The 41,332-nt window shown below is 45.8% G+C and carries 43 protein-coding genes; 37 read left to right on the forward strand and 6 right to left on the reverse strand.

Features of this window, described 5'->3' with window-relative positions:
- Positions 1–819: hypothetical protein (locus tag IID12_01765; protein MCH8287819.1), on the forward strand; the 819-nt coding region annotated here is incomplete at its 5' end.
- Between the two features lie 441 nt (positions 820–1,260).
- Entirely contained in the window at positions 1,261–3,264 is a 2,004-nt protein-coding gene (locus IID12_01770; GenBank protein MCH8287820.1) for a peptidase M49, read from the forward strand.
- 512 nt (positions 3,265–3,776) lie between these two features.
- Here IID12_01770 and IID12_01775 read toward each other — a convergent pair.
- On the reverse strand, positions 3,777–5,414 hold the full coding sequence (locus tag IID12_01775) for an NFACT family protein (GenBank protein MCH8287821.1): 1,638 nt from the start codon (positions 5,412–5,414) through the stop codon (positions 3,777–3,779).
- Positions 5,415–5,579: 165 nt separating this feature from the next.
- Here IID12_01775 and IID12_01780 point away from each other — a divergent pair, with 165 nt between their 5' ends.
- The 13 genes from IID12_01780 to IID12_01840 all read left to right on the forward strand — a co-directional run bounded on the left by IID12_01780 (position 5,580) and on the right by IID12_01840 (position 17,754).
- The gene (locus IID12_01780) at positions 5,580–6,452 is read left to right on the forward strand and encodes a YicC family protein (GenBank protein ID MCH8287822.1); all 873 of its coding nucleotides are present in this window, start codon (positions 5,580–5,582) and stop codon (positions 6,450–6,452) included.
- A gap of 20 nt (positions 6,453–6,472) precedes the next feature.
- Positions 6,473–7,039 (forward strand): guanylate kinase, encoded by a 567-nt coding sequence (gene gmk / locus IID12_01785; protein MCH8287823.1) that lies wholly within the window; start codon positions 6,473–6,475, stop codon positions 7,037–7,039.
- 6 nt (positions 7,040–7,045) lie between these two features.
- Positions 7,046–7,381: a DNA-directed RNA polymerase subunit omega gene (locus IID12_01790; protein MCH8287824.1), complete on the forward strand. Its 336-nt coding sequence runs from the start codon at positions 7,046–7,048 to the stop codon at positions 7,379–7,381.
- Positions 7,382–7,392: 11 nt separating this feature from the next.
- Positions 7,393–8,595 carry a bifunctional phosphopantothenoylcysteine decarboxylase/phosphopantothenate--cysteine ligase CoaBC gene (gene coaBC, locus IID12_01795; protein MCH8287825.1) on the forward strand — a complete coding sequence of 401 codons (1,203 nt, stop codon included), beginning with the start codon at positions 7,393–7,395 and terminating at the stop codon, positions 8,593–8,595.
- Positions 8,596–8,598: 3 nt separating this feature from the next.
- The gene (locus IID12_01800) at positions 8,599–9,297 is read left to right on the forward strand and encodes a uracil-DNA glycosylase (GenBank protein MCH8287826.1); all 699 of its coding nucleotides are present in this window, start codon (positions 8,599–8,601) and stop codon (positions 9,295–9,297) included.
- Between the two features lies 1 nt (position 9,298).
- Positions 9,299–10,678, forward strand: coding sequence for a replicative DNA helicase (gene dnaB / locus IID12_01805; GenBank protein ID MCH8287827.1), 1,380 nt, complete (start codon positions 9,299–9,301; stop codon positions 10,676–10,678).
- Between the two features lie 12 nt (positions 10,679–10,690).
- Positions 10,691–12,871: a bifunctional (p)ppGpp synthetase/guanosine-3',5'-bis(diphosphate) 3'-pyrophosphohydrolase gene (locus IID12_01810; protein MCH8287828.1), complete on the forward strand. Its 2,181-nt coding sequence runs from the start codon at positions 10,691–10,693 to the stop codon at positions 12,869–12,871.
- Positions 12,872–12,952: 81 nt separating this feature from the next.
- Positions 12,953–13,279: an integration host factor subunit beta gene (locus tag IID12_01815; GenBank protein MCH8287829.1), complete on the forward strand. Its 327-nt coding sequence runs from the start codon at positions 12,953–12,955 to the stop codon at positions 13,277–13,279.
- A 70-nt stretch (positions 13,280–13,349) separates the two neighbouring features.
- Complete coding sequence (ruvX, locus tag IID12_01820) at positions 13,350–13,775, forward strand: Holliday junction resolvase RuvX (GenBank protein MCH8287830.1); 426 nt, start codon at positions 13,350–13,352, stop codon at positions 13,773–13,775.
- Positions 13,765–14,799 (forward strand): Gfo/Idh/MocA family oxidoreductase, encoded by a 1,035-nt coding sequence (locus IID12_01825; GenBank protein MCH8287831.1) that lies wholly within the window; start codon positions 13,765–13,767, stop codon positions 14,797–14,799. Before ruvX ends, IID12_01825 begins: the two co-directional genes overlap by 11 nt.
- Positions 14,800–14,814: 15 nt before the next feature.
- Positions 14,815–16,392, forward strand: coding sequence for an apolipoprotein N-acyltransferase (gene lnt, locus IID12_01830; GenBank protein ID MCH8287832.1), 1,578 nt, complete (start codon positions 14,815–14,817; stop codon positions 16,390–16,392).
- Positions 16,382–16,978, forward strand: a complete 597-nt coding sequence (locus IID12_01835; protein MCH8287833.1) for a hypothetical protein — start codon at positions 16,382–16,384, stop codon at positions 16,976–16,978. The genes lnt and IID12_01835 overlap by 11 nt, the downstream gene beginning before the upstream one ends.
- A gap of 5 nt (positions 16,979–16,983) precedes the next feature.
- Positions 16,984–17,754, forward strand: a complete 771-nt coding sequence (locus IID12_01840) for a hypothetical protein (protein MCH8287834.1) — start codon at positions 16,984–16,986, stop codon at positions 17,752–17,754.
- Here the strand turns inward: IID12_01840 and IID12_01845 are convergent.
- On the reverse strand, positions 17,744–18,586 hold the full coding sequence (locus tag IID12_01845) for an aminopeptidase (GenBank protein MCH8287835.1): 843 nt from the start codon (positions 18,584–18,586) through the stop codon (positions 17,744–17,746). The genes IID12_01840 and IID12_01845 overlap by 11 nt on opposite strands.
- A gap of 378 nt (positions 18,587–18,964) precedes the next feature.
- Here IID12_01845 and IID12_01850 point away from each other — a divergent pair, with 378 nt between their 5' ends.
- The 21 genes from IID12_01850 to IID12_01950 all read left to right on the forward strand — a co-directional run bounded on the left by IID12_01850 (position 18,965) and on the right by IID12_01950 (position 37,106).
- Positions 18,965–19,684 (forward strand): energy-coupling factor transporter transmembrane protein EcfT, encoded by a 720-nt coding sequence (locus tag IID12_01850; protein MCH8287836.1) that lies wholly within the window; start codon positions 18,965–18,967, stop codon positions 19,682–19,684.
- Positions 19,685–20,428 carry a tRNA pseudouridine(38-40) synthase TruA gene (gene truA / locus IID12_01855; protein MCH8287837.1) on the forward strand — a complete coding sequence of 248 codons (744 nt, stop codon included), beginning with the start codon at positions 19,685–19,687 and terminating at the stop codon, positions 20,426–20,428.
- Positions 20,429–20,440: 12 nt separating this feature from the next.
- Positions 20,441–21,088 carry a fructose-6-phosphate aldolase gene (fsa, locus tag IID12_01860; GenBank protein MCH8287838.1) on the forward strand — a complete coding sequence of 216 codons (648 nt, stop codon included), beginning with the start codon at positions 20,441–20,443 and terminating at the stop codon, positions 21,086–21,088.
- Between the two features lie 14 nt (positions 21,089–21,102).
- Positions 21,103–22,236: a trypsin-like peptidase domain-containing protein gene (locus IID12_01865; GenBank protein MCH8287839.1), complete on the forward strand. Its 1,134-nt coding sequence runs from the start codon at positions 21,103–21,105 to the stop codon at positions 22,234–22,236.
- A 5-nt stretch (positions 22,237–22,241) separates the two neighbouring features.
- A complete protein-coding gene (locus tag IID12_01870) occupies positions 22,242–23,537 on the forward strand; it encodes an adenylosuccinate lyase (GenBank protein MCH8287840.1) in 1,296 nt (431 codons plus the stop codon).
- Between the two features lie 13 nt (positions 23,538–23,550).
- Positions 23,551–24,255, forward strand: coding sequence for a phosphoribosylaminoimidazolesuccinocarboxamide synthase (locus IID12_01875; protein MCH8287841.1), 705 nt, complete (start codon positions 23,551–23,553; stop codon positions 24,253–24,255).
- 14 nt (positions 24,256–24,269) lie between these two features.
- Entirely contained in the window at positions 24,270–24,923 is a 654-nt protein-coding gene (locus IID12_01880) for a phosphatidylserine decarboxylase family protein (GenBank protein MCH8287842.1), read from the forward strand.
- Positions 24,910–25,641 (forward strand): CDP-diacylglycerol--serine O-phosphatidyltransferase, encoded by a 732-nt coding sequence (gene pssA, locus IID12_01885; GenBank protein MCH8287843.1) that lies wholly within the window; start codon positions 24,910–24,912, stop codon positions 25,639–25,641. Before IID12_01880 ends, pssA begins: the two co-directional genes overlap by 14 nt.
- A 10-nt stretch (positions 25,642–25,651) precedes the next feature.
- Positions 25,652–25,897: a phosphoribosylformylglycinamidine synthase subunit PurS gene (gene purS, locus IID12_01890; GenBank protein MCH8287844.1), complete on the forward strand. Its 246-nt coding sequence runs from the start codon at positions 25,652–25,654 to the stop codon at positions 25,895–25,897.
- An 8-nt stretch (positions 25,898–25,905) separates the two neighbouring features.
- Positions 25,906–26,592, forward strand: coding sequence for a phosphoribosylformylglycinamidine synthase subunit PurQ (gene purQ, locus IID12_01895; protein ID MCH8287845.1), 687 nt, complete (start codon positions 25,906–25,908; stop codon positions 26,590–26,592).
- Positions 26,593–26,600: 8 nt separating this feature from the next.
- A complete protein-coding gene (locus IID12_01900) occupies positions 26,601–26,879 on the forward strand; it encodes a DUF4321 domain-containing protein (GenBank protein MCH8287846.1) in 279 nt (92 codons plus the stop codon).
- Between the two features lie 21 nt (positions 26,880–26,900).
- Positions 26,901–27,104 carry a twin-arginine translocase TatA/TatE family subunit gene (locus IID12_01905; GenBank protein ID MCH8287847.1) on the forward strand — a complete coding sequence of 68 codons (204 nt, stop codon included), beginning with the start codon at positions 26,901–26,903 and terminating at the stop codon, positions 27,102–27,104.
- 62 nt (positions 27,105–27,166) lie between these two features.
- Positions 27,167–28,564, forward strand: coding sequence for an Asp-tRNA(Asn)/Glu-tRNA(Gln) amidotransferase subunit GatA (gatA, locus tag IID12_01910; protein MCH8287848.1), 1,398 nt, complete (start codon positions 27,167–27,169; stop codon positions 28,562–28,564).
- A 48-nt stretch (positions 28,565–28,612) separates the two neighbouring features.
- Positions 28,613–29,563, forward strand: coding sequence for a VWA domain-containing protein (locus IID12_01915; protein ID MCH8287849.1), 951 nt, complete (start codon positions 28,613–28,615; stop codon positions 29,561–29,563).
- Positions 29,563–30,594 (forward strand): VWA domain-containing protein, encoded by a 1,032-nt coding sequence (locus IID12_01920; GenBank protein ID MCH8287850.1) that lies wholly within the window; start codon positions 29,563–29,565, stop codon positions 30,592–30,594. The genes IID12_01915 and IID12_01920 overlap by 1 nt, the downstream gene beginning before the upstream one ends.
- An 18-nt stretch (positions 30,595–30,612) precedes the next feature.
- Positions 30,613–31,338 carry a tetratricopeptide repeat protein gene (locus tag IID12_01925; GenBank protein ID MCH8287851.1) on the forward strand — a complete coding sequence of 242 codons (726 nt, stop codon included), beginning with the start codon at positions 30,613–30,615 and terminating at the stop codon, positions 31,336–31,338.
- Entirely contained in the window at positions 31,335–33,146 is a 1,812-nt protein-coding gene (locus IID12_01930) for a protein BatD (GenBank protein ID MCH8287852.1), read from the forward strand. The genes IID12_01925 and IID12_01930 overlap by 4 nt, the downstream gene beginning before the upstream one ends.
- 4 nt (positions 33,147–33,150) lie before the next feature.
- Positions 33,151–33,909, forward strand: coding sequence for a tetratricopeptide repeat protein (locus IID12_01935; protein ID MCH8287853.1), 759 nt, complete (start codon positions 33,151–33,153; stop codon positions 33,907–33,909).
- 3 nt (positions 33,910–33,912) lie between these two features.
- Positions 33,913–34,437 (forward strand): hypothetical protein, encoded by a 525-nt coding sequence (locus tag IID12_01940; GenBank protein MCH8287854.1) that lies wholly within the window; start codon positions 33,913–33,915, stop codon positions 34,435–34,437.
- 69 nt (positions 34,438–34,506) lie between these two features.
- Positions 34,507–35,505 carry a flippase-like domain-containing protein gene (locus IID12_01945; GenBank protein ID MCH8287855.1) on the forward strand — a complete coding sequence of 333 codons (999 nt, stop codon included), beginning with the start codon at positions 34,507–34,509 and terminating at the stop codon, positions 35,503–35,505.
- Positions 35,502–37,106: a CehA/McbA family metallohydrolase gene (locus tag IID12_01950; protein ID MCH8287856.1), complete on the forward strand. Its 1,605-nt coding sequence runs from the start codon at positions 35,502–35,504 to the stop codon at positions 37,104–37,106. The genes IID12_01945 and IID12_01950 overlap by 4 nt, the downstream gene beginning before the upstream one ends.
- Here the strand turns inward: IID12_01950 and IID12_01955 are convergent.
- The 4 genes from IID12_01955 to IID12_01970 form a co-directional block, all read right to left on the reverse strand.
- The gene (locus IID12_01955; protein MCH8287857.1) at positions 37,103–38,359 is read right to left on the reverse strand and encodes a DUF1704 domain-containing protein; all 1,257 of its coding nucleotides are present in this window, start codon (positions 38,357–38,359) and stop codon (positions 37,103–37,105) included. The two genes, IID12_01950 and IID12_01955, sit on opposite strands and share 4 nt — an antisense overlap.
- 39 nt (positions 38,360–38,398) lie before the next feature.
- A complete protein-coding gene (locus tag IID12_01960) occupies positions 38,399–39,355 on the reverse strand; it encodes a tetratricopeptide repeat protein (GenBank protein MCH8287858.1) in 957 nt (318 codons plus the stop codon).
- An 83-nt stretch (positions 39,356–39,438) separates the two neighbouring features.
- Positions 39,439–39,669 carry a DUF350 domain-containing protein gene (locus tag IID12_01965; GenBank protein ID MCH8287859.1) on the reverse strand — a complete coding sequence of 77 codons (231 nt, stop codon included), beginning with the start codon at positions 39,667–39,669 and terminating at the stop codon, positions 39,439–39,441.
- 19 nt (positions 39,670–39,688) lie between these two features.
- Positions 39,689–40,111, reverse strand: a complete 423-nt coding sequence (locus IID12_01970; GenBank protein ID MCH8287860.1) for a hypothetical protein — start codon at positions 40,109–40,111, stop codon at positions 39,689–39,691.
- A gap of 347 nt (positions 40,112–40,458) precedes the next feature.
- Here IID12_01970 and IID12_01975 point away from each other — a divergent pair, with 347 nt between their 5' ends.
- A complete protein-coding gene (locus IID12_01975; protein MCH8287861.1) occupies positions 40,459–41,301 on the forward strand; it encodes a nucleotide sugar dehydrogenase in 843 nt (280 codons plus the stop codon).
- Positions 41,302–41,332 lie beyond the last annotated feature (31 nt).

Raw genomic sequence — 41,332 nt, forward strand, 5'->3', positions numbered from 1 at the left:
ATCGTGAGTTACGATTATGCCGCTTACGCTCGACCCTACGACAACGACAAAGCGCTCGGTTTCAGCATAATTCGTCTCGGTGTTGACGGCATATCCAATACGACGAATGCGCTTCTCGATTACGGCAGCGACGGCATTCCCGGAACCAACGATACCGACGGCACCGAAGGAAACGGGCAACTTGACGAAGGCGAACGGCTGAACGAAGACGCCATTACAAAATTCGGTGACTCCGAGTGGGCTATATATCTCTCGTACGGCAGACAGCTCACCGAGAGATTCGCTTATGGGGGCAGCGTGAAATTCATCCGCAAGGCGTTTGCGAATCACTCCGCGAACGGACTCGGTTTTGACATCGCACTTCGATATAAACTGAGGGAACGGATCTTCCTCGGAATGAATTTACAGGACGCCACGACTACACTGTTGGCGTGGGACACCGGAACCAAAGAACTCATTGCGCCGACGCTCCGTTCGGGAATTTCCGCTCAGATAGAACTGCCCATAACCGACGCCTGGATAATGCCGAGTATTGAAATTGTAACGAGAACCGACGGCGAAAGACCGTATTCGGACGGCATCAGCATCGGCTCGGCGTTCAGCGCTTTGACCTACGGAGCGGAGCTGCATGTCAACGAACGGCTTATCTTGAGAGCGGGCAGGGGGGAAGTCGAACCGTTCAGCGCCGGAATGGGGATAAAAGTCCGGGGAGCTACGGTCGATTATGCCTTCGGCTCAGTCGGTTCTCAGGAAAACCTGGGCGATACTCACCGCGTCTCGCTCATGGTCGATTTCAATTCGGGGCTGTGGATTCAGTAATTTAAGTCGGGGAATAAATCTGTGCGAGTCAGGGCTTGCCCTGACCGCAACCAAGTTGCAGGGGAGGGTTTGTGTCGAAGACACTCCTTTGGAGCAACCCTCCAGTTAAATAGCAGGAGAACCACCCCTTGTGTTCCCCTCCTTGCTTAAGGAGGGGAATTTCTAACTCTCCCATTGAGGGGAGTACTCCGCAGGAGGGAGGGGTGTTATCGCACGATATTCGTTAAATCACACCCTCCGTCCCGATCCCGAAACTTCGGGACGGGACACCTCCCTCGAGGGAGGAGGATATGGACTATGCCCTTATCTCCTCCTTGCTTATAGAGCTGGACATGACTAACTTAAAAAGAGTAAATATTAATCGAGAAGCATTAAAATCTGGGGAAGAAAATGAATAAGTTTAAGTCACTATTATTATTGATATTAGGAGTGGTATTATTGATGAGTTGTGCAAAAAATGATAGAGCCGATTCTGATTCAGAAGGGGATAGAAAATATTTTCTCGAAAAAGTCCGAAACGTCTTAGTTGTACAGGTTTACGCTGATGAGTTCGAAGGCTTATCGCTTAAGCAAAAGACTCTCGCATGGCATCTTTACAGGTCGGCGATTGCGGGGCGGGACATCTATTACGACCAGAGTCATAAACACGCCCTGAAAATCAGGAATATACTCGATGCGGTTATCGAGAACCCCGAAGGGATAGACCCGGAAGTATATGAGAACATCCTCGAATACACCAAAATGTTCTGGATAAACACCGGTCAGTATGATAATAAAACGTCACGGAAATTTGCTCCGAAATTCAGTTATTTGCAATTCTCCAAAGCAGCCAGCATAGCTCAGGCGGAGGGAGCTGATTTCGGTTTGGAAGAGGGAGAGGACCTCGATGTCGTATTGCGACACCTCAGACCGTACATCTTTGACAGAGATTTCGAGCCCGTCAAGACGAATAAGAATCCGGCAGGCGGCAAGGATATGCTGCAGGCGAGCGCGGTGAACTTCTACGACGGCGTCACTCTCGCTGATCTTGAGGGTTTCAGGGAGATCAATCCGTTAAACTCGAAAATAGTCGTCGAAGATGGTGAAATTAAAGAACTTGTGTACCGGGCGGGCGGAGACGGCATCGAGCCGGGACTCTATTCAATGGAGCTCGAAAGGGCGGCGAAGGAGCTTGAAGAAGCTGCTGAGTACGCCGATGAGGGACAGGCGAACGTACTTAGACTCCTCGCCAAATATTTCCGTTCCGGCGACCTCGAAGATTTCCGCCGCTATAACATCGCATGGGTCCAGGACAGCTCGTTTTTCGACCTCATCAACGGATTTATCGAAGTTTACGATGATCCGCGGGGGCAAAAAGCGTCGTATGAGGCGGTAGTTGAAATGATCGACGTGGAAGGCTCAATACTTATGAGACTGTTTGCGGACAACGCATTGTATTTCGAGGGAAAAGCGCCCTGGGCTGATGAGTACAAGAGGACGGAGATCGACCCGCCGATCGCAAACGTCATGACGATATTGGTCGAAACGGGACACGCCGGACCTATAAGTCCTGGCGGGATCAATCTGCCGAACGAGCAGTACGTACGCGAAAACTACGGCTCAAAAAGCATAATTCTCGGAAATGTCGTTAAGGCGAGAAAGGAAGCGGCGGCGAGCGTATCGATAGAAGAGTTTGCCTCTTCAGAAGAGGAAAAAGCGTTATACAATAAATACGGCGGGCTGTTGTACGACCTGAGTGTGGCGATGCATGAGGTTGTCGGGCACGCTTCCGGTAAAAAATCAGAAACGCTCGAAGGCGACCCGGCGGAATATATAGATGAATACTACTCGACTTTAGAAGAAGCCCGCGCCGACCTTATTGCGCTCTGGAACTTTGATGACCCCAAATTAGTGGAGATGGGTGTAGCCCCGTCGACTGAAGTCGGAAAGGCGGGATTCGACAGATATGTCAGGAGAGCCCTGACGCAGCACAGAACGGTTCCCGAAGGTGATCAGTACGAAGAGGACCATGACCGGGGAACGCAGATGATCGTCGAGTATATCAGAAAGAACACATCCGCTATCGAGATCATTAAAGTTGAAGGAAAAACCTACTACAAGGTTGTCGATTATGCGGAGATGAAACGGGGCGTGGGAGAAATTCTCTCTAAGCTTATGGAGATCAAGGCAACAGGCGATTACGAGGGCGCAAAATCTATCATCGAAGAGTACGGTCTGAAGTTCGATACGGAACTCAGGGATGAGGTCTTAGAACGTTCGCGCGCTATCGGACTGACCGACTACACTGCTGTCGTATTCCCACGGTTGGAAGCGGTCTACGATGACGACGGCACTATTAAAGATATTTTAATTTCGTATCCTCTCGACTTCAAAACTCAGATGCTCGAGTTCAAACACTTTTTTGACGAAGATGAAGAAGAGATGGATGAAATTGCGATGAAATAATGCTGTCATTCTGAGTCTGCCAGCTGGCGGACGACAAAGCAATCTCGGGATGCCTTCCGACTCCCCGCCTGACAGCAGTCGCGCAGGCGCTCAGCATGACAGCCGTGAAGAGATTGCCGCGGTCATACGGCTAACGCCGTACTCCCTCGCAAAGACAGAATCTATCGTGACACAGTCCCCGCCGCTGGCGGGGCCTGCGTTGATTTGGGGTGGATAGATAACCACCCCTAAATCCCCTCCTTTACAAAGAGGGGGCTTTTTATCCCATCTTCGATGGGATATGTAGGGGAGGGTTTGTGTCAAAGACACTCCTTCGGAGTAACCCTCCCGTATTAGAGGCAGATCCGCCTGACAACAGTCGGGCCTGTCCGAATGATGCCAGACGGGCAGGTCACAGACCTGCCCCTACACTTCATCTGAACTTTGAGATTACTTCAAAGGAGTCCTCCGGGGGAGTCCTTTGTGACCTTTCGGAACAAGCTCTGACTCGCATATAAAGCCAGGGCCTTGGATCAGAGTTTTACCATTAATGATTTCTCTTTTTTAACGTGGACAGTTCCGGGAGGTCCGCCTTTCTTCTTCCATACGTATTTACACAAAGTGTAAATGACCGGCACGATCGCCGAGTGCTTTTGCTTGCTGTGGCGCGCGGCGAGCTGCGCAGCCCTGACTATCACCTCCCGCGGAAACGGTTCTCCCTTTTTAATCACAGGCACTACGACATGCGAGCCTCCCGACCCCTGTGCGTGCAGCCAAAGATCGTTCTTTTTTGCTATCCTGAAAGTCAATTCGTCGTTGTTTTTTGCGCTTTTGCCGACAAGTACCGTATATCCTCCGGGCGCATCGAACGAGCGGTACGGCAATGAAGGAGTTTCCTGTTTCCGCAATCGGGGCGGTGATTTCAGACGACTCTTGAACAGTTTTTTCTCTAACTGATCCCATTCTTCAAGAGTGTTCGCCGTTTCAATCTGTTTTTTAATATCATCTAATTTTGGGAGTTCATTTTCGCCTTCTGATATAGTCTTTAAAAGTTTCTTCTCACCGGAGCGGGCGGATTTGGATTTTTTATAATAGTGTGCGGCATTCGCGGATGGTGAGACGAGAGGATCGAGCGCAATCTCTATCTTATTCCCGTCAAAATCATTGAGCGAAATCTTACTCATCCCTTTTTTGATCAGGTGCAGATTTGATATCACCAGATCACCTATTTTGTTCCAATCCCGCCGTTCTCTGAGTTTTATGAGGTCTGCCTTCTGTTTTTTTATCCGTTCAAATATGGACAAAATTCGGCTGTTCACTGATTTTAGACTTTCACGTTTCTTTCTTTCGAGAGAAGTATGAGCTCCCTTCAGTTTCAAAAATTCAATGACAGCTTCGTTAACAGAGTTAAAAGTTGTATAGGGCGTGTCAGTCATATGCTTTAGTTTTAATAATGAGAAGAGGGGAGGAGAAGAATGAAAAATGAAAAATTTGGGCTTGGAAAGCATCCGATCTATTCTTTTATAGGCATCCCAAAGCTTCTGAACATCACCTTTCCTGAGATTATGACTCTTCATTTCCATTTCAACCCCGGCAAGATAAGCGATCTCGGCTGCCGTCGATTTGCTCACAAATGGTAAAGATTTTCTCAATGCTTTTAACAGGTTCATTGAAGGTATATTTTTAATATTACGATCAAGTTCCTCAGGATTTTCGGGTGAGTCAATATTTCTATGCGCAAATTCATCATAGTTTCGCCCTATTAATTCCGATGACGTTTTGAAGCTGTTTAAGATCTCATTCTGCTCATTTAATAAAATTGCATTCGGTTGTGATCCATAGAAAGTGAAGATCAGTGACCGCGATGCCTCGAAATGAAAGTTTATCTCCCGGTTTTCGGCAGACGCTTCAACCTTTGAGAGTTTTATACCTTCCATCTCTTCAAACAGCCGGACCGTTTGCTTTTTTTTCGGCTTAAAATCTCCCTCCTTGAGGAAAAGGTGGGGCTCGCCCTTAACCCCGTTGAAAAACAACGTTTTGAGCGTTTTTCCAGAGAACAGGATCTGAAGTTGGTTTTTGCGATATGTAAAAGCAGAATCAAAATATGTGTCCTTCAGAATTTCGTTTAGTTCCCGGGAAAGCGATCTAAGTGTGATTAAGTGATTTATCATAATTTTACAGTGTATTTTACCAGTCGAAAAGTAAATGAAACCAGTGATTTATGTTAGTAAAATTACTGTTGACACTCCATCTTTTTTTATATACCTTATCCTGACTATAGTAAAATGGGTAAAAACGCCCTGTTAAACAGTAAAAACCGGGATGCGGAGATTTAAATGCTGAAAAGCATGACAGGATATGGTAGAGGAGAGGCGGTTGGAGACAACTCTGTTATCTCCATAGAAATACGCTCGGTCAACAACCGCTTTTGCGACGTGATCATGCGGAGCAACAAAGGTTTTATGAAATGGGATGACGAAATAAAAAGGCATATTCAAAAAAGGTTAGACAGGGGTAAAATATTCTGTAACGTAAACGTTGAAGTTACGAAATCGAATGGTGAAATGTCTGAATTGGACGTGGAAGCGCTAAAAAAATATGCCGGGCTTCTCGGAGAGATCAAAAAACATGCGGAGATAGAAGAACCGATTCAACTGAATCATCTGCTCGGCAACAACAGCATATTTATGCACCCGACCAATGAAGGCTTTGAGGAACTCCGCGAGTTAATGCTCGAGGCTCTTGAGGCTTCTCTCGGGGAAGTCAGCAGGATGAGGTCGGAGGAAGGTGAAATGCTTTCAACCGACATAGTAGAAAGAGTGACAAGAGTAGATATGAGTGTTAAAGAAATCGAGGGAATGTCTGAAAACAATGTCAGTACTCAATTTAAAAAGATGAAATCGCGGGCGGAAGAGTTGCTTGCGGGTAACATGGAAGAGAGACGGCTTGATCATGAGTTGGCGTTATTGGCGGATAAATTGGATATTTCGGAAGAATGTGTCAGGATCAGGAGCCACGTCGAGCAATTCCTGAATTATGTTGATTTAGATGAACCTGTCGGTAAACGGCTTGATTTCTTGTTGCAGGAAATGAACAGGGAGACCAACACAATTTCATCCAAGACAAATGAAGCCAAGATATCTCATCTGATAGTGGAGATGAAGAACGGTATAGAGTCGCTCCGGGAGCAGGTTCAAAACATAGTATAGTATGACCGGGGAAGGTAAAAATTAAGAACAGAGGTTTTCTCGTAGTAGTTTGCGCACCGTCAGGCTCAGGGAAGACATCTATTTGTAAAGCATATATGGATCAAAACGAGAGGGCGAGATATTCTATTTCGATGACGACGCGACCATTGAGAAAAAATGAAGTGAACGGTAAGGATTATCTCTTTGTGAGCCATGATGAGTTTATGAATGCGGTAGAAAAAAACGAGTTCGTCGAATATGAAAAGGTACACGACTGGATGTACGGTACTCCCAAAAAGGAGATTACCGATGCCCTGAATAACGGAGAGGTTCTGCTGATAGACATCGATGTCAAGGGCGGTATGGCGATTAAATCCGAATATCCGGAAGATACTCTAACGGTGTTTATCAAGCCGCCGTCTATAGAGGAATTAAAAAAGCGATTGAGGGCGAGGGGAACGGAGTCAGAAGATAAAATTGAAAAGCGGTTACAGCGGTATGAGCTCGAGCTCTCAAAAACAGACGAGTTCGATATAATTATTATGAATGAGGATTTTAATAAGGCTGTAAGACAATTTGCAACGTCGATAAACGAAAAAGGAGAATAAACAGAAATGGGATTGGAAACTATTAAATTGAGGGATCTCGAAGGTAAAGCCGTTAATATCTTTGAGGCGATAACGGTTATGGCGAAACGGGCAAGGCACATTAATAACGTCAGGCTCGCTGAAAAAGAGGAGATCCTTGACGGACATGATGATGATAACGAGGAATATATCACCGAACCTATGGTTCCTATAAACATGAAGAAGGAAACGAAAGTCGCTACGATAGCGTTAAATGAGTTTTTGAGGGGCGAAATCGAATTCGAGTACGTCGAGCCGATGCCGATATCGGAGGACGAAGTGGTTCAAGAATCAACCGGTGAGGATAAGCCGAGCGAAGATTAACTCAAAAATTCATGAAGTTAGCGGGTCGAAATATAATATTAGGGGTTACAGGCGGGATAGCGATTTATAAATCGGCTTCCCTGCTTCGAAAACTCAGAGTGGAGGAAGGCGCCGACGTTCAGGTGATAATGACCGCCTCCGCCCTGAAATTCATGACTCCGTTGATATTTGAAACCTTTTCCGGCAAACCGGTCTGGACAAATCTATTCTCAGACTCCGAGATGGTCGGCGTGCGTCATGTGGATATATCGAAATGGGCCGATGCTGTACTGATCTGTCCGGCTACGGCAAACATAATAGGAAAAGCGGCAAACGGAATTGCAGATGATCTGCTTTCCACGGTCATCTGCGACGCGGGAACGAAATCTATTTTCGCTGCTGCCATGGAATCCGGAATGTATAATAACCCTGTGGTAAAGGAAAACGTGAAGAGACTCAAGGATGCGGGTTTCGGATTCATAGAACCTGAAACCGGAGCGCTGGCATCGGGAGCGGAAGGAATAGGCAGGCTGGCTGACGAGGATACGATTATTCAGGCGCTGAAAAATCATTTGCCTTCCGGGACGCTCGAGGACAAGAAGATAATTGTCACAGCCGGTCCGACAAGGGAGTATATCGATCCGGTAAGGTTTATATCAAATCCTTCGACCGGTAAAATGGGCTATGCGCTTGCTGACGCCGCTAGGAAAGCGGGCGCTGACGTCACATTGATCAGCGGTCCTGTAGATTTATCTGAACCGGTCGGCGTTGATGTGAAGAGAGTCACGACTGTCGAAGAAATGAAAAACGCTCTTTTAGAAAAATTTGCGGATTGCGACGCTCTACTTATGGCTGCCGCAGTCGGGGATTACGCTCCGTCGGAAGTCTATGAGCAAAAGATAAAAAAGAACGGCGAGGATCTGACACTGAAATTAAGACGGACAGAAGATATATTAAAGACGGTAAAAAGCCTGAAAAAGAATAAGATTGTTATCGGATTTAGTGTTGAGACCGAAAAGTTAACGGAAAATTCTAAATCCAAATTGAAAGAGAAGGGTCTTGATCTGATTATTGCCAACAATCCAAATGAAAACGGCGCCGGTTTCGCCCACGACACCAACAAAGTTTCTATTATCGACTCGAAAGGAGAGATAGAAGAGTTAGATCTGATGAGCAAGCAGGAGCTCTCAGCTGTTATTATTGACAAGCTCTCAATTTTATTAAACGGGAGTTGACGATTGCCCGATCCGATTAAAGTAAAGGCAGCACGCTATCTTCAGCAGCAATCAGAAATCTACGGTCCGGAGTTACTAACAGACGGGAGATTGGTGAAACATTCCGATGAAGTTTCCCCTAATGACGCAGCTGAGGCTCTTGAATCGTTTTACAAGGAAATAAACGGCTGTCTGCTCTGTTCCTTAGGGAAAACACGCACGAAATTCGTATTCGGCGTGGGAAACCCGAACGCGGACCTGATGCTTATCGGAGAAGCGCCCGGGAGGGATGAAGACCTGAAAGGCGAACCTTTCGTAGGAAGAGCCGGACAGTTGTTGGATAAAATACTTTCCGCTATTAACTTGTCGAGAGAGGAAGTATATATAGCTAACGTATTGAAATGCCGCCCCCCAAATAACAGAGATCCGTTGAAAACAGAATCTGACACATGCAAACCTTACCTCCTGAGGCAGATCGAGATCATAAAACCGAAAATAATTCTGGCGCTCGGAAGGATTGCGGGAGTCTGGTTGACCGGAGAAGATATGTCGCTCGGTGCGATGCGCGGTAAGACTTTTTCATTTGGGGATAGTGAACTTATGGTAACATATCACCCCGCAGCCCTTCTGCGTAATCCCGGCTGGAAGAGACCGTGCTGGGAGGATATGCAGAGAGTGCAAAAACGATACTTAGAACTGACCGGGAATAAGGGTGCATCATAAGATGGCTGAATCTAAGTCCACGCAAGCGATAGTGCCGCCTCACTCAAAGGAAGCCGAGGAGTCTGTTCTCGGCGCCATGATGATGAGTAAAGAGGTTACTTTCAAGGTATTCGAGCGTATTTGGGATTCCACCGTGTTTTACTTTGACGTGCACCGGTTTATTTTTACGGCGATGAGGGAGCTATTCGACGATGCGTCGCCGATAGATCAGATAACCGTATCGGATAAACTGAAACAGCAAAACATGCTCGAAAAGGTAGGCGGCAGCTATTTCGTCACGGGGCTTCTCGAGAGCACTCCTTCGGTATCGAACGCAGACTATTATATAGATATCGTCATAGAGAAGGCTCTCCTAAGAAGAATTATTTCACTCGGAGTCACCATGACCGCAGATGGATATGGGGCTTCCGAAGGAGCTCCGGAACTCATCGAGCGATATGAGCAGAAGATATATCAGCTGACCGAAGGCAGGTGGGACAGCTCGTTCCGTCCGATAGAGCCGATCATTCACGAGACGATGGAACATCTCGATAAAATATCCAAGTCTAAGGGGTTCGTCACCGGTATTGCCAGCGGTTACGCGGATCTCGATAAGAAAACAGCGGGATTTCAGAACTCGAACCTTGCCATCATAGCTGCCCGTCCGTCGATGGGGAAGACGTCTCTCGCGCTATCGATAGCGAAAAATATCGCTCTGAACGACAAAATTCCTGTCGGCTTCTTCAGTCTTGAAATGTCTGCCCAGGAGATAGCGCTCAGGCTGTTATGCATGGAAGCAAGAGTAAATTCACACGACGTGAAGATCAAAAAACATTCGAGTCAGGAACATACCCGTTTGATAAACGCCAGCAATAAACTTTATAAATCACCTATTTTTATCGATGATACACCCGGCATAACTCCCTTAGAATTAAGGGCAAAAGCGAGGCGACTTAAATCAGAACATGATGTGGGTATAATCTTCCTGGACTATATACAACTTATGACGGGTTCAGGGAGATCGGAGAACAGGCAGCAGGAGATATCGATGATTTCCCGCTCTCTCAAAGCTACGGCAAAAGAGCTCGACATCCCCTTGGTTGCCCTTTCGCAACTTTCGCGAGCGCCTGAACAGAGGGGAACAAAAGACCGCCGTCCGCAGCTCTCCGACCTGAGGGAAAGCGGTGCATTGGAGCAGGACGCAGACCTCGTTCTTTTCATATACAACGAGCAGGTATATAATAAATACGAAGAAGGTTACGAGCAGCCGAAGGAAGCTCTGGCCGAAATCATTATCGGCAAACAGAGGAACGGTCCCACCGGCACTATTTTTCTCACATTCCTCAGCGAGTACGCTAAGTTCGAAAGTAAGGCATTGGATTACGAAGCTCCTCCATTTTGAGGATAAATAAATTTGATTCAAGTATTAGAAGCAATCGAGAAGAGAGTAAAGCCGAAGTATCCGCGAAAATTTCGCAAACTTCTCAGCAGCATAGTATATCAAATAAGCGGTAAAAACGAAGAAGCTCTCTGGGAAGCCTACACGTTTGCCCGCCGAGCGCATAAGGGTCAACTCCGTCTGTCCGGAGAACCGTATTTCGAACACTGCTATCAAACCGCTCTGAACCTCACCCGAATGAATATGGATGTGGTAACAATCATCGGTGGATTGCTTCATGACGTGTTAGAAGATACAAATGTAACTATCGAGGATATTACAGAAAGCTTTGGCGAGGAAGTCAGCCGGCTCGTCAACGGCGTCACAAAAATCTCAGAGCTGGATTATCAAAGCAATGAGGAAAAGCAGGCCGGTAACTTCAGGAAGATGCTTTTTTCGGTCATTGAAGACATTCGTGTGATTATCATTAAGTTTGCCGACCGCTTGCATAACATGCAAACTCTTGAACATCTCCCGGCGAAGAAGGCAAAACGAATAGCTCTTGAAACGAGGGACGTGTACGCTCCGCTTGCACATCGGCTCGGCATGGGTAGAATTAAATGGGAACTTGAGGACCTATCGCTGAAAGTGCTTGAGAAGGAAGCATACGATAATATCGATAAAAGGGTTAAGGACAGACGGGGTGAGCGTGAGCGGTATATTCGAAAAGTAGCAAAACCGTTGAAAAACAAGCTGAAAGATGCGAATATCAAAGCGGAAATTTCCGGTCGCCCTAAGCATTTTTACAGTATTCACGGCAAGATGACACGGAGGCAGAAACCGTTTGAGGAAATATACGATCTCTTCGCAATCAGGGTGGTGGTTGAAACTATATCGGAATGTTACGCGACACTGGGACTTGTGCACGCAATGTACAAGCCGGTCGCGGAACGGTTTAAGGATTTTATAGCGATTCCCAAAGCGAACGGCTATCAATCTGTTCACACTACTATCATGGGCCCGGGTGGTAAAATTGTAGAACTGCAGATTCGTACGCATGAAATGGACCGTACCGCCGAAGAGGGTATAGCGGCACACTGGCGATATAAAGAGGGGAATTCCGATGATGAAGACCTCGATCAGTATATGAAATGGCTCAGAGATCTGATCGAATCCCTTCAGAGCGAAGACTCCGATCCTTCAGAATTTATGCAGTCTCTTAAGATCGATCTATTCAATGATGAAATATTCGCGTTTACGCCGAAGGGTGAGTTAAAACAGATGCCGATAGGGTCAACGCCTGTAGATTTCGCGTATGCGGTACATACAGAGGTCGGGAATCATTGTATCGGAGCCAAAGTAAACGGCAAGATGGTTCCTTTGAACACGAAATTGTCGAGCGGGGATTCCGTTGAGATAATCACGAGCGACTCACAAACGCCGAATCCGGCCCATCTTAAATTCGTGATAACCGGCAAGGCGAGAAGCCGAATCAAGAGATGGGTGAACAATGAGAGACGGGAACAGGCGATAAAGCTCGGCAAAGAGATGATTGATAAGGAGTTCAAGCGGAAAAAGATCGCAAAAGCGGGTAAACGAATTGAAGCTGCCCTGAGTTCAACAGATTTCGACACTATTGAAAACCTGCAAAGAGCCGTCGGTTCCGGAAATTATGCTATCGAAAAACTCCTCAGAATCGTAAATCCTTCGGAGGTCAAGGAAAAAGTGAAAGGTGAGGAGGAAGGGAAAAGGAGCTTCCTTGCGCGAGCGCGGAAACGGGTCAAGGGAATCAAGGTGCAGGGTATGAACAACATTATGATCAATTTCGGTAAATGTTGTCAGCCGATTCCCGGTGATGATATAATAGGATTTATTACAAGGGGAAAGGGAGTCACGATTCATCGCGTGGACTGTAAGGATTCTGCTCACTTATTCGGCTCTCAGGACAGGTCAATAGAAGTTGAATGGGACACGGGTAAAAAGGACGAATTTCTCGTACGCGTAAAGATTGAGGGACGGGAGAGGAAACATTTCCTGAGAGACCTCACGGAGGTAATATCTTCCACAAACACCAACATACTCAGTCTTGACCTTGAGGTAGTTGAAGCGATAGCGAGCGTGAACCTTGTGATTCAGGTTCGTGACCTCAAACACTTCAACAACGTGAGCAAGAAAATTGTTGATATTAATGGGATAATCACGGTTGAAAGAGGATGATTAAATTAGCTTGAAGCTGATGAACCTGTTATTTATTTTAAGTTTACATATAAATGCAATAATTTTAACAAGGAATGAGTGATGAGTTCAATTACTTATACCAAGCGGGACGTTGCCAGAAGAACCGCAAGGAAGCTGGGTCTCAAGATTTACATGGTTGAAGAGATAGTGGATGGCGTGTTCATGACGCTCAGAGAGATGATGAGTGAACCTTCACCTCAAATAAGAATTGAAGTTCGAAATTTTGGCGTGTTCGAGGTAAAGCCGACAAAGGCGAAGCCGAAAGCTAGGAATCCACGCACAAATGAGATCATCCATGTCCCGCCGAGAAGAAAAACTCACTTCAGACCCGGTAAATTACTCAAAACGACATTGAGGCTACCCCTGGATTCCCTGAAGGGATTTTAAAGCAACGGGCTCAGATTTCGGTGATGCAGCCTGACAGCATTTGAAAGTCAGCTAACTGAAGGGTATGTATTTGGAAAAGCCCGGACGCATTTTAGGAATCGATTATGGAGAAAAGAGGGTCGGTCTCGCCATTACGGACCCATTAGCGATTACCGCACGCGGGTTCGAGACAATTTTCAACAAAGACAGGAAAGAATTACTTAAATCTCTTCAGAGTATAATTTCATCCAACGAGATTAAAAAGATCGTAGTCGGTATTCCTTATTCACTTAACGGCAATAAAGGACCGATGGCGGAGGTCGTAGAAGAGTTCACGCGCGATCTTTCTTCGTTCACGGAAGTAAAGGTTGATACTTGGTCTGAGGAATTCTCATCCGAAGACGCAAAGACGGCTCTAAGACAAATCGGGGTCGACTACAGGAAGAACAAGGGAGAGATCGATAAAATGGCTGCTGCGCTAATTTTGCGCTCCTACCTTGACCATCATGCCGGTTAAATCTACGAAAAAAAAGGATCGGGCGTTAAGGGTAGGTATCATCGGTCTGGGCGGGATAGTTCAGACGACACATCTACCGATTTTAAAGGGCATGGATGACATAGAAGTGCACGCCGTTTGTGACTCTAATGAGCAAAAAGCGTCATGGGTATCGGAAAAATTCCATGTACCGAACGTTTATACCGATGTTGACCGGATTGTGATGTCCGAAGAGATTGATGCCGTAATCATCTCCACACCGAACAATCTTCATTATCCAATGGCGACAAGAGCGCTGAAAACCGGAAAGGCGGTCTTTATTGAAAAGCCGGTGGCTAAGAATCTGAAAGAAACGATAGCCCTCTCCAAATTGGCTAAATCAACAGGGAAACTCGTAATGGTCGGTATGAATCAACGCTTTCGACAGGATGTCGAGATTCTCAAGAATTTTGTGGATTCAGGCGAGCTCGGTGAAGTGTTTTACGTTAAAAGCGGCTGGATGATCCATAGGGCTATCCTCGACCGGAACAGGTGGTACTACAGAAAAAAGGTCTCCGGCGGCGGAGTGTTGATAGACCTTGGTGTGCAGCTTTTCGACCTATGCCTGTGGATAATCGGAAATCCCCCACTCAAATCGGTTTCGTGTAACATGTTCAACAAGGCTTCCGGATTGGAAGTAGAAGACTCAGCCGCGGTTCAATTGGTATGCGCCGGCGGGGAGACTATTAACGTAGAGGTAACATGGTCATTGATGACCGAAAAGGAAGTAACGTATACAAATATCTTCGGGACGGACGGCGGAGCTCTCTTGAATCCGCTCAGGATACATAAAGAGCTTGCCGGTAACCTTGTCAACGTGACTCCTGATAAACCGATAGACCGCAAGCAAATCCGGAAATCCTACGAAAATGAGCTGCAGCATTTTGCCGATTGCCTTCTCAGCGGAATAAAATGTCGTTCGTCCATAGACGATTCGATACATTCGATGAAAGCTCTTGATGCCGCTTACAGGTCTGCGTCGACCGGCAAACAGATCCGTTTATAATCAGCCGGAAGCAGATTGAACGAATTATCATCGACCGACGAGAGATTAAATCTTGTGTACGAAAAAAGGGTGGATTATGCCTTATTAGGGTTTTTTGCTCTGACTTTCGGCGGCGCTTTCCCCCCCCTTAACGCCGGATACTTATCGTGGATCTCGTTCGTTCCTTACTTCTTTTTTCTCGAACGGAATATCTACTCCGGAATATTCAGGAAAAACTTCGCTGCCGGTTACGCAGCGAATTTGCTGATAGTTTACTGGATCGCCGCAAACTCCGGCGCCGCTCTGCCCGTTGCGTATTTCACGCTCTTCGGCTCTCTGGCGATACTTGCGCTCTGGTTTACGCTGTACGGGTGGGCTCAATCCCGTTTGTGGAGAATATGGGGTGAGAAAACGATCTGGACAGCGCCTCTGTTATGGGTCGGAATAGAGTTCATAAGGTCGCACGGTTCGCTTGCGTTTCCATGGACGATGGTCGCCAACACGCAGACTTCATATACCAACCTGATACAGATCTCATCAGTTACGGGCGCCTGGGGAGTTTCATTTATGATAATTTTGGTGAACGTCTTCTTTTACCAGGCGGTAAAATCGATCGCTCGCTTAAAAAGGGCTCTTGTTTACCTGTCGGCGGCGGTTTTGACTCTTTCGTCGGTTTGGATTTACGGCTTTTATGTCATGGATGATGCGGATGAGCTGCTCGACGGGACTGAAAAATCCATCAAGGTAAGTATCGTACAGCCGAATCTCGACCCGAAGGAGAAATGGGACGTAACTAAAAGGGACGAGGTTTACGATTTATACAGCAGGCTTTATGCTGAGGCGGCATTGACGAAACCTGATCTGATCATCTGGCCCGAGACGGCAACCCCTGCGTACCTCAGAGCCAATAAAGACAATAGATTGGACCAAATTCTGTCAATGGTAGATTCATTTAATGTTCCTCTGTTAACGGGTACGTTGGATTACAAATTCTCAAGCGATGGAAAAACCAGGAAATACAATTCCGCTTTTCTGCTTCGTCCCGGTTCGAGAAGAATCGAGAGTTACAGCAAGATTCACCTCGTTCCGTTCGCGGAAAAAGTACCCTTCGAGGATAGATTTCCTATTCTCTCCCTGATTGATCTCGGTCAGGCGAATTTCTCACAGGGAACCGAACTAACGGTCTTTGATCTGTCGGGCAAGAAATTTTCGGTTGAGATATGCTTCGAGTCGGTCTTTCCTTCGCTCGCCCGCAAGTTTATTCAGCGGGGAGCGGAGCTCATAGTTATAATAACCAACGACGCATGGTTCGGGAACACGTCGGGGCCGTATCAACACGCGCAGACGGCTGTTATGCGTGCGGTAGAGAACAGGCGCGCTGTCGCCCGCTGTGCAAACACGGGTATTTCCGAACTCATTGACCCGTATGGCCGGATAATCGATTCTATTCGATTGAACGAGAGGGGAGTTCTTACGGGTGAGTTGAAATTGTTGAACATAGAGACCTACTATGCCCGTCACGGCGATTATCTGGGCTGGATCACCGCCGGTCTAAGCGTTTTACTTATGTTGTCAACACTGCAAAGGGTCAGGGTGAAAAAAAGTGCTTCATAAATTTCTCGTTGGCATAGTGCTTTTAATTCCTCTTTCAATAACAACTGCGCAGGTAAAGGTCATCGATAACCTGACGTTTTCTACTACCGTCATCAAAAAGGCGGTAATTGAAAGGCTGGCAGAGGAAAAGCTGACCAAGGAGGGATGGTATCACATCATTGGAGTGGAAAATGATTCACTCGTTTCGTTTCTGTCGGGAATTGTAAAAGATGCTCTTGAAGAATCGGGTTACAATACTGCGATCACCGATGCGGCACAAGATTCGGTTGACGCAGCGGTGATAAGAATTTTCGACGCACAATTGAGTTTGAAGATCAACAGGAATGTCAGAGAGATAACAGGTTCTTTCACCATGCTCGTTTATTCTTCGGACAGGGGCGAAATTAGATCAGGCAGGGAAATCAATGTGGAACTGAACGGGTCGGATAACGTTGAAGGAATGCGTCAGAAGGATTTGATTTCGGGATCGCCCGGATTTTTGGTTAGCGGAGGCAGAGCATCATATTCAGGTGGAAGATTTGAAAAACTTCTTGCAGTTGCAGTAGCGGGAATCATCACATATTTATTCTATTCGGTGAGAATCTGAGGAAATTGAAGTCCATATCTCAGATAACTTTTTCAATAATTTCAGTCATTACACTTTTTTGCAGTGTTGCAGAATCGTCAGAGCTCGAGGATAAGACTCCGGTCCCCTTAGGCTTTCTACAAAAGTTCGGTCAGGCAGATGAATTGGTTTTCACCGGAATAGGCAGGGGGGAATTCGTAAATATCATGTCTCCTGAATCAAATCACGGCCAAACTTCGTCCAAGGCAAAGGTGGTGATGATGTCGATCATATTACCCGGAACGGGAGAAAGAGCAACCGGAAACTACACTTCCGCGAAGCTGTTTAATTCGACCGAATCCGCTCTCTGGTTATCTCTTCTTTGGTTCAAGAAAACCAAAGATTGGAGGAGGGAGGATTATGAAGTATACGCCTCGGTAAACGCCGGTGTAAACAACGAAGGAAAAGACGAAGTATATTATGCAAATGTAGGAAATTACAGTGACGTCGATGAGTATAACTCCGCCGTGAGAAGAAGCCGCAATCCGTCCGGAACATATGACTCTCAGGATTTTTTCTGGAGCTGGAGTTCGGATGAGACAAGGTTGCAGTATAAATCACTCAGAAAAGAGAGCGAATTAGCCGGACAGAATCTACAGTACACAATCGTGGGATTAATATTGAACAGGCTGTTGAGTGTAATGAATACCGTTTACAGGTACAACAAAAATGTAAGCATGGCAATGTCCGTTGAGAGCGGTTCGGTTTTAATTGATAAAGCGGGCACAACGAAGCTGTCGCTGTCGGTTAGATTCTAATATTTCCCCGGGAGAGAATGATTCTTTCGTCTATAACGAGAGTCGGTTTTAGGAGGATTCCGTCTAAATGACTTCCAACGTCACAGCTGCCTCCCATGCTGATGTTGTTTCCGAGCGCGACATGAACAGTTCCGAGAATTTTTTCGTCTTCGAGAACTTTCCCGCTTAGTTTTGCCTTTTGATTTGTTCCGATGCCGAGCTCGGCGATATTCCTCCCCTGTTTACCAAACGGGGCGAGTTGTTTTCGTATGGTACGAGCTTCCCTGTTTCCCAGAATCTTGGTCACATATCCGTTTGAAACGTACATCTTGATCGGTTTTTTGATTATTCCCGTCTCCCCCATCGAGCCGTCCACAACGAGAATACCTTCCGACGAGCCTTCGACGGGAGCAAGAAACGCTTCCCCTGCCGGAAGATTGCCTGTTTCACCGGGGTTACAAACGTAACCCGTATCCGCTATCCCTTTTTTGTTTTTAATCGACATGTGGAGATCTGTGCCCGCCGGAGTGGTAATATGAACCGTACTTCCGATTGTCAGCACATCGGTGAATTTACTTGTAATCTTTAACATGCGTTGCATATCAACGTTTCCAGCCCTTGCGAGCATCTCTTCGTTTACCCCCGGAAGCGATATAGTCCGCGCTCCCTTTTTACTCGCTGCTCTTCGGGCATTCGTGTGAGTGAGCGATTTTGTGGTCGGGCAGATAAGAACATCGGCATCTTTCATCAGCTTTGCTACCGCCTCAGGAGGTTCTTCGCCGTCAGCTGAAAGAGGTTTTATATCTAAAAGATATGATTCGGCTCCGAGTCTTTTAGCTCTTTCGTGAAACATTATCCCTATATTCCTTTTGTTCACATCGGTTATGATCACTACTCGTTCACCTTTGCGCACCGCAAGGCAGTCACGCAGAGCCGATTCGATTGCATCAGACAATTTTTTCAACTGTTATCCTGTAGAGAGCGTTAAATTTTGTAAAATTTCAGGAAGGCTAAAAACAACTATAAATTCAAGATAAAGTCAAGAAAAATATACATAGGATTTTAATCGAACAGAAAAGATTTAAAATTAATGTCCGATGTCTACGGCAGGTTAAAATGAAAGCGTCCATCGGAAAAGGCTGAATTGACTTTTAAATCAAACGGCTTAACTTATAGCACTGTTGACAACATTTAACACATATACCATTTTGCACCGTAATCTTCAGCCCAAATGATTCTTGATCCGCGCGTAAGAGCTATAATATTCTTTTGTTTGATATTTCTATCTATGAAAGGGAGTTGGATTGCCACACTATCGGCAGTTTTTATAATACTGATCCTCTTGCTGTTCGAGAATTCTGGATTCAAACGATTCTGGAAGGTTGCAAAATATTCACTTATACTCATCCCGCTGACGTTCATCTTCCATGTTGTATCGCTTTCGGGAATATTTGGAGTCTCCGAGGAAATTTTTATTGCGGACAACGTTCAAAAAGCAACGTTTTTCATGAGCAGAGTCGGGGTTCTCGTATCCGCCGGCGCCTATTTTGCCATGACGGTAGAACCTTCCAACCTTGCTGAATCTTTGAGAGAAATGGCAGCACCGCTTGGCAAATTAGGGCTGCCCATAGACCGGATCATGCTTCTGTTTCTTCTGACGTTTTCGTTCATTCCTATTATTTCTCAACAGGCGAACAGGATAAGAGAAGCTCAAATTGCGCGCGGCTTGTCGATGGGAAAGGGAATTGTAAATAGAATCGGAAAAGCTCTTCCATTGATGATCCCGCTTATTGTGTTGAGTATATCGAGAGCCGAACAGTTATCCCTCGTTCTTGAATCGAGGGGTTACAACTCGCCCATAAAGAGGACAAGTTTGAAAAAATTCAGGTTTTCGTCTCTCGATTATACGATGGCGATTGCCGTGATTACGATTACGGCGTTTATTGATTAAATGCAAAACGTGAAGCTTCTAATAGAATATGACGGCACCGATTACAGCGGCTGGCAGATTCAGCAGAACGGAAGGACGGTTCAGGGGGAGATTGAAAACGGACTCGAGACGATATTAGGGTCTAAAACTGCGCTGATTGGCGCAGGGAGAACGGATAGAGGGGTACATGCACTGGCGCAATCAGCGAATTTCAAAATTGAAAATTCCATGCCGCCTGATAAGATCAGATCGAGCCTTAACGGGGTCTTACCGAGGGATATCAGAATTTTAAACGCGATGTATGTCGATGATAATTTTGATTCGAGGCGGGACGCATCCGCAAGACAGTATCTTTACAAAATGGTAAAAAGAGAGACAGCTTTAGATAGGTTATATGCCCTGAAGGTGGTAAAAAATCTGAACTATCAGGAGATGGATTCAGCCGCGGAATTGGTGCGGACAAAAACGGATTTCAATTCATTTTGTAAGGCATCCTCGGAGACTGAGAACAGAAAATGCAAGGTATCCAAATCCGAATGGCATGATAATGGCGATTTTTTGTATTATACTATAAGAGCGGACAGATTTTTGCATCATATGGTCAGATCACTTGTTGGAACGATGATCGAAATCGGGAGAGGTAAATTGAATATTGACGATCTTGAAGGGATATTCGCTGAATCGGATAGGCGGGCAGCCGGTCCGACTGCGCCTGCTCATGGCTTATATCTTGAAAGAGTATTTTATCCGAACATTAATAATTGAGAAGGGAACAATATGAAAATTTTCCTTGATACGGCAAACGTAGAAGAAATAAAGGAGGGAGCTTCGTGGGGGATCGTGGATGGTGTTACCACAAACCCGTCACTTATCGCAAAAGAGGGACGGGATTTTGAAACGGTGATAAAAGAGATATGCGAATTGGTCGACGGTCCGGTAAATGCCGAAGTTGTCGGATTAAAAACCGAGGAGATGATAGCCGAAGGAAGAAAGCTCCGGGAGATTCACGATAATGTTTGCGTCAAGATACCTATGACGGTCGACGGGATTAAAGCCGTCAAAGTGTTGAGCGGAGAGGGAACGATGACCAACGTTACACTGATATTCTCCTCTCTTCAGGCGCTTTTGGCTGCAAAAGCCGGAGCATCTTTTGTAAGTCCGTTTGTCGGCAGGATAGACGATATCGGGGGTGATGGAATGGACCTTATAAGTGATATAGGGCAGATTTACGGTAATTACGGCTATGAGACGGAAATCATCGTGGCAAGCGTCAGAAATCCGACTCACGTGATCGAATCAGCCCTTTATGGAGCTGATATAGTGACACTGCCGATGAAAGTGCTCAAGCAGATGGCAAAACATCCTTTAACGGATATCGGTCTCGAAAATTTTCTCAAGGATTGGAAATCGATGAAAACCAAGTGAGACCGGAACTGATTGTGAAAATAGTATTTCAAGAAATTATATTTGCTCTGATCCTGGCATTTGCCATTCAAGGGAAGGCAACAGCGTTCGCTCAGGAAAAAGATGAGGTGAACTCATCAATATATTCCGGGAGGATGAACGCCATAACCCGCACTGTTGCCGAAGCCAGCCCCGCTGTCGCCGGCATAAACGCGATACAGGTTCGGGAATATTCCAGAACACCATTCGCCAATGATCCGATATGGTCGCTCCTCTTTCCCGACAGGATATTCAGACAGCGGGTGAAGAGCCTTGGGTCCGGGTTCCTGATTTCCCCCGATGGTTACATTCTAACCAATTCACATGTAATCGAGAACGCTGTCGAGGTAGTTGTTACCCTTTCGGACGGGACGGATCACGAAGCAGAGATCATAGGAGTAGACGAGGTTTCCGATATAGCATTGATAAAGTTGAAAGGTAAAGGCTTTCCGTACCTGAAGTTAGGAGAGTCCGATGATATCATTATCGGGGAATGGGTGATCGCTCTCGGAAATCCGTTCGGACTATTCGACGTAAGCAAAAAACCGACTGCTACAGTGGGGGTGATATCAGGAGTGGACCTCGATTTCGGGCTGCAGGAATCAGGCAGGGTGTATCAGGACATGATCCAGACGGACGCATCAATTAATTCCGGTAACAGCGGTGGACCTTTGCTCAACGCGGTAGGTGAGGTAATAGGAGTGAATACCTTCATATTCACAGGCGGCAGGTTTTCAGAGGGGTCTATCGGGATCGGATTCGCGATTCCGATCAATCGCGCAAAATCCGTCTACGAAGAGCTTAAAGCTTACGGAAAGGTGGACAGGAGTTTCTGGACAGGAATGACGGTGCAGGATCTCAACCGGCTGCTTGCGAAGCACCTCGATCTTGAAAATGAAAAGGGCGTGATTGTCACTAACGTTGAAAAGAATAGCCCTGCTTCGGGCTCCGGAATTCAAGTCGGCGATATCATATTGAAAGTCAACGGCAGTGAAATAATTGATGATGATGATATTCTAAAGATAATTGAAGAAAATTTCCTTCGCGCCGGGGATTCGCTGACTCTTCTTATCAGGCGGGGAACTACCGAAAAGACCGTTCACCTCAGACTCGGTAACGTCAAAAAATAGTTGAAATGATACCCCGTTACACACCTGAAGAAATCGGCAGAGTATGGACGGAAGAACGAAAGTATGAAACTTGGATGGAGATCGAATCAACAGTCGCAGAGGTTCAGGCTGAGAACGGGATCATACCCGCTGAAGCTGCAAAATCAATCAGGGCAAGGGGAACTTTTTCTGTTAATAGGATAGAAGAAATAGAGAAAGAAGTCGATCATGACGTAATAGCATTCCTGACTAACGTCGCTGAAAACGTCGGCGAAAATTCCGGATATATGCATTACGGAATGACCTCTTCAGACCTGCTCGATACCTCCTTAGCGCTTAGGATGAAGGAAGCGGGTGATATTATTTCGAAAGAGCTTCAGAAGCTCGAAGAAATATTGATAAGGAAGGCAGTGGAGCATAAAAAATCCGTTATGGTGGGCAGGACACATGGAATTCACGCAGAACTTATTACCTTCGGGTTAAAGCTCTCTATTTGGATAGAGGAAGTCAGAAGACACAGGAGGAGATGGACGGAAGTCGTGGGAGAGATTTCAGTGGGAAAACTTTCAGGCGCTGTAGGGACGTACTCCCATTTTGAACCGTATATAGAAGAAGCAGTTTGTGAGAGGTTGGGGCTGCTTGCTGCCCCTGTTTCAAACCAGATAATCCAGCGGGACAGGCACGCTAATTTCATCTCATGTCTCGCTCTTATAGCGTCAAGCCTTGAAAAATTCAGTATCGAGATACGCCATCTTCAGCGCACAGAAGTGGGAGAAGCTCAGGAGTACTTCGGGAAAGGTCAGAAGGGTTCTTCTGCTATGCCCCACAAGAAGAATCCTATCCTCTCAGAAAGGATAAGCGGTATGGCGCGCCTCGTGAGGGGATATGCTATTGCGGCGTTGGAAAACGTCGCATTATGGCATGAACGGGATATATCTCACTCTTCAGTCGAAAGGGTTATTATTCCCGATGCAACTATCACGGTAGTTTATTGCCTTCAAAAATTCTCCTTCCTGATGGAAAACCTGATTGTGAATCGGGAGAGGATGGAAGAGAATATCGGTCAATCCTTCAACCTGGTTTACTCGGGAAGTGTGTTGCTGAAGCTCATCGAAAAAGATCTGTCAAGAGAAGATGCTTATGCTATTGTTCAAGAATCCGCGATGAAAGCCTGGCAGGAAAAGATTGATTTTAAGGAGTGCCTCAAAAAAAATAATAAAGTAACGGAATTACTCTCGAGCAGTGATCTTGAAGAGTGTTTCAATCCTGATAATAGTCTTAAGCACGTGGATACTATCTTCAACAGATTGAAATTAACATAAACGGAGGAACAGTTTGGAGAAAGAAAAGCTGCTGTATGAAGGAAAAGCGAAAAAGATATATTCGACGAGTGATGAGAATCTCGTGATACAACTCTTCAAGGATTCCGCAACGGCGGGTGACGGCGCGAAAAAAGGTACGATAAAGAAAAAAGGAGAGGTAAACAATCAGGTATCCTCTTTTCTGTTCGATTATCTCAAGAGTTACAGTATTCCGAACCATTTCGAAAAGAAACTTACCGCTACATCTATGCTTGTTAAAAATCTTAAAATGTTTAAGCTCGAAGTGGTTATGAGGAATATAGCTGCCGGGAGCCTCGTGAAGAAATATGCCATCAAGGAAGGCACCGAGCTTGAGCAGCCGATTCTCGAATATTATCTCAAGGACGACAAGCTTCATGACCCGATGATAAGCAGTGAACATGCCGTCGCATTTGAACTTGCAGACCAAAATCAAATAGCGGAAATAGGGAGGTATGCGAAAAGGATAAACGTTGTGCTTAAAGATTTTCTCTTAAGGCGAGAGATACTGCTTGTGGACTTCAAGCTGGAATTTGGCGAACAGGACGGCGTTATCTATCTTGGGGACGAAATTTCTCCTGATACGTGCAGGTTTTGGGATGTGGAATCAAAGAAAAAGTTAGACAAAGACCGCTTCCGGCAGGATTTAGGCGGAGTCGAGGAAGCCTACATGGAAATCCTGCATAGAGTTCTTGGATAGGAGGTAAGGGCGGAGTGGCGTTAGAGGGAATACCGTTTGTTGTGGCAGCCGGAGTGCTGCTGCTCGCATTGGGATTGGCCGCTACGATGACCGGAATCGGATTCCTCTGGGGGCTCACTTACGCAGAGGCAGCCCTTCTGCTTTTTATCGTCTTCTTTTTCCGGGATCCTGACAGAACTACCCCTAAGGGAAGGGGAGTGATCGTTTCAGCCGCTGACGGTAAAGTGGTAACCGTAAAGGAAGTAGAATTTCCGGATATTTCAGCCGAAAAGTTAATTCAGGTCTCGGTTTTTTTATCAATATTTGACGTTCACGTAAACAGAATTCCCGTATCGGGTAAGGTAAGGGAAGTTAAATATTTTCCGGGTAAATTCATGTTAGCATGGAAGGAAAAAGCCTCTCTCGATAATGAGCAAACGCTTATTTCCATTGACAGTGAGGGGAAAACAATTTACCTTAAACAGATAGCCGGGTTAGTGGCGAGAAGGATTTCCTGGCAGCTGGACGCAGGTCAATCTGTCGAAGCCGGTGAACGATTTGGATTGATCAGGTTCGGGAGCAGGGTGGATTTATTACTTCCTACTGATTCCCGAATAGAAGTCAAAGTGGGGGATAAGGTCAAAGGAGGAGAAACGGTGATAGGAGCTTTGAGTCATGAAACTGATTAAAGCGGTCGTTCCAAGCGTATTTACGGTCATGAACCTGATATGCGGTTATCTTTCTATTCTTCTCGTGGTCAACGGAAAACTCTTAGCTGCGTCTTACCTCATATTATTGGCGATATTTTTTGATGTGCTTGACGGGAAGATCGCCCGCAAGTTAAATCAACCATCGAGGTTCGGTCTTGAATTCGATTCACTTGCGGATATAACCTCATTCGGTGTTGCGCCGAGCGTATTGATCTACAATGCGTTTTCAGGAGATTGGGTGGTCAGCGGCGCATTGGTTGCCTTTTTGCCGCTGCTATTTACGGGTATCCGGCTGGCGAAATTTAACGTCCATTCGGAGCGGCATAAACGGCAATTTATAGGGCTACCGGCTCCGAGTATGGCGGCTGTACTTGCCGGGTTTGTGCTCTTCAACTTGGAAATTTCCTACGATATCGGTACGGCTAAGTTTGTTTTGCCTTTGATATTAAGTACCGCGATATTGATGGTAAGTACGATGCCGTTTAACAAATTCCCGAATTTTTCCATGAAAAAGGAGGGGAAATATAATATCTTATTATTTGTTTTTCTCTTTTCTATTACACTCATGTTTATTTACAGAGGTTTGGTTATTTTCCCCATCAGCTTCATATATGTTCTTTATTCCTTCGTTCACTGGGTTTTTCACATGTCGAAGGGAGACGAATCAGAAATGGCGGACAGCGCCATCGGGGACTGATTAAAGGATGATAAGGGCTAAAGTGATAGTCACCTTAAAAGACGGGATATTAGACCCGCAGGGCAAAACTATTGCAGAAGCGTTCCCGGGCGTGGGTATCGAAGGGATCAAGAAGATTAATACCGGAAAGTTTTTCGAATTATTTTTTGAGTCCGGTGAATTAGAGCAGGCACGCACTTCAACCGAAGAGGCTTGCCGGAAGCTGCTTTCAAATCCTGTTATAGAAAATTATTCATATGAGTTGTCAGAGGAGTGACGTCCTGAGTGAAATTCGGAGTGGTCGTATTCCCCGGTTCAAATTGCGATCTTGACACTAAACACGTGCTGAGTGAGCTGTTGGGTCAGGAAGTAACAATGCTCTGGCACAAGCAAAAGGACCTTGAAGGGGTGGACGTTGTAATTCTTCCCGGAGGGTTCAGCTACGGAGATTATCTGAGGACAGGGGCGATAGCGCGTTTTTCACCGATCATGGATTCCGTGATAAAATTCGCATCGAGCGGGAAGCCGCTGCTCGGGATATGCAACGGATTTCAAATTTTAGTGGAATGCGGGCTGCTGCCGGGCGCTCTCGTAACGAACGGTTCTCTTAGGTTCATAAGCGATGAGATAACGATGAAAGTGGAATCGGAAAATTCAACGTTCACAGGAAAATACAATGAGTCAGAAGTCCTGCGTATGCCGATAGCGCATATAGGAGGAAGCTATTACACCGATGCCGAAACAGTCGAATCTCTTAAAGAAAACGGACAAATCGCATTTAAATATTGTGATTCCCGAGGGGAAGTGAACGAAAAAGCCAATCCGAACGCTTCACTCGAGAATATTGCCGGAGTATATAATAAAAAAGGAAATGTGCTTGGCATAATGCCTCATCCGGAACGTTCGAGTGATCCGATCCTCGGCTCCTCGGACGGGTTAGGCTTATTCGAATCCCTGATTGCGGCAAACTAAAGAAATCCATGGTATTGCTACAGAGCAAAAACAAACCGATCGCAGTCGTTACGTCTGTTCTTGTGTTAGGAGCTATTCTGGGTACGCTTGTAGGAGAGATTTTAGGCTTTGTTCTGCCCGAAGGCGTTGTCAAGCAATTCTTTTTACTGTCGAAAACCATATCTATAGGGCCGGGAACTGTTGACCTTATCATGTTCAGATTTACTCTTGGGTTCAGTATTACTCTTAACGTAATAAGCTTGATAGGAATAGGCGTTGCGTATTACATTTTGCGTTGGTGGCGATGATAAAACCTTAAGGAGTATTACATGGGATTCCCCGGCGGTTGGGAATGGATAATAATCTTTCTTGTGATCCTTTTATTATTTGGAGCAAAACGGCTTCCCGATCTTGCGAAAGGACTCGGAAGAGGTATATCCGAGTTCAGAAAAGCAGCGAGGGAAGTTTCGGATGAGCTTCAAAATGATGAACTGGATAAACCGAAAAACGAGAAAGACACCCCAAAAGAATAGGCTATCTGCCGGCATGCGGCATGGTCGGTACAAATAATCTCAATCTATCTTAAAACTACTGAATATTGGGTGTGAGGGTGGAGCATAATCAGTATCTGAAGAAAGTCGATGATTCTCTCAGCCTTGTTGAGGAGATGAGCGACCTGAACATCTTTATCTCCTTGGACAGGGAGGCAATCCGGAAGTCGGCGGAAGAGATTTCTGCTAAGATGCAGAAGGGTGATACGGGTCCTCTATCGGGTAAGACGGTAGCGATCAAGGACGCTATCTGTACAAAGAATATCCCTACCACCTGCGGTTCACAGATTCTAAAAGATTTTGTCCCGCCGTACGATGCTACTGTAGTAGAAAAGATAAAATCCGGCGGCGGGTTGATATTCGGCAAGACGAATATGGATGAGTTCGCCATGGGTTCGTCCACCGAGAACTCGTCATTCGGTCCGGTAAAGAATCCCCACAACAAAGCAAAAGTCCCCGGTGGATCGAGTGGAGGTTCCACGTCCGCTGTCGCTGCGGGGATAGTCGATATGGCGCTCGGAAGCGATACGGGAGGCTCAATCCGGCTGCCGGCATCGTTTTGCGGAGTGGTAGGAATGAAGCCTACATACGGAAGAGTGTCCAGATACGGATTAGTGGCGTTTGCGTCTTCGCTCGACCAAATTGGACCGATTGCCAGTAGCGTAAGAGAATGCGCCGAACTGCTTACGGTTATCTCAGGGAGCGACGAGTGCGATTCCACATCCTCCGATAATCCGGTTGATGATTATGCGAGTCTGCTCGAGAACGATGTTAAAGGGTTGAAGATAGGACTGCCGGAGGAATATTACGGGGAAGGTTGTGACCCGGAAGTTCTCGAAAGCGTAATGGACGTCGTAAACGAATTGAAATCACTCGGGGCATCGGTGCAGGAAGTTTCACTTCCTCATACCGTGTACGCCGTCGCAGCGTACTATATTATAGCCACAGCGGAAGCCTCATCGAACTTAGAGAGGTATGACGGTATGCGTTACGGCATCAGAGGAGAGGGAACCGACCTCTCCGAAGTGTACAAGTCTTCGAGGAGCATGGGTTTCGGAGACGAGGTCAAGAGAAGGATAATGCTCGGAACGTACGTCCTGTCGGCGGGGTATTACGACGCTTACTATAAAAAGGCTCAGCAGGTTAGACGACTCATCCGGGATGATTTTCTTAATGCGTTCGAAAAGATTGACGTGTTCGTCACCCCTACTGCTCCTACCACCGCATTCAACCTCGGAGAAAAGATCGAAGATCCGCTTTCGATGTACCTCGTGGATATCTACACAACTTCTCTCAACCTTGCGGGTTTACCGGGCATAAGCGTTCCCTGCGGTAAATCGTCCGAAGGAATGCCGATAGGGGTTCAAATTACCGGAAAACCTTTCGCTGAGTCTGAAATCTTGAATGTCGCCGCAAGGATAGAAGAATCAGTTTCCTCTTAGATTTTTACAACATTTTTATTTAATTTACCGTCTTATTAGTGGATTATTATGTATACGTTTGAAAATATAGAAATTCTTTATTTGCTGATTCTACTGCCGTTTCTGGCGCAGTGGTATGTTAAGAAAAACGCATCAATCCGAACTGAGATGAGGTTTTCGGATACGGCGGTGTTCAGAGCGGTTCAAAAGAGGAAGATACCGCTAAGGGTCTATCTGCCGTTCGCACTGCGACTACTTGCCCTTTCGCTCATAATTGTCGGATTCGCGCGACCCCGTTCGGGAGTCACCGATCAGGAGGTAACTACTCAGGGGATAGACATCATGCTGGTGCTTGATATTTCAAGCAGCATGGAGGCAAGAGACTTTAGACCGAACAGGCTTGAAGCGGCGAAGGCAGTCGCGGATTTATTCGTAAAAAACCGGAAGAACGATCGAATCGGGTTGGTTGTGTTCGCCTCAGAATCGTTTATACAGTCTCCCCTGACACTCGATTACGAAGTGCTGCGTTCGTTCCTGAAAAAGGTGACGATCGTCCCTAAAAAATATGACGGCACGGCAATCGGTCTTGCGATAGCGAGCGGTGTTAACAGGCTGCGTAGGAGCGACGCGAAAAGTAAAGTCATGATCCTTCTCTCCGACGGAAGCAACAACTCCGGCGAAATTCAACCTCTTACGGCTGCCGAGCTCGCTGCGACGTTTGACATCAAAATATACACGATAGGGGTAGGTTCGAATTCCCGAAGATTACTTCGGGGCAAACTGGACGAGGAAATGCTGAAAAGTATCGCCGAAGCTACCAACGGGAGATATTACCACGCTACGGATGAAAAACGCCTCCACGATATTTATGAAGAGATAAACGAACTTGAAAAAACCGAAATCAAAGTGAAGGAATATACGAGATACGCGGAGCTGTATTCGTATTTGTTACTTCCCGGCTTACTCATTCTTCTTATGGAAATGTTTGCCGGTATGACCTATTCGAGGAGACTGCCCTGATGTTCAGATTTGCGAATTATCATTTCGTTTATCTTCTCTGGGTGATTCCTCTTCTCGGAATTATGCTCCTCTATATGCTTAAAAAGAAGAAACGACTACTGAGGATACTCGGGAGCAGCAAAGTGATAGATCGGCTCCACCGCTCTACAAGCCCGAAACGACAAGCAGCAAAAATCATGATAACGTTGTTTGCAACCTCGGTTCTGACTTTCGCACTGATGGGTCCGCAGATGGGGACTGTATTATCTACACTGAAACGCGAGGGGATAGACATTGTGGTGGTGATAGACGTCTCAAGAAGTATGCAGGCGGAAGACCTGTCACCCAACAGGCTAGAAAGGGCGAAATTTGAAACCGCCCGTTTTATAGACAGGCTCAGCGGAGACAGGATCGGACTGGTAGCTTTCGCGGGCGCATCCTATCTGCAAGTACCTCTGACGCTCGACTATTCAGCCGTCAAGATGATGTTAGGCATTCTCGACAGTGATATTATCGGTACACAGGGAACGGCAACGGCCGATGCGATCAATACAGCCGCAGAGTCCTTTAAATCCGGGAACGCCAGCCAAAAAGTGATACTGATATTGACGGATGGAGAAGACCACGAAGACGATCCGGTAGAAGCGGCAGAGGAAGCATATAAACGCGGAATAAGGATATACACTGTCGGGATCGCTTCGATCACCGGAGCGCCCATCCCGTTGTATGACAAGCGTGGAAATAGAATAGGGTTTAAGAGAGACGCTGAGGACCAGATAGTAACGAGCCGGTTGAACGAGGCGGTTCTTGACGAAATAGCGGGCGTCACAGGAGGGAGATATTTCCGGATTCGAACGAGGGCAAACGGTCTTGAAATGGTATATAACGAAATCTCGCAGCTTGAAAAAAGTGAGATCGAATCGAGAGAGTTCGCCGAATACAAAGAATGGTATCAATATGCTGTAGGGTTTGTTTTGATGTTGCTTTTTATCGAACCTTTTATTCCCGAGAAACGTAAAACGGTAGAAGAGTGGCATGGCAGATATAACTAACCAGAGGCGATTAACTCTGTGAACTACAGGATTTCACTGCTGCATATATTGATTGTTTTCGTCGGCGCACCGCAGCTGCCGGCGCAGGAAAGCACATCTGATCCCGCTTTGAACGCTTTCAGGGAGGGGGATTTTGATAAGGCGATCCAGCTGTATTCCGATATGTTAGCGGAGAAATCGGGAGACGAAAATCTTAAATTCAACTTAGGAAGCGCTTTTTACAAAAAAGGTACCTTCAACGCCGCAAGATCGGGCTTTGAGGATGCGCTCACAATTGAAGATTCGCAAACCAAGTCAAAAGTCTATTACAACCTCGGCAATACGCTATTCAAGATGAACAAACCGGGAGAAAGCCTCGAGGCGTTCAAGCGGGCGATAAAGCTGAACCCGGAGGATGAAGACGCGAAATACAACTACGAATTCGTAAAAAGCCTCATCGAAGAACAGGAGAAGGATCAGGAGGGCGACCAAAACGAAGAAGAGGAGAACGAGGACTCCGAGGAGAAAGACGAGACCGATAAGAGTGAGGACGACAGCGATAAAAAGGAGGAAGAGGAGGAGAAAGGAAATGAACAGCGGCAAGAAGAGCAAAACCGGCAGAATCAGCAGCAGAAAGAGAAAGAAAGATCTCAGGCTGAATATCAGGATATATTAGATGCGTTGGAACAGGAAGAGATGCAGGTGCTGAAAGATTATATATCGGCGCGCACCGTCAAAAAAAGGCAGCCGGAGAAAGACTGGTGATATACCTGTTTAAATTCACACTCGCCGCAATGACGTTGTCATTTTCTTATCTGTATGCCCAGAGCGGTATTGAAATCGAAGCCTCTGTTTCAAAAAACAGGATGAGCTTACAGGATAGATTCAGCTACAGAGTAGAAATCCGCGGCGAGAGCCGGGGAACTTTACCGGAAGTACAGGTATCCGATTTCAATGACTTCTATATAGCAGGAGGACCGAATCAATCGACGAATTTTCAGTTCATAAACGGCGAGATAAGTTCTTCTGTTATATACAGCTGGGAGTTAGTGCCGAGGAGGAGCGGCTCATTCAAGATTCAACCGGCGACAGCGGAGTACCGTGGAAAAACATACGCGACAAAAGAGATAAACATTACGGTATACGCGCAAGGCAGCAGCGCGCGGGGAACAACTGAAAATTCCGGTAAAAACACCGGTACAAGGGAAGCGACATTCCTGCTTGCTTCGGTCGACAAAGAAAAGGTTTATAAAGGTGAACAGGTAACAGTCACCTACCGAATATACACGAAGGTGCGATTGGTCAATTTTAATACACCCTCCCCGCCGGCTGCTGTCGGATTCTGGGTCGAGGAGATTCCTCAGCCGTCCCAGCCGATCGTAGAGGAAGAGGTCGTCGACGGCACACGTTACAGCACAGCCGTGGTGGCAAAATTTGCACTCTTTCCCACGCGGTCCGGTGAATTACACTTAGACCGTATAGCAATCGACTACAAGGAAAGAGTGAGAAGGCGGAGGTCAAACAGTATTTTTGATGATTTTTTCGACGATCCGTTCTTTGGCAGATATGCGAACAAAAGAGTGGTTTCCAACGACCTCAGCATAGAGGTTTTGCCATTGCCGGAAAAGGGTAAACCCGATGATTTCAGAGGGGCTGTGGGGGATTATAAACTTAGCGCCGAGATCGTTGAATCCGAGGCAAAAGTAAATGACGCCGTGACACTTCGCGTGCGGCTGTCAGGATCAGGGAATATAAAGACTGTCAAGGCTCCGGAAATCGATTTCCCCGATGCTGTTGAAGTTTTCGAGCCTGAAATCAAGCAGAAGAGCTCCATCAAACGGGGCAGAGTAACCGGCGAAAAGACATTCGAATATGTACTTATATTACGCCGGGAGGGCGTTTTAGACCTCGGAAGAATCGGAATTTCTTACTTTAACCCTGAATCGGGAAGCTACGAGAGCTCTTTATCCGATCGGGTCAGGTTTGAGGTTGAGGAGGGAGACCGTTCAATTGTTGCTGTTTCTCCCGGCCTTTCCAGGGAGGAAGTCGCTATCCTGAGCAGAGATATTCATTTTATTAAAAGGGATCTGCCGGAGTTGGTGAAGCGGGATAGCAGGGGTTATCTTAGTGCCTGGTTGATAGTCTGGGGCGTTTCACCGATGTTTGGTTTGGCGGGCGCTTTCCTGCTCAGAAGACACCTGGATCAAATGAACACTAACGTCGCCTATCAAAGAAGGAGAAGGGCTTCGAGCGAATCGAGGAAAAAGCTCAAAGCGGCAAAGGGGGAAATGGAGTCTGAGAACGCGAAGGGTTTCTATTTTGAGCTCGGCAGGGCTTTGCTCGGAGCAGCCGCCGACCGGATGAATCTTTCGGCAGCAAGAGTGACGGCTGAGGAAATTGCGCGAGCGTTGAAAGAGAGAGGCGCCGACGAAAAGGACGCAGATGAATTCCTCAAGATTATCAGTTTATGCCGGGAGGCGGTTTATTCTCCGGAACAGGCGGAGGAGAGCAGAATGGAAGAAATTTACACCGCGGCGGAGAGATCCCTCGATAAACTCCTGAAGGTATTATAAGATCGTGAGGATATTTAATTTATATATTGCGTTCCTTATTCTCTCTATTTCTGCCGCCCATGCGCAGACGGAAATAGAGTTCTTCCTGAAGGGCAATGGTCACTACGAAATGGGTGAGTATGAAGACGCCGTGAAGAATTACCGTTCACTGCTCGATTCCGGTTATGAAAGTTCTGAATTATGGTACAATCTCGGAAACGCCTATTATAAACTCGGAAGAATCGGGTATTCGGTACTTTCCTATGAACGGGCGAAAAAACTGGAACCTTCTGATGAAAGTATACTCTATAATCTCAGTGCTGCCAACCTCCTCGTAAAAGATAAGATAATTCCTCCTCCTGAAAATTTTCTTATTAAAGGGCTAAGAAATCTTCGGGATTCGCACAAAACCGACAGTCTCATATCAATATTAATAACGCTTTACATTTCATCAATAGTGATTTATTCTTTAACTTTATTCATGCCGAAGGGTAGATTGATCAGGACGTCGCATTATGCGCTGTTCTTAATCGGTTTAATATTTTTTTCGGTATCAATTATGACAGGGATTAAAATCGAACACGAGTTAAACAACATAAGAGCGGTAGTAATGGTACAGGAGATGTCGGTGTCAAGCGCGCCGGAAGAAATTGGAGAAGAACTTTTTATTCTGCACGAAGGTACCAGAGTCGAAATAATCGGCGGCAGCCAGGAGTGGGCACAAATCAGATTGTCGGACGGAAAAGCCGGCTGGGTACCGACTGAAATGATAGAAGTGATATAGAAATTGAGAATAAATTTATCACAAACCGTTCTTTTGTTAAGCATGACAGCACTGCTTTCAGGCTGCGCAGCCGGAACTACTATCGAAGACCTTCCCCAAGGAGGAGGCAGGGAATCTCCGCACGGATGGTTCGACCCGCTCGCTCTCGATGACGACGACATCTTTGTCAGCGGCATTGAAATGCCTACTTTCGCCAACCAAACTGATAGATTGAACAATGAGATGGATATCGATTACGAAGCAATGACCGAGGGGTATAGAGTACAGATATTTGTCACCCAAATTTTGTATGAGGCGGACAGTGTATTGACACTCTCAGATTCGCTCTTCGAGGGTGAAGCCTACATGCGGTTCGATCCCCCGAATTACAAAATAAGAGTCGGAAATCTGAAGTCGAGGTCAGAGGCGGAAATTTTTCAAAGAGAAACAAGACGAGCGGGATTCCCGAGATCGTGGGTATTGAGAACCAGAGTCTTTGTAAATCCGAGGAAATTGGACATATCTCCTCCCGTCACAGAGCAGGAATAGATCGTACAACGCATATCAACCGGTATCCCCTTTCGGCTCTGAGATAAAAATCAATTCCCGGGAATGTGAATGAGCATGAATCTTAAGAAAATATCTTTTTATATCCGCATGCTCGTTACCCTTCTTCTCATTTATTTCGTCTATAATTTTTTCGATATACGATTCGATGGATTAATGAGCTCGTTCTATGAATCAAACAAGAAATATGTTTTTTCAGCGTTTGCGCTTATGCCGCTGACGTTGTCAATTCAAATATCCAAGTGGCATCTATTATTGCGAACGCTGGATAAAAACATGAAATTACGATCGGCTGCAACTTCTTATCTTGCCGGAATGACACTCGGAATAGTCACCCCTGCGAGAATCGGGGAACTCGGCAGGGCTTGGTTTTTGCGCGGCGTGCCGCAGTTGGAGGTGGTGGGTCTCACTATTATAGATAAATTCTATTCTACTCTCGCATATTTTTCTATCGGGATATTGACTTCGCTCATACTTCTATACGATTATGTTGATCTGAACGTTTCTTTAAGGATTTTATATTACACGATTGCTGCCGGAAGCTATCTCTTTATATTGGTTGCGCTTTTGAATCCCGTGAAAATCGGAAAGATGATAAAGTTCGCCGGAAAGATATTCCGGAAAAAAGAGGCTTTGAACGTTATTACGAATTCATGGTCCATGGTACCTCGAAAAAGAATTTTAGTAGTATATGGACTTGCCACTGCAGTTTGGAGTTCCGTGATTACACAGCTTTACATCCTTATCCGGGCTTTTGACGCAGTGCCGTTATTTGACGGTCTTATAAGCGCCTCTACAGCGCATTTCGTAAAAACGCTGCTGCCTCTCACCTTAGGGGAATTAGGTATAAGAGAAGCATCTGTATCATATTTTTTCGGTAAACTCGGGGTAGGTGAATCGGAGGCATTCAGCGCAGCTCTGCTTATGCTTTTGATTAATGTTCTTCTCCCTGCCTTGGTCGGAGCAATATTCATTATGCGCTTAAAAATCGGAAGAGGCTCAAATAGTAATCAAGAGAGCAGTCTAACCGGGCATGAGGAGCAGGTATGATTGAATTTCTTATGCCGGTGATGGCTTACGCCGAAGTGCATTACAGGTGGAGATTTTTTCCAAGCAGAATTTATATGCCATATCCGGAGATAATCGCCGACGTGCCTTTCAGGCTCGAACCTGATACGGCTCTGCCGGTTCTATGCATAATCAAAGACGCACATAGATTTCCCGTGCGATTGGAAAAGATAGAGGTGGCCATTTCTATGACCGGAGGCGATTCACAGGCTCGGCAGTTTGATTTTGAAAACGTCCTTATTGAGGAGAGATTCTGGAATAGAACGCTTTCTCTGAGTTTACCCGGCAACAGTGCCGGGGTTGTAAGCGTAACGGTGAAGTTCAGCCTGTCAAACGAAGCCGATGGAAAGTTCGAGGTAGTGAATGATAATTTCAAAACGTTGCCTCCGTTAAATTTGAGCGTTTTGATCCCGGAATATGCCTTACCTTCATTACCCGGCTGGAGCTACGGTGATTTTCATACGCATTCGGAGTTTACCGATGACAAAGTGGAGTTCGGCGCTCCTATCATGTCGTCATCCATAATCTCGAAATCAATCGGACTCGATTTTTTTGTTGTTGCGGACCATTCGTACAATCTCGATAATTCGATCGAATTTCCGTACGAAAACGATGCTGATCTGCCCCGCTGGCATAAATCAAGGGAAGAGATGAGAGAAGCAGGGACGAAAGAGGGCGCTCTGCCTATACCAGCCGAAGAAGTCTCTTGCGGTAATAGAAAAGGGGAAAACGTACATCTTTTAGTGGTTGATCCCCCTGTTTTTATTCCCGGCAACGGAGACTGCGAGGACGATTATCCCGATACCGAACCAACACTCTCTGTGGCAGAGGTACTCGATCTCATGGGGAATGGTGCAGTTGCCATAGCAGCCCACACGCTGGAAAAACCGCCGTTCGGACAACGACTTCTGTTCAACAGGGGATATTGGGCGAAAGAAGATCTTTTGGATGATCGTATAATCGGATTACAGATTTTGAACGGTCTTCCGGATGATTCGTTCCGTCGGGGATATGAAGTATGGATAGATCTCATACTCGAAGGTAAGAGAAAGATTATCCTCGCGGGCAACGATGCTCACGGCAACTTTAACCATTTCAGACAGATAAAAATTCCTTTCCTTTCGATGCATGAGCACAGGAAGCAATTGTTCGGACAGGTGCGCACCGCACTGAAGCTTGACGGCGGAATGGAACTCAACGCTGTTCTGCAAGCATTGAAAAAGGGGCGGGCACAGATAACTACTGGGCCTATATCCGATATCTCCCTGAAGACTCAAAATGGCGAGCTGTATGAGATTGGGGATGAATATCCTTATGATGAAGGAAAATTGAGCATCACCGCGGCTTCGACAAAAGAGTTCGGGAAACTAAAACGAATTGTTGTTATCAAAGGAGAGATTTCGGCCCGGAAAGAGGAAGAGATTCACAAATATACGGATTTCGCTGATGGATACAGATTTGAGGATGTTCTCACCATATCACGATTGAGTCGCGGTTACGTTAGAATCGAGGTATATACCGAATCCAACGATAAGGAGTCGTTCTCGATAACCAATCCGATATGGCTAACAGGAGGAGCTTAGCTCATTATCTGTTCGTAATGCTCTTCAACTTCTTTAAAACTGATAGTGTCCATAAAAGCCGCGAAATTGAAGAATGTGACGAGATACCTCATATCCTTTACCCAGTTCGGGAGATATTTCGGTTTCCTGACCATCCCGTCTCTATAAAGATCATAAAGTATCGGCACACTTTCCGCGGTGATCTTGCCGGTGAAGAGGAATTTTACAAACTCGGGCTTCCCTTTTTTTAATGCTACGCTGACAAAATTATAAATCCTGACCAATCCGTCAAGATATGCGACGTCCTTGGTAAAAGGCGCGCCGCCTTCCATCAATCCTCCTCTGAAACACCGGGCGGAAGCGTCAAATGCGTCGTCCTCGGAAAAATTCTTGTCCAGATAGAAATTGTAAACATCGATGAAGTCTGCGCCTTCTTCGCACATCTTGATAGCGATAGTTCTGTAAGCGAGTTTTTTGACCCGCATCGGATCGATCTGCTGACTCATGAATTCCGCAAATACGGCTAATCCCTCCTGATAAATTGTCGTTCCGGGAGTACCCTTCGAGAGGAATTTCAGCACCGGCTGTGAAGAGCCGTTAAGCGTGGTAGCAAGGTGCACCTCGCCTTCGTGTCTGATAAGCTGCTGAATTTGTCTTTTTGTATAAGAGGCGCCCTTTCTTAGTTTTAAGTAATCGGCTCCAGCAGAAGCGTCGGCGGTCATACGGTTTGAGATGATCACCTTGATTTTTCTTTTAGGGAAGAGCTTATGCAATTTATCGGAAAGAAGCTTTTTAGCTTCGAGGGAAGTGAGTTTCGATTTGGAAGCTTTTTTATCGCCGGGAAGATCGTATCCAGTAAATCCCTCGCTAAGATGCTTGGCGAGATCAAGAATTGAAACATTTCCGCCGATGTAGCGATAATCAGGATAGCCGAAGAGTTCCTTGGAATATTTATAAAAATCCTTTGTGCCTCTGGACTCAAGCATCCTTATAGTCAGCAGGTATTCTTTGCAGGCTCTGTGAATCATCTTTTCAGCCGGATTTGATTTGTCGAGATGGGATTGGATATCAAGAAACATCCTTCTCCGTTCATCCGCATCCCACCTGAGAGGAGGATATTCATACCGTGGCAACCGCTTACTTCTTCGCGCGAGAAACCGCTTTTTAACCGTGATGGGAATGTGTATGGAAGATAGGATCCGTATAGGGCGTTGTGCCATTAATAGTGATTTGCTCACGCCGCGCAGGAATTTTCTATAAGAACTTTTTTTCATAGATGAAGGAATATGCGGATAAGGAGTTTGGAGCTGTTCTTATTTACCCCAAAATTCGTCAAGCTTCTTTTTCCGCTTCCTCTGTCTATCCAACTCCTTCTTTATCTTGGAAGTGAATTTTCCGTCGGTATCGAGTTCGAGAGCTTTTTCGTAATGGCTAAGGATATTTTCGAAATCTTTATCGTCCTTTTTCAGATATCCGAGCGCAAGATAATAGTTCGGCTCCGCTTCATTCGTCCTCACTTCAGCGGCTTTTCCAAATTCGACGATTGCATCCCAAATTTGCCAGCGGCTCCCCTTTTTATACAGATAGAGACCGTTGGACATAAAGGAATAATATCTTATGTCATCGCTGTCCCGGTTGTTTGAAATCGCTTTATCCAGATATTTTTTTGCAGTTACGATATTATTGTTCTCATACGCTTTTTTGCCTTTAACGTAGTTAGACTCGGCTACAGTTCTGCGTTTTTCTATTTCGGTTTTAATCTCCTCGACTCTATTTTTCTCCCTGCCGCCTCTTCCCGCTTTTTCCAACAATTCGGATGCCAATGTTAATAGTCCGTACTCCGTATATGCTTGAGCAAGCCCTAACGTGATCCCGGGATCATTTTTATTTAAGCTGTATCCCTTTTTATAAATTGCAATGGCATCCTCAATTTCCCCTGCGTTCAACTTTGATCCGGCATCTTTGGAGTAGATTACCTGGAGCGACGCTATCGTTCCTTTGTTGTTCTTGTCTAACTTATATGATATTTCGAATTCTTTTTTTGCTTCAGTGTGCTTATTCTGCGCCTGGAGCGACATTCCGAGCATAAAGTGTGCCTGTGCGTTATCCGGATCAGCATCAAGAGAAGACCTGTATGAGCTCTCAGCCGCCTTATAATCACCCGCATCATATAGTGCATCAGCTTCATTTAGCGTTCCGGAGCATGAGATTAAGAGAAGACACGGTATTAAAATTAAGAGATAGAATCCCCTGATACCTATATGAGACATTTTATTGCTTCATTCTGTTTACAAAATAAAAGGGCAGGCAATAATGCCTGCCGCTAAAATTGAGATGAAATATCTCACGGGTTCTATATGACGCGATGCACAAGCAAACCCACCATAAGGATCAGTGTCACCAATATTGCCGCGACACCGTAATTGCGGTCCTTAATTTCCGCCCACTCGTCGATATCCTTAGAAAGCCAGTTGAAAACCTTAAGAGCGAGCCCAACTCCAAAAGCAAACCCTATTGAAGCAACAATCGCCCATAACAAAGACCATAGGTATCCGGCCAATCTCGTCATTATAGGTATGTCCATTTAAATCCTCCTTATCCTATTAATACCAGCTCACGTTAGAGCTTACAAATTGGTTTGTGCTGATCTTCTTGTTCAGAAGTGAAAGAATATCCTCTGTATTAGCTGCGAGCATGATGCGTTCATCATCCTTCTTAGAGATAGTGAGCATAATGTTTACAGTGTCGAAATTGTAGTCTGTTTTCCGTATTGCCACACCACAAGCGTAAAAGCCTACCAGCATGACCCGGTCGATATCCGTTCTTCTCGCTTCGAGAGTCAGGAGAAAATGGCGTTTGTCACCATCGTTCACAAACTTCATATTATCGTATGAAACGTGTAATCCCTGGGTTCTGAAAACTTTCTGAACGGTACTGTAAAAAGCGAAATCGTTGGCCCGGATGACTCCAGAGAATAAAATCAGGAACATCAATCCGGTCAGGTTTATCAGCCGCCTATTTTTCACAATGACTCCTTGTTATAGTTAGATGCTTCAAAGAATACAGGATTTCATTGTTTTCATCAAAATCAATACGGACGAATAATACTCCCGGCACTCGGATAAGTCAAGAATAATTTGAGATTGCATTTCGGCTATAATAATTGACTTGACAACACATTCGTTTCCTATTAATCTCTACCAATGGGTTGATATTTATGGCTATGTTGTCTATATCAACCCATTGATTTATATTGGACTAAGGCGGGAATATTTGAAATACTTATTTGATTTGAACATAGACGAGGTTATTGACAGCCCTGTAGGGAATTATCTTATTCCTAAGAATGCCGATTTCGAAGGATTCAGATAGATTGAAAATTAGCGTATACGGATTAGGTTACGTAGGTTGTGTCCTCGCAGTATGCCTAAAAACAATGGGCCATGACGTAACCGGAGTGGACGTTGTCGTTGATAAAGTAGAAGCGATTAACTCAGGGAAGTTGCCCTTTTATGAACCGGACCTTGATGAAACCAACACTGCAAGCAGTACGGGGTCATTAATTGCCACAACCGACGGTTCGGAAGCCGTGAACGGCTCAGTAATATCTTTTGTGTGTGTAGGAACTCCGAGTACCGCTTCAGCGGGTGTAGATCTAAATCAAATCATATCAACCGTTAAAGAAATCGGTAGGTCGATAAAAGCTAAAGGGGAGAAACACTTAATTGTTATCAGAAGCACCATCCCCCCGGGAACCATTGATGAAGTTATAATACCACTTCTGAATGAAAATATTGGACTTAAAGAAGGTATAGATTATGAGGTCTGTTTCTATCCTGAATTTTTACGGGAGGGGAATGCGGTCGCCGATCTATTGAAGCCGTCTCTTAACGTGCTTGGCGCGCAGAAGAATTTTCCTGTCGAAGTCATGGAAGAGATTTTCGAGCAAATAGATATACCTTTTGAGTTAACCGATTTCAAGAGCGCGGAGATGTTGAAATACGCTTGTAACGCGTTTCACGGATTAAAAGTAACTTTTGCAAATGAAATCGGCGCTTTAAGCAAGGAATTCGAGATTGACGGGGCGGGAGTGGTTTGTTGCGGGAGGGGCGCGAATCGCGAAGGCGGGAGACGCGGGAAGGGATTCTCGCACGAGCGGGATGTGCCGGTCTTAGACGGAGACAAACGAGCCCAGCGGGTCAATAGATCAACCTGACCCCTTTCCAAGCCGAACTGGCGGCACAGGC

Source organism: Candidatus Neomarinimicrobiota bacterium, assembly GCA_022567655.1.
Lineage (GTDB): Bacteria > Fidelibacterota > SORT01 > SORT01 > SORT01 > JADFGO01.

Coding starts and splice junctions, on each gene's coding strand:
- IID12_01850 (MCH8287836.1), top strand. CDS start 18,965: ATGATTCTTGATCCGCGCGTAAGAGCTATAATATTCTTTTGTTTGATA.
- pssA (MCH8287843.1), top strand. CDS start 24,910: ATGAAACTGATTAAAGCGGTCGTTCCAAGCGTATTTACGGTCATGAAC.
- IID12_01825 (MCH8287831.1), top strand. CDS start 13,765: ATGCCGGTTAAATCTACGAAAAAAAAGGATCGGGCGTTAAGGGTAGGT.
- IID12_01845 (MCH8287835.1), bottom strand. CDS start 18,586: ATGTTTCACGAAAGAGCTAAAAGACTCGGAGCCGAATCATATCTTTTA.
- IID12_01770 (MCH8287820.1), top strand. CDS start 1,261: ATGAGTTGTGCAAAAAATGATAGAGCCGATTCTGATTCAGAAGGGGAT.
- IID12_01955 (MCH8287857.1), bottom strand. CDS start 38,359: ATGAAAAAAAGTTCTTATAGAAAATTCCTGCGCGGCGTGAGCAAATCA.
- IID12_01965 (MCH8287859.1), bottom strand. CDS start 39,669: ATGGACATACCTATAATGACGAGATTGGCCGGATACCTATGGTCTTTG.
- coaBC (MCH8287825.1), top strand. CDS start 7,393: ATGAAGTTAGCGGGTCGAAATATAATATTAGGGGTTACAGGCGGGATA.
- IID12_01945 (MCH8287855.1), top strand. CDS start 34,507: ATGAGCATGAATCTTAAGAAAATATCTTTTTATATCCGCATGCTCGTT.
- fsa (MCH8287838.1), top strand. CDS start 20,441: ATGAAAATTTTCCTTGATACGGCAAACGTAGAAGAAATAAAGGAGGGA.
- truA (MCH8287837.1), top strand. CDS start 19,685: ATGCAAAACGTGAAGCTTCTAATAGAATATGACGGCACCGATTACAGC.
- IID12_01920 (MCH8287850.1), top strand. CDS start 29,563: ATGTTCAGATTTGCGAATTATCATTTCGTTTATCTTCTCTGGGTGATT.
- IID12_01905 (MCH8287847.1), top strand. CDS start 26,901: ATGGGATTCCCCGGCGGTTGGGAATGGATAATAATCTTTCTTGTGATC.
- IID12_01950 (MCH8287856.1), top strand. CDS start 35,502: ATGATTGAATTTCTTATGCCGGTGATGGCTTACGCCGAAGTGCATTAC.
- IID12_01790 (MCH8287824.1), top strand. CDS start 7,046: ATGGGATTGGAAACTATTAAATTGAGGGATCTCGAAGGTAAAGCCGTT.
- IID12_01915 (MCH8287849.1), top strand. CDS start 28,613: ATGTATACGTTTGAAAATATAGAAATTCTTTATTTGCTGATTCTACTG.
- IID12_01775 (MCH8287821.1), bottom strand. CDS start 5,414: ATGATAAATCACTTAATCACACTTAGATCGCTTTCCCGGGAACTAAAC.
- IID12_01815 (MCH8287829.1), top strand. CDS start 12,953: ATGAGTTCAATTACTTATACCAAGCGGGACGTTGCCAGAAGAACCGCA.
- IID12_01780 (MCH8287822.1), top strand. CDS start 5,580: ATGCTGAAAAGCATGACAGGATATGGTAGAGGAGAGGCGGTTGGAGAC.
- dnaB (MCH8287827.1), top strand. CDS start 9,299: ATGGCTGAATCTAAGTCCACGCAAGCGATAGTGCCGCCTCACTCAAAG.
- IID12_01900 (MCH8287846.1), top strand. CDS start 26,601: ATGGTATTGCTACAGAGCAAAAACAAACCGATCGCAGTCGTTACGTCT.
- IID12_01960 (MCH8287858.1), bottom strand. CDS start 39,355: ATGTCTCATATAGGTATCAGGGGATTCTATCTCTTAATTTTAATACCG.
- IID12_01870 (MCH8287840.1), top strand. CDS start 22,242: ATGATACCCCGTTACACACCTGAAGAAATCGGCAGAGTATGGACGGAA.